We start from the raw sequence: 44271 nt of genomic DNA on the forward strand, positions 1-44271 counted from the left end.
CCTCGATCACCGATTTCGCCGATCTGCAGACCAACCATCTGTCAGGCGGCGCCGAGGCGGTCATCACCGACGTCGCCGGCAACTCGATGACGCTTGTGGGCGTGGCCGAAGGCGCTCTGGATGCGGGCGACTTCATCTTCTGAAGCGCCGGGAAACACCTCCGACACGCAAAGCCCGGGCCATGTGCCCGGGCTTTTCAGACGAACAGAAAATCCCCGGCCGAGAGCTGATCATATGCCACCCCCTCCAGCAGGATGGTGCCGAAATCGCTCGTGATCTCGGCTCCGCCATCGACCTGACGGATGGTCAGGGCCGAAAAACCGATCCCGCCACCAATCTCGATCCGATCCTGCCCCGGGCTGAAATCTGTGATGCAATCGTGGCCATGGCTCCTGCCAAAAACAAAGATGTCAGCCCCGGCCATACCGGTCAGCCGGTCGGCCTCGCTGCCGCCGATGAGCGTGTCCGCCCCGGCTCCACCGTTCAGAGTATCCCGTCCGGCCCCGCCGCCGATCCTGTCTCTGCCAACCCCGCCCCAGGCCAGATCGGCCCCATTCATGGCCCAGATCTCGTCATTGCCCGCCCCTCCGGCCAGAGAGTCATTCCCATCGCCGCCACGGATCACATCCTGGTTGCCGCCGCCGGCGATCGTGTCATGACCCCGACCACCATCCAGCGTGTCATTGCCATCTCCGCCCCAAACGACATCCTCTCCATCGGAGGCCCTGAGGTCGTCCGGGCCGCCGCCGCCACTGATCGTATCGTTGCCCGTGCCCGCCCGGATCAGATCGCCACCGCCTCCGCCATCGACCCGGTCCGCGCCATCCCCTGCCCCGATCGAATCCCGGCCCCAGTCACCGAATATGGTGTCGCCTCCGGCACCACCCCAGAGCGTGTCATTCCCCCAGCCGCCATCCAGATGATCGCCATGCTCTCCGCCATTCAGGACGTCGGCACCCTGACCGGCCAGCAGACGGTCCCGGCCCGCATCACCATACAAGGTGTCGTCGCCCGCGCCGCCCCAGGCGGTGTCCGCACCGACGCCGCCCCAGAGCCTGTCCTGTCCACCACCGCCACCGATCAGGTCATTCCCCGCGCCCGCCCGGATCAGATCGCCGCTGCCGCCGGTAAAAACCGTATCCGCGCCATCGCCCGCTCCGACCGTATCCTGCCCCCAGCCGCCAATGACGGTGTCGGCACCGCTGCCACCCCAGATCATGTCGTGCCCCGACCCACCATCCAGATGGTCGGCATCGGCACCGCCAATCAGGAGGTCAGCCCCGGCCCCGGCATACAACCGGTCCCGGCCCGCAGCGCCATCCAACGTATCATTGCCATGCCCGCCCCAAACGGTATCCCTGCCTCCGGACGCCCGGATCCCGTCATTGCCACCGCCGCCCCTGATCACGTCTGCGTCGGCGCCTGCCCGAACCAGATCGCTGCCACCGCCCGCAAATATCACATTCGCGCCCTCTCCGGCGTCGATTGTATCCTGCCCTTGGCCGCCAATGACGGTGTCGCCACCGTTACCACCCCAGATACGGTCGTGACCCAGCCCGCCATCCAGGTGATCCGCCCCAGCCCTGCCCCAGACCACGTCGTCACCGGCAACGGCGCGGATCGTATCATGGCCCGTACCGCCTCCGAGCCGATCGGCTGCGGCGGACCCCAGAATCTCCTTCGGATATGGGATCGCCTCGGTCAATAGCCGGTCGGGGGTGGAAAACCGCCCCGTCGGCCAGAAATCCGACAGCTTCAGCGGCTTGCCGGACGCGCTGATGACGATGATCCGCGAGGTCTGGAATTCGAGCTGCACCCCGTTCGGCAACGGTGTGACCTTCAATTGCGATGGCGACCGGAGCAGCGGGAAGTGCGACAGGTCCAGCCGGTCCTGCCCCGGCTGGAAATCGGCGATGCGTTGGGTCGCGTCACTGGGCCCGAGAACAAAGAGGTCCCCTCCTGCCCCGCCCCGCAGAACGCTTGTGCCGGAACCCGCCACCAGAATGTCGTCGCCACCACCACCGGTAACCGTGACCGGCCCCGGCCCGTCGGCCAGCAGCACGTCATCGCCGGCGGTTCCCTGCAATTGGGGCGCTGCACCTTCGCGGGCCAGGCCGAGCGACGCCACGCTCCAGGAAAACTGCGACAGGCCGGGCAGGCTTTCGGAGGCCACGAAGATCTGCACCTCGTCACCGACCACGCCAGCCTCGATGGCGGTGACGTCGCCCAGACCCCGCCCCGGCGCCTCGGCGATGCTCTGCAGATGCACAAGCCGTCCGCTGGGCAGGAGCGAAAACACCGCCAGCCCGTCATCGCTGCCGCCGGCAAAGACCAGCACATGCTTGCCAACCGGCACTACGGACAGCGCCTGAACGCCACCAAAGCGTGTCTCACCGGTATCGAGCAGATGATCGGTCGGGGTCAGCTGGCCGCCGGCACCAACCCGCAGGACGCTGAGCGTGCCACTTCCGGCCGCCGCCATGATGACCCAGTTTGCCCCGTGCCCGGCGACGCTTTCCATCGCAGTTGGTGTCGAGAACCCCAGCCCGTGCACCGCCCCGGAACGGCCCGCCTCAACCAGCGTTCCATCTGGCTCGGACATCCGGAAACTGACCAGTTCCGAGGCATTGCCCCCCGCCGCAGCCACCACAACCGTCCCCGCGCTGGCGGGCAAGGAGGTCACCAGTGTTCCCTTGGGCGGGTGCCAGTCTGCGCCGTTCTGCAAGGCAATGCGCCCCGCCCCGGCCCCGCTGGTCTCATAGGCTTTCAGAACCCCGGTGTCGCGGTCGAGCGCAAAAAGATACGGCGCAGAACCGCCCGCATCCCAGGCGCCGGCCCCCGCGCCCGGGATCGCAACCGCGCCCTGCGCACCGAAACCGGCATCCGGGTCCAGCGTGTAATATAACAGGTCCCCGCCGCTGCTGGTTCCGAACGCCAGCACGGCCCGGCCATTCATCGTCAGCATGTCGAGTTGGGTGTCCGCCACCCCTCCGGGCAGGGTCCGGAAATCGACCGTATCCACCACCTGCGCTGCCGCGTCCGGCGTCAGTGCATATGTGCTGAGCCCGCCATGCCGACCGGTTCCCGCGTAAAGCACGGTGCCGCCGGTTCCGGTTGTCAGATGCAGGCTGCGCAGATTACCATCCAGCGCCTCCTGACCCGTGGCCAACCGCCCGTCGAATTGCAGGACCATCTTCCCCGCCCCCGAAAATATCACCCAGATCCGGGATGGCAGGCCGGTCAGGCCCGCCCGAGTTCAAATTCTGTCGAAATCGAGGATATTACGTAGGAAACACCTAAAATCCGCCCGACCCTTGCGCCTAGATGCGGGCGAAATCTCCTTACCCCTCGCCAAGAAAGGCAGTCAGATCCTCTTGGGTCTGCGGGTCCGACTGCCAGAGATCGTAATCTATCAGATGGCACCGATCGGGGTGCGCGTCGCGATAGCTCCGGTAGAATACGTCGATGCTGTCCAAACGGTCCGGATCGTCCCGGTTGGCTGCCGCCACATCCGAATGCTGGCGCGTCACGAACACGATCCGGGTATTTTCGAAATGTTCGGACAAGAAACTCACATAGCGGTGCAACACGCCCGTATCCCAGGGTGTAAGCCCGGACCTGAATCCGGCGATCCGGGAATTTGGCTCGGGCTTGAGAACCTTCTGTGTGAAAGCCGCGGCCATGGCCCGGCCGTATTCCCGCGGAAACACCTTCTCGGCACCATAGCGGCGGGCCGACGCGGCGGTCTTCTTGCCCGACCGGCGCAGCGCGGTCATCTCGGGGTTGGTCGCAACGGCGTTTTTCGAGCGCATCAGATGCAGGGCCGCGTCGTTGTTTTCGCCGCGGATGCAAAATTCGGGCCGCTCATTCAGGTGGGTCTGGATCGAACCGCCCGCCTCGGGGCAATAGCTGAAGACGAATACATGCCCTTCGGGGGCCGCCACCACAGATCCGGGAGATGTTCCGGAGGCCTGCCGGACAGGGCGGAATGCGCGGCGGTCGGCGCGCAACCGCACCATGCCTTCAGCGTTGATCGCATCCAACTCCGCATAAAGCTTGTAATCATCTGCGTAGAACGCCCGTATCTCTTCTTCCAACCCATCCGGCAGGCTCTGGGTCTCCCGGATCCGGCTGACATTCGCACGCGGCAGACCCGCGGGCATTTCGAGCTCGGCACAGATGTCGCGGAACATGTCGTCCAGGCGGTCATAGGGAATGATCACATCCGCCATGAGCTGACCATCGCTGCCCAGGAACATGTCGCGCTGCAGGTGCTTGCGGCCATCGCCGCGCAGGATGTTCCAGTCCTTGAGCGCCCAGAAATCGGCAAAGCTCATGCCTTCGGGCAGCGGGCTTTCGACCTTGTTGCCAAGGCGGTAGCGATACCACGAGTTGATCCAGTCGAACGGGTCGCGCATCACGCCGAACTTGAAAAAGCTGTCGGGACCGTAACCGGGTTGCGAAAACAGGAAATCATAGGTCGGAAAGATCTCGGGCAGGCCGATATGCTTGCGCTGCGCCGACCCGCTCCGAAAGATATCGGCATGCGGTTTCAGGACCTGTTCCAGCGAGGTTGACGCGGTCTTGGTGCTGGCAGCGAACACAAACCGCTTGTCAATTCCGATCAACATTCCAAATCCGCTCCGCTCGATCCGTTTTTTGCTTCATAGCCCCCCGACCCGCGGCTGAACAGCCGATAACGGCAAGCGCGACGCAAACAGGCAAAATCCCGTGACGGAGGTAAACAGAAGGTGACCGGGCCGCCCCCCCGGTTAGGCCGGGCTTCACCGCGATCACGGCAGGCTGCGCCGGTCTATTCGGACCAAGGGGACCCTTTCATGACGCAGAATTCGCCGAACCTCGAGCTGCCTTTCCTGCAACCGTCACAGGCGCAGAAACATGTCACCCATAACGAGGCGCTGCGCCGCCTCGACATTGTGGTGCAGTTGCGACTACAGCAAACCGGCGCGAGTGTTCCGCCGGCCCAGGCGCAGGAGGGGGATATCCATGGTCTGGGAACCGGCGCCACCGGCGCCTGGGCCGGACAGGACGGGATGCTGGCCGCCTGGCTCGACGCGGCCTGGCACTTTGTCGCACCGCAGACCGGGTGGCGGGCCTGGGACATGGCAGGCGATCAGATGGTGATCTGGGACGGCACGGGCTGGACCGCTCTGCAGCCCGAGCTCGACGAGCTCGACCGTATCGGCATCGGCACCAGCGCGGACGCCACAAACCGGCTGGCGGTCCAGGCACCGGCAACGCTGCTCAGCCATGCGGGCCAGGGTCATCAGCTGAAGGTGAACAAGGCCTCTGGTGCCGACACGGCCAGCCTGCTGTTCCAGTCCGGCTGGACCGGGCATGCGGAAATGGGGCTGGCCGGGCAGAACGCATTTTCGGTCAGGGTTTCGGATGACGGATCCAACTGGACCGAGGCGCTGCGGCTGGACGGCGCCACCGGCCACGCCACCGGCAGCGCGGTGCAGGCGGATGTGGCGGATGCCACGCCCGGACGGCTGCTGAAAACTGGTGCCTTCGGACTGGGTGAAACCGGGGCGACCACCCAGATTCCGGATATCGACGCGACCGACACCCCCGCGGGCGCCTACCGCTACATATCCACCACCCCGGGGGCGGACAGTTTTCCCGATGCGCTGGAGAATGCCTATGGCGTCATCCGGATCGAACGCAGCAATGCCGGGCAGCTCAGGCAGACTGTCTGGCGCAACAATTTCGAACATGGCATCTGGACCCGCACGCATTTCAGTGGCGCCTGGGGCAGTTGGCGGCAGGTCTATGATCAGACAACGATCCTGGGCACGGTCTCGGAAGCCGGCGGCCAGCCCACCGGCGCGGTGATCGAGCGCGGCACCACCGCCCAGGGCGACTATGTCCGCTTTGCCGACGGCACCCAGATCTGTACCCGCTTCTTCAGCACGGCCGCCTCGAGCCATGCCTGGAGCTTTCCCGCGGCCTTCATCTCGGCGGCGTCCATCAGCCTTCAGGCTATGGCCCGGCACGCTACTGCACCACGGCTGGTTACCGAAAGCGGCGATCTGAGCGCCACCGGCGTGACGCTCAAGGTCTGGAACGCGGCCGGTACCGCCGCATCGGCGCCGGCGCATGTCACAGCAACCGGGCGCTGGTTCTGAATGGCTCGGACCCGGCCACAATACCAACCGGCAGCCTGCCTGCGACCTGCGAAATAAATCCTGCACCCGTAAGACGGGTGCCGGACCCGGATCGGGTGACGTATTGAATTCCCCGAACCGGTCTGCGAGAAACCCCGCGACATCTTTTTTCAACCATCGCGCGGTGCATCTTCATGGATCTACTTCTCGTCGGAGCCGGCCTGTCCGGGGCCGTGATCGGACGCAACCTGGCCGAGCAGGGCCATCGCATCACCATCGTTGACGGGCGCTCCCATATCGGCGGCAACTGCCACACGGAACGGGATGCGGAAACCGGTGTGATGGTGCATGTCTACGGCCCGCACATCTTTCATACCGACGATGAAGAGGTCTGGAATTACGTCAACGGATTCACCCGCTTCCTGCCCTACAAGAACCGGGTGAAAACCACCTCTCAGGGGGCGGTCTATTCGCTGCCGATCAACCTGCATACGATCAATCAGTTCTATGGCAAGACGCTGAGGCCGGACGAGGCGCGGACCTTTCTGGAAACCCAGGCCGACACCTCGATCACCGATCCGCAGAGCTTCGAGGAGCAGGCGCTGCGTTTTGTCGGCCCCGACCTCTACGAGGCCTTCTTCAAGGGCTATACCGAAAAGCAATGGGGCTGTTCGCCCACCGAGTTGCCCGCCGCGATCCTCAAACGCCTGCCGGTGCGGTTCAACTATGACGACAACTACTTCTTTCACCGCTTTCAGGGCATGCCGGAACAGGGCTATACGCCCATGATAGAGTCTATTCTGGACCATCCGGGCATCACCGTGCACCTGGACACGATGTTCGATCCGGACGCGGCTTCCGATTATGACCACGTGTTCTATTCCGGCCCGCTGGATGGGTATTTCGATTACCGTCTGGGCCGGCTGGGCTACCGGACGCTGGATTTCGAACGCTTCAGCGATCGGGGCGATTATCAGGGCTGTGCGGTGATGAATTACGGTGACCGCGACACGCCCTGGACCCGGATCACCGAGCACAAGCATTTCAGCCCCTGGGAAAGCCATGAGGGCACCGTCTGCTACCGTGAATATGCGCGCGAATGCGGCGCGGATGACATCCCCTATTACCCGATCCGGCTGGTCGAGGAGAAAGCGTTGCTGACCGATTACGTGGCGCTGGCCGAACAGACGCCCGGTGTCACCTTCGTGGGCCGGCTGGGCACCTACCGCTATCTCGACATGGATGTGACCATCCGCGAGGCGCTGGATACCGCGCAGGCGTTCCTGGCCCATGCGGCGGAGGGCAGCGCGATGCCGGCCTTTGTCAAATCCCCGCTCTGAGAACGGAGCGGTGTCGCGTTCAACCCAGTGAGTTCACATGAATTACAAAGACTACAGCTATCTCTTCATCGTGACCTATGGCCGGTCCGGTTCGACCTTGATGCAAAGCCTGCTGAACTCGCTGGACAGCGTGCAGATCCGCGGTGAGAACTACAATGCGCTGTTTCACCTGCACCAGACCATCCGCGATGTCAGCAAGACCAAGAAGCTGTCGCGCAAAAGGCGGATATCGAACCCGGACGAGCCCTGGTACGGCGCCGGAGCGCTGCAACCGCTCCTGTACCGCAACACCCTGCTCAATGCCTTCGTGAGCCATGTTTTGCGCCCCGAAGAGGGAAAAACGGTGCTGGGTTTCAAGGAAATCCGGCATTCGCCGAAGATCATGACCGATTTCCAGTTCACCGCCTATATGGATTTCCTGCTGGAGACCTTTCCCGGTGCCAAAATTGTCTTCAACACGCGCAACGCCGAGGATGTGGCCAAATCGGGCTGGTTCGCCCAACAGGACCCGGAAAAGACCACGGCCACGATCCGGGCCTGCGACGCGCGTTTCGCGCGCTATGACGCGTCCTCCGACCAGACCATCCTGATGCATTACGACGATTACGTGACCGACCGCTCAAAGATCGCCGAGCTTTTCGCCTTTCTCGGCTATGACTACGATGCAGAGGTGGTTGCCGCGATCTTTTCCAAGCCGCTGGAACACGCCAAAGAGCCGCCCGGCCCGATAAATCCCAGCCCATCCTAGGCCGTTGCAAGCCCCTCTCCGAGACGGTAGGGCATATATGCAAGGGCAAAGACCGGGCTTTCGGCGCGCGACCCTGCCGCAGCAAAGGACGATCTGAATGACCAAAAAGGCATTGATTACCGGCGTCACCGGGCAGGACGGGTCTTATCTGGCGGAATTTCTTCTGGACAAGGGCTATGAGGTGCATGGCATCAAGCGCCGGGCGTCCTCGTTCAACACCCAGCGGGTCGATCACATCTATGAGGACCCGCAGACCGATCACGCCCGCTTCCGGCTGCATTACGGCGATCTGAGCGACAGTTCGAACCTGACCCGCATCATGCGCGAGGTGGAACCCGACGAGGTCTATAACCTGGGCGCGCAATCCCATGTTGCGGTCAGTTTCGAGGCACCGGAATACACGGCGGACGTGGATGCGATGGGCACGCTGCGCCTGTTGGAAGCAATCCGCTTTCTGGGGCTGGAGGACAAGACCCGCTTCTACCAGGCCTCGACCTCGGAGCTTTACGGGCTGGTCCAGGAAACGCCCCAGCGCGAAACCACGCCGTTTCACCCGCGCAGCCCTTACGCGGTGGCCAAGCTTTACAGCTATTGGATCGCGGTCAATTACCGCGAGGCTTATGGCATGTATGCCTGCAACGGCATCCTCTTCAATCACGAGAGCCCGCGACGCGGCGAAACCTTCGTGACCCGCAAGATCACGCGCGGGCTGGCCAATATCGCGCAAGGCCTCGAAGAGTGTCTCTATATGGGCAATATCGACAGTTTGCGCGACTGGGGCCATGCCAAGGATTACGTGCGCATGCAGTGGATGATGCTGCAACAGGACGCGCCCGAGGATTTCGTCATCGCCACCGGCAAGCAGTACTCGGTGCGCCAGTTCATCGCCTGGTCGGCCGCCGAACTGGGGGTCACGCTGGCGTTCTCCGGTGACGGCACCGACGAAACCGCCACCGTTGCGGGGATCGAGGGCGACCATGCCCCGGCGCTGAGCGTGGGCGACGTGATCATGCGCATCGACCCGCGCTATTTCCGCCCGGCAGAGGTGGAAACGCTGCTGGGCGATCCATCGAAGGCCAAGCAGAAGCTGGGCTGGGAGCCCGAGATCACCGTGCAGGAAATGTGCGCCGAGATGGTGCGCGAGGACCTCAAAACCGCCCGCCGCCACGCGCTGCTGAAGGAACACGGCATGGACGTGCCGGTCTCGGTCGAGGGGTAGCGCCATGAAGATTTACGTGGCCGGCCATCGCGGCATGGTGGGCGGCGCCATCCTGCGCCGGTTGCAAGCGCGCCGGGAGGCGGGCGAAGCGCTGGAGCTGATCACCCGCACCCATGCCGAGCTGGACTTGACCGACAGCGCGCAGGTGCGCGATTTCTTTCAGGGTGAACGCCCCGACCGGGTCATTCTGGCCGCCGCCAAGGTGGGCGGGATCGTCGCCAATAACAGCTATCCGGCCGAATTCATCCATGACAACCTGATGATCCAGTGCAACGTGATCCATGCCGCCCATGAGGCCGGGGTGCAGACATTGCTGCAACTGGGATCAAGCTGCATCTACCCCAAGCTGGCGCCACAACCGATGGGTGAGGACGCGCTGCTGACCGGGGTGCTGGAGCCTACAAACGAGCCCTACGCCATCGCCAAGATCGCCGGTATCAAGCTGTGCGAAAGCTACAACCGGCAATATGGACGCGACTACCGCTCGGTCATGCCGACCAATCTTTACGGGCCGGGTGACAATTTCCATCCCGAGAACTCTCATGTGCTGCCCGCCCTGATCCGCCGCTTTCACGAGGCGCGCGAGGCCGGGCTGGAGGAGGTCGGCATCTGGGGCAGCGGCACGCCCAAGCGCGAGTTTCTGCATGTGGATGACATGGCCGAGGCTTCGCTCTTTGTGCTCGACCTGCCAAAAGAGGTCTATGACGCCAATACAGAGCCTATGTTGAGTCATATCAACGTGGGCACCGGCAGTGATATCAGCATTCTGGATCTGGCGGGCATGGTGGCGGATGTGACCGGGTTTCAGGGCCGGATCAGCACCGATCCATCGAAACCGGACGGTACCCCGCGCAAGCTGATGGATGTCTCGCGGCTGACGGAAATGGGCTGGCGCGCGGGGATCACGCTGGAGCAGGGGCTGGCCGAAACCTATCGCTGGTTCCTTGCAAATCAGGACACATTCCGGCGGTAATACCCGCATGACGCTTTTGGGATTTTGAACATATGAGCGACGATCTGACCCCGGACATTCATCCCCTGCTGCTCTGTGGCGGGTCGGGCACGCGGCTCTGGCCGCTCTCGCGCAAGAGCTATCCCAAGCAATTCGCCCGCCTCACTGGCAAGGAAAGCCTGTTCCAGGCCTCGGCGCGCAGGCTGTCGGGGCCGGGTTTTGCCGCGCCGATGGCGATCACTGGGTCCGATTTCCGCTTCATCGTCACCGAACAGCTTGCGGCGGTCGAAATCGCCCCCGCTGCCATCCTGATCGAACCGCAGGGCCGCAACACCGCCCCCGCGATCCTGGCCGCGGCCCTGGCGCTTGAGGCGCGCGACCCCGGCGCGCTGATGCTGGTGGCGCCCGCCGATCACGTGATCCCCGACGCCGCGCGGTTTCGCGACGTGGTGCAGGCGGCGGCACCCGCCGCACAGGCGGGCCGCATCGTCACCTTCGGCATCCGCCCCGACCGGGCCGAGACCGGCTATGGCTGGCTGGAACTGTCTGATGCGCCGGATGCGGACTTCTCTCCGGTGCCGCAGGTGCTGAAGGGGTTTGTCGAAAAGCCCGACGCCGCCACCGCGCGCGCGATGCTGGATGGCGGGCAGCATCTGTGGAACGCAGGCATCTTCCTGTTCTCAACTGCCACGCTGATCGCCGCGTTTGAAACCCACGCGCCCGAGTTGCTGGCGGGCACAAGCGCCGCCGTCGAGGGAGCCGAGCGCGATCTGGGCTTTACCCGACTGGCCCCCGACCCTTGGGCGGTGCTGGACGATATCTCGATCGATTACGCGGTGATGGAGAAATCCGACAATCTGACCGTGGTGCCTTATGGCGGAGTCTGGTCCGATCTGGGCGGCTGGGACGCGGTCTGGCGCGACAGCGGGCCAGATGCGGCAGGCGTCGTCACTTCCGGGCCATCCACCGCGCTTGATTGCGAAAACACCCTTCTCAGAGCCGAATCCGAGGCTCAGGAACTGGTCGGCATCGGGTTGAATGACGTGATCGCCGTGGCCATGCCCGACGCGGTGCTGGTGGCCCATAAGGATCGCGCGCAAGAGGTCAAGCAGGCGGTCGCGGCCCTCAAGGCCAAGGGAGTCCCCCAGGCCGAAACCCTGCCCCGCGACTACCGTCCCTGGGGCTGGTATGAAAGCCTGGTGGTGGGCGAGCGGTTTCAGGTCAAGCGCATCCATGTGAACCCAGGTGCGGCGCTGAGCTTGCAAAGTCACCATCACCGGTCCGAGCACTGGATCGTGGTCGAGGGCACCGCAAAGGTCACCGTGGATGAGACCGTGCAATTGGTCACCGAGAACCAGTCGGTCTATATCCCGCTGGGCGCGGTGCACCGGATGGAAAACCCCGGCAAGGTGCCAATGGTGCTGATCGAGGTGCAGACCGGCGCCTATCTGGGCGAAGATGACATCATCCGTTACGAGGATGTCTATGCCCGCGGTCAGGGGGCCAGAGGATAGAGCAAAGCTTGGCTTTTCTGGCCCGTTGGCGCTATCACGGTCAGACGCCGCCAGCCAGCAGACGGAACCGCCGCGACCATGACAGCGCAGAAGACCCCGGCCCCGGAGATTTCGGTCATCGTGCCGGTTCACAATGTGCAGGACCATATAGGTGCCTGCCTGACCAGTCTGCGCGAACAGAGCTTCACCGATTTCGAGGCGATCATCATCGATGACGGCTCGAGTGATGACAGTCCCGTCCGGCTGCGCGCTGCCATCGATGGGGATACGCGGTTCCGGGTGATCCGCCAGGACAATCGCGGCCTGTCTGGCGCGCGCAACACCGGGCTGGATACCGCATGCGGCACCTTCATCGCCTTTCTCGACGGCGACGACCGCTATGCCCCGGAGTTTCTGGAACACATGCAGGCCGCCCTCGCCTCCGGCACGGCCGACTGGGTCGCCTGCGGGCTGCGCAACATCCATGCGGATGGCCACAGCGACACCCATTCCACCATCCATGACGCGCCGGTTCTGGACCCGGACACCGGTCCACGCCTCTGGCCGTTGACAGACTGGGGCGAGGTGACCGCGCATTTCCCCTCGGCCTGGAACAAGCTCTATCGGCGGTCCCTGATCGACGGGCTGCGCTTTGACGAAGGCACCTGGTTCGAGGATCACGCCTTTTTCCTGCGTGCGGCGGCGCGGACGCAGACGCTGCTGCATCTGCCCGAGCCGCTCTATCTGCAGACCCGCGGCCGCGCCGGGCAGATCACCGCCAGCGATTCCGACCGGGTCTTCGAACAGATCGCCGTGCTCGACACGCTTGCCGGTCTGATGGCAGGACAGGAGAAACCCGGCGGGACCCAGGCGCTGGCCCGACTGGCGCATCGGCTGTTTCACGAGCGCGGCGGCATTCTGCGCGATTCCGGTCGCCGCGACCGCTTCCTGACCGCCGCCCGGGATTGGCTGGCCGCCCAGGGACTGCCGCCCCGGCCCGGCCCCGATCTGCCGCCCAGCTGGGCGCTGGAACTGGCCGGCACCTGCCCACTCAGCGTGGTCATCCCCTGGGACGGCCAAGACGGACCGCTGCGCGTCACCGCCACCGCGCTGGCGCATCAAAGACAGACTGGGTTCGAAACCCTGATCGTGGCCGATGACGCCGTCACGGCGGCACGCAGTGCGGATCTTGCCCGCGAGGCGGGACTGCACGGCGCACGCGGGCTGAGCAGCGACAGGCCCGGCCCGGGGCCTGCGCGCAACACCGGGCTGGCGCAGGCGCGCGGCGAGCTGGTGGTCTTTGCCGATGCCGGTGACAGGCTGCGACCCGATGCGCTGGCCCACTGGACCGACAGCATGCTGCGCGAGGCAGCCGATCTTGGCCTGTCGCAATTCCGCATGGGCCAGCACGAGGACAGCCCGGTACATCAGGGCTTTCACGACATGACGCTGCTGGGGGAAGAAGCCCCGGAGACCGGCCCCCTGCCCCTGAATGCCGACCGGGCGCTGGCGCTGCATTGCTACCCCACCGCCAAGATCTTCCGCCGCGCCTTTCTCGACACCCATGGCCTGCGCTTTGGCCGCGGCACACGCTCGGACTGGCAGATCGGCATCGGCGCGGCGCTTGCCGCCCGCAAGGCACTCTATTTTGCCTGGCCCGGCGCAGAAAGCGCCGAAGCGGCCGAATGCCGCCAGCTCTGGACCGCGCAGGTTCCCCCTGCCACCCTGGCCCGGATGTTGGACGATGCCTGGGAGAGTTGGCCGCAGGACATTCGGGATGCCTTGCCCAAAAATTGGGCAAAACGGCTCTATACAAGGGCTTTGTGGGAAGTTTGGAGCTTTTCCGACTTCTCTGCGAAACAGCGGAGCCGGTTCCGGTTCGAGGCGGTCAGGGAACTGCGTCAGCGCCGCTGGCTGTGGCAATCCGGTCCGCTCGACCCCTATCTCTCGACTGCAATCTACGACTTGGTGACACCGTCGGCACCCCGGCCCTGATCCGGGCTGGCATCGGCCGGATCAGGGCGACAAACGCCATTGCATCTGCCCCACGCGCCGGGCAAACACGGGGGGATAACCCCCTTCATTTGTGCCAGGGTCCCTGCGGAATGCTTATTTTTTCCACCAACCGGTTTTCCGCTCTGTCTTATCGCGCCGATTTCATCCGGCACCCTTATGCCAACATCTCGTTTTTTGACGCCGACCGGCAGCGCATCCTGTTTCACCTTTCGCTGCGCCAAGAGGGTGGCCTTGCGGTCTGCAACCGCCGGGGTGACGGGCACGACACATGGGAAAAGGAGATGCGCCAACAGGTGACGCTCAATCCCGATGGCAACCGGGTCGAGCTGCGCTTTGACCCGCCCCGGATAAGCGTGTTTCTCAACGGGCGGAAGATCTTCCGCTTCGGTGCCCGGATCGGGCGGCCGCGCTTTCCCGATTTGCGGCAAATCGCGTTCGTCGACTATCAGGGCGGGATCCAGGCCAGCACGATCGACATGGCACATAAGGGCGTCGAAGGCCCCGGCCTGACCCTGACACCACGGCTGGACCTGCGCGGAAGGCTGGACCGCCAATACCCGCCCGGAGAGTTGCGCCTGGAAATCGACGGCCTCTCGCCCGCGTCGGCGCTGATCACGTCGACAGACTCCGCGGGCACGGCCCTGTGGTCGGTTCTGCCGGGCCGGGTCTGGCAGAGCTGCACAGACGAGGCCCCGCTGACGGTGCGGATCATGCACGCAGATAAGGTGTGTGCGGAACAGGTTCTGCACCGAGCAGGGCTGCTCGAACAGGTGCAGGCAGCCCTGGACACCGGCGATCTTGCAGGCGATCCGGTGCTGGCCACGCAGATCATCGAACATGCGCGGTTTTCCGGCATCGCCGCACTGCTCGAACCGCCGCTGCGTGACCGGCTGATGCGCCTGGCCGACCAATTGGGCCTCGACCGGTTTCTAGACCCCGGCAACACACCCGACGACCCGCCCGCACCGACCACACCACCGCCCGAAGAAACCAGCCTGCAAGAGGTGCTGGCCGAGGTTGCACAGGCTCTGAACAAGACGGATACCCCCGATGCCATGTCCCGGCTGCTGGAGGAGCTGGTGCCGCCGCCAGAGGCCATGCGCCCCCTGTTCTACGCCGCGCTGGCCGATCCGTTCTGTCAGCGCGACGCCTTCGATCTGCTTCATGCCCACGCGCAGGCACATACCGACATGGCCGCGGTGTCGCCCGGTGAGGATGCCTGGTTCAATTCCGGGCTGCTGCCTTATCTGCTGCGGGATTGGCGGATCGACCAGCTCTGCCAGCTTCTGAAACAGCTGGTCGATGAGACAGAACGCTGGATCATGACGCCACCGCTGGCCTGGACCATCCGCGCCGCCCTCGCCGACCCGGACGTGACCAATGCCGAGCGCGAAAAGATCATTCGCGCGTTTCTCGGCTTCCTGAACCGGCGCTCCAGGGACTATTGGCAAAGAACCCCCTGCGCCCAATTGACCGAAACCGCCGTCGCTCTGGTCGCCGATTGTCCACGCCTAGACCCGCGCCTCCAGCCCTGGATCGAATCGACGGTGCTGCAGACATATTGGGTGTCTCGCCTGTTCTGGGCCCGGATCGCGGACCGCAATGTCACGGTCTCGCCGCGGCTGGCTGTGGCACGGGACGCGTTTGCGGTGCTGACCGATGCCGGCAGCACACCCGCGACGCAGGCCGACGCGCTGGCCCTGTTCGACCGCGTCGGTTGTCCCGACGCGCCGCAGATCCGGCGTGACCTGTTCGGCCCGGCCGGGTTGCCCGGCCCCGAGGGCCCCACCGTGGCCGCCCTGCTGCGGGCCGGGCTTGATCCGGCCGAGGCGGCGCTGCGCCACCTGGCGGCGCCGGACAGCGCTCCGGCGGAACCGGCATTGGAGGAAACCGTCCGTCTCAGCCGGGCGAGCCTGCCCGATCTTGTCGACAGGGCCCCACACTATGCGCTGCAATGCGTCACCAGCCGCCGCGCCATGGACCTGCTGGCCGCCGCCCGTGCCGGGAACGACCCGCAGGAGGGCTGCGCCGCGCTGTTGGCGGATCTCGACCGGCTCACCGATGCCGCTGCCAATTGGATCGGAGCGGGCGTGGCACTTGGACTGCTGAACGGGCTGCTTGATGCCGGGGCCAACGCGGCCGCAGATTGTCTGAAAACCTGGCTAAAACAGGCTCTGCACAGGGCTGAAACAGATAAATTCGCACCTGCGGATCTAGACCGGACCCCCGCCTTGGCGATGCCGCTGCTGGCCCTACGCCGACGCGCAACAGCGGGTCAGATCAACGCAGCGGCCAGCCTGGCCGCACTGGGAATCCCTCCCGCCACCGCAGATGTGGCGCCTGCTGATCCACCCTGGCCGGTCAATCCGCTCTTTGACACATTGGTTCTTGTGACGTCGTGCCGCGCCAATCTCGACAGCCGCATTCCGCAGTTGCGGGCGGGCTGGCTCTCGCGGCTGGAAGCACTCGGCGTGCCCTATCTGATCGTCACCGGCGACGGGGATGGCACCGTCGAGGGCGACATCCTGCACCTGGACGCACCGGATGATTACGAAGGCCTGCCGCAGAAAAGCCTGGCTGCCATCCGCTGGGTGCATGACAACACCGCCTTTGCCCATATGCTGAAGATCGACGATGACTGCTTCCTCAACCCCGAGGAATATTTCCTGTCTCTGAGTTTCCGGAAATTCGACTATTACGGCCGTACCCTGACCCGAAGCGCAGGGCAGATGGACCGGGCCTGGCATTGCACCAAATCAACCTCGGACCGGGGGCGGCTGGAGTTCGACAAATCCCCCGAGCCGTCCAGCTATTGCGATGGCGGATCGGGATATGCCCTCAGCCGGAACGCCATGGCGACCCTGCTGAAAACCGCCGCGAGCACGACCGGCCAGGCCCTGATCCAGGTATCCTTCATGGAAGACAAGCTGGTGGGCGATCTGCTGGCTCTGGGCGGCATCGCACCCGCCAACGAGGATTACCATATCTCGATCCGCCGCCGCGCTCAGCCCGGTGGCATCGCGGTGTCGCGCTGGCTCAACGGGTTCGACGCCAGCCGGACCGTCCCGGTCAAGCTGGTGCATCTTGACGACTCTGCCACGCAAGCGGAGGCAAACCGCCGTCTGGACAAACCGGGCCTGTTTCCCAAAAAGATCTGGCCCAGCTATCAGCGCGCCAGTCTCGGCGAACAAACCAACGCGCTGGAGATGGTGACCGGCACCGACCGGCTGGGACCGGCCCGCGACGCGCCGGTCGCCGTGGTTGCCGCAATGCGCAACGAGATGTTCATGCTGCCGCATTTTCTGGGTCATTACCGTGCGCTGGGGGTCGAGAGTTTTCTGATCGCCGACAATTGCTCGGATGACGGCACTCTGGAATATCTGGCCGATCAGCCCGATGTGGCGCTGTTCTCCGTCGATACGGATTACCGGCGCTCGCAATATGGCGTGGCCTGGCAACAGGCTCTGTTAAGCCGGTTTCGCACCGGGCGCTGGTCGCTGGTTGCCGATGCAGACGAGTTGCTGACCTGGCAGGTGCCGCAACGGCAAAGCCTGCCCGATCTGCTGCAGGATCCCAGTTTCGAACATGCAGAGGCGGCGCGGGTCTTCATGCTGGACATGTATCCCCAAGGAGATCTCGACACCGCCACCTTCGCCAACGGTGATCCCTTTGATGAAGCCGGCTTCACCGATCGCGACCCTTTCCTGCGCAACTCCTTTGGACGTGGTCCCTATTCCAACGCGCCGACATGGACCTCAGCCGTGCGCCACCGGCTAATCCCGGGATCGCGCAACGAGCTGTTCGTGGCGCAGAAGATCGCGCTGTTTAAATATTCGCCCTTCATGCGACTCTCGGCCGGGCTGCATTATGTGGCCGGGGCGCGGCTTGCCGAGCGCGAACTGCTGTTCGGGCATTTCAAGTACAATTCCGATTTCCGCCGCAAGGCACAGGCCGAAGTGGCCCGCCGCCAGCATTTCAACAATGCCGAAGAATACCGGAAATATCTGGCTCTGAGTTCGGAGGGACGTGCCCGGATCTACGATCCGGACCTGTCCGTTGCCTGGACCGACAGCGAATTCGTCAAAGAACGGTTGCTTTGAGGACAGACGATTTCGTCGCCGGTACCGCAACTTTTTCCCGCGAATAGAGCCGCTTTAGATCATCCAGATGCCCCGTCATGGTCTGCGGGGCATTGGCATCCTGCCAATAGCGTTCCAGGTCCACCTCGCCCGCCAGAAGCGCGCGAATGCGATCAGCGAAACTGTCGGTGTCACCGGCGGCAAACACCATGTCAGGGCAGCCCGCCAGTTCCCGCGCGCCGCCCATGTCGCTGGTCAGAAGGGGGATGTGGCGAGCATGCATCTCGATCGCGACCTGGGGCAGGTTGTCCTCCCACAAGACCGGGATCAGCCCGACATCCACATCGCGCAGCAGATCGTCCAGCCCGTCATGACTGTAACCATCCAGATGCGCCACGCTGCCCAGCCTCACCTTGAGCAGTTCCAGCCGCCGCATCGCCTCGGTCTCACCGGTCCGCGCGGCCACCACCAAACGCACCTGCGCGGCCAGTTCGGGCGGCAGCGCCTCCAGCGTGTCCAGCAGAAAAAAGAACCCCTTGTCCCGACGCATATAGCCCAGAAACCCCAGTGTCAGAGCCGTTTTCGACTTGGGCAGGGTCGCGGCGGGCCGGGTCTCGGCAAACGCTTCGGCCTGCTTTGTACCGATATAGCTGGTGCGCAATATCTCGGGGCGCACACCGTAGACCCGCGCAATCTCGCAGACCCGGTCCGAGACCCCCAGCACCAGATCGCAATTTGCGTTGATCTGGTCGATCATTCCCTGACGCCGATCGGCGAAACCTGACGCGTGCGCCTGTGCCACCGCAGGCGTTCGGCGCAGACTACGTTGCAAACGGCCGGCAAAGCGGCCGGTGCGATGCGCGATCCGGAACAATTGGCGGAACAGCAGGTCGAAACTGCGCATACCGGGTCGGATGCCCGCGCGTTTCAACCGGTAGGCAACCGAATTGGCCACCCGGATCAACCGCTCGTCATGTTTGTGAACCAGGCAGGCGCCGCATTTGGCGCCGCCTTCGAAATCACTGCAGGCGCGCTTTTCCTGGTGCCACAGATTCACTTGCGGACAGACCGGGTAATAATTGTGCAGCGACAGGATCACCTTGGTGTCCGGAAAGCGGGCCTTGATCTCGAGCACATCCGCAGGCAGCCCTTCGAGATTGTGGAAATGGATCACGTCATAGGGGCCGGTTTTTTCGACAAAGTCGAAAAACGCGTCCCGCGTCGGCCCATGCGACAATTGTGCCGGATTGCCGAAGGAATGGTGCGACGGCGACAGCACACCGGAATTGACGATCTCGTAGCGGTTTTCGCGGTTTTCCTCCGACCCGTGCCGCATCCGCTCCCAGCGGGGTTTTCTTGCAACAAGATCGTAGGAAATGCCCGAGGACAGAAAGACCGGCCTGACCCGTTCGCGAGACCCAAGCGCCGTCATCAGGTTGCGCAGATAGACCGACACCCCGCCGCCGCGTTTTTCGTCGTCGAGGTAATCGACCCAGTTGTATAATAAAATGTGCATATCAACCTATAAATACAGAAATGTCAGATTTCCTTATCCAGCCATTTCCCGCGCCCCAGCTTTCTAAAATAGGCCCTGATCGGTCCGGGTTTCTGGAACCGCTCCAGAATGGAGTTTGCGCCCTGCTTGACCAAGGGGCTCTCCATCTTCGGATCGAACCCGACCCCGAGAAAATCGCATAGGCGCTGCTCGAACCCGTCCTCGAACATCTCGCGATATTCCAGCTTCCATTTCTCCTGCGGCAAGGTGCGAAACCATTGCGAAAACAAAAAGTCGAAGGTGGCAAATTCATGCCACTTCTGGCTGATCCGAAACGGCCCCGCGTCAATTTTTTCCGCAACGTGTGAATCCACCCGGGATTGCGCCCAGCGTTTCGACTGGCTTGCTTTGATCAGCGACGCGATCTGCGCCAGCTTGTTCTCGCGATGCACATAAATCAATTTGTAATCGGTCAAATCCGGCAGATAGCGCAACATGCGGATGTTATGCCCGATCATCAGCTTGTAGCCGACACATTGGTGCCCTAACTCCGCATGAGAGTCAAAAAAGGCGTCGGAATGCGAACGGGGGTCGGCATCCCTCTGGACCAGTTCGGAATATTCGCCGGACTTGGCCTCGGCACCGATGATCGCATACGGGTTGAATTGCTCGCCTGCGCACAGAACATCTCTGTGCGCGTTGAGCAAAGTCATCAGATAGGTTGTGCCGCTGCGGGGCAGACCGATGATCAGAAAGCGACGTGGATTGGTCTGGGGAGCAGTGTCGTTCATATGATCCTAGATCAACTTTATGGTTAATACGATAGAGGACGTTGCACGCACCTACTGCAACAGTTCATGGTGCAGCGCAATAGCCTCCTCAAGGTCATCAAAATAATAAATCCGGCCATCGGCAAGAACCAGCCCCGCATCGCAGAACTGGCGCAATTGCCCCATCTCGTGACTGACCAGGATGGCGCTGGCGGAGCGCATGCGTTCGGCAAACAAAGCGCGACTCTTGCGGCGGAACGAGACGTCGCCCACCGCCGTCACCTCATCCACCAGATAGGTGTCGAACCGGATGCCCATCGAGGCCCCGAAGGTCAGCCGCGACTTCATGCCACTGGAATAGCTGCGCACCGGCATATGAAAATACCGCCCCAACTCGGCGAAATCATCAACAAAAGCCAGCAGGCTGTCAGTATCCACGCCGTAGATTCGGGCGATGAAGCGGACATTCTGCGCGCCGGTCAGATCGCCATGGAATGACCCGCCAAACCCCACCGGCCAGGAAATGCGGCCATCGCTGACGATGCGGCCGCTATCGGGGCGCATGGTGCCTGACAGCATCCGCAGCAGGGTCGATTTGCCCGCCCCGTTGCGCCCCAGCAACGCCAGAGACTTGCCCGTGGGCAGGGTGGCGTTGAGATTGTCGATGACAACCCGGCGCTGCCCTTGAACCCGGAAGCTCTTGGTCAGGTTCTCGAAGCGGATCATGGCGCCGCTCTTTCCGACATGACGCCCCTGCCCCTCAACCCCGGTCCCGGATGCTGTAATAGATCAGTGCCAGGATCGACCAGAGCATCACCAGGAACACCACCGCCAGTCCCAACAGGATGAAGCGGCGCGGAAATTCAGAGCTCTGTGCGAAGGTCGGTTTGATATAGGTGGCCAGATAGCGGCTCTGACGTGCCGCATTGTCGCGCGCCACGTCCAGCGCGGTCAGTGCCACACGGTAGGTTTCCTCGGCAAATTGGCGATCAACGCTGAGGCTTTCATATTCGGCGATCAGCGAGGGGTAGTCCTCGCCCACCGCGCCCAGCTCGGTGCTGTCGGAGGCGAAGGTCTGCCGCTCGGCGGTGATGCGTTCTCGGATCACGTCGATCCGGCGCTGCGCATTGGTCAGGCGCGGGTCGTTCTCCAGCGTGGTGCCGCGCAGCAGATCATGGGCGATCAGCGCCTCGGCCAGCGCCTGTTGCAAGTTGTGCATCACCCCCATGCGGCCCTGGATATCGGCTTCGGGATCGACGATGCGGGTCCGGGTGCGAAACTCGGTCAGCGCCTCGCGCGCGGATTTGAGCTGGATGATGGTTTCGTCCAGATCCTCGCGCGCATAGCGCATCGCATCCTCACGGGCCTGGTCGCTCAGCGCATTGATCCGGTCCTGGCTCTCGCGCACGATTTCCTCTGCCACCCGCTGCGCGAAATCAGGATCGAAGGCCAGCACCCGCAATTCGATCAGCCCGGTCGACTGGTCATAAGAGATCCGCACGATCCGCTGCCAGAACCAGACCAGATCCTCGAGCGTGGCGTCGGGCCAGATCGAGAACATCCAGTCCCGCGGCCAGTAGGTCGCGTAGTGCCCGCGCAGATCGAGCTGCGCATCGATTGCCTCGACGATTTCCTGGCTCTGGATGAATTCATAGAGAATATCGCTGTCCACGCCAGTGCCGCTGCCGGACGCGAACTGCGCAAGCCCGCCCAGCATGTCCGAAGCCGAGCCGCCCTCCTCTGAGCGGACCGTGAAGGCGGTCGTGGAAGAATACTGATCCTCGGCCTGGATCCAGAGATAACAGGTCAACCCGACCAGCGGCAGCAGCACGATCAGCACAAAGCTCAGCATCAGGCCCCAGTGGCGCTGCTTCATGCCGGCGGGCTCCGCCAGCGGACGCACAGTGACCTGAGGTTGCGGTGCCGGTTTCTGCACCGGCTTTTTCGGCCCGGATTGCCCCCCCGGCTTGTGCTGCCGCCGCGCTGCGGTCGGGCCGGCTTGTCCGCCACCCTGCCCCGACTTTCCACCCGGACCCGGATTGGGAACGGCGGCCAGTTTCGGCTGTCCTGCGGCTTTGTCACCCTGTCCGGCGGATTGTTTCCGTGTTTTTCTTCGGCCAGATGCTTCGGCTTTCTTTGCCGTGTCGTCCACTGTTTCGGCCGCTGGCTTGCTCGCATCTGCGTCTTGTGTCATGCGCGTCCTGTTCCGACCCGAAGGCATTTGAATTCCATATCTGTTTCTTACATAATCGGGCGGGCACGCACAGGCCAAAACGAGACGATGCGCATATGTCTGCCTCCTCCGACCCAGGAATGCACGCGATGGAACCGGGGCGGGGCACAGCCCGCCGCTGGACCACACCACGCACGATCACAGCCCTTATTCTGCGCGAGATGTCGACCCGCTACGGGCGCAATCCCGGCGGCTATATCTGGGCGATTCTGGAACCGCTTGGGATCATCCTGATCCTCAGCTTCGGGTTTTCCCTGCTGATGCGCAGCCCGTCGCTGGGCAACAGTTTCCTGCTGTTTTATGCCTCGGGCTATCTGGTGTTCAATCTTTACCAGAACCTGTCTCTGACCGTTTCGAAAGCGATCAGGTTTTCACGCCCGCTGCTGATGTATCCGGTGGTCACTTGGGTGGATGCGATCCTGGCCCGGTTCATTCTCAACCTGCTGACCGGCCTGCTGGTTACCTATATCCTGATAACAGGCATTCTCGCGACCGTTGACAGCCGGGCAGTGCTGGAGATGGGGCCGATTGCCGAGGCGCTGGGACTGACCGCGCTGTTGGGGCTGGGATTGGGCACGTTGAACTGTGCCATCGGCGGTCTCTATCCGACCTACGAGTTGATCTGGTCGATCGCGACGCGTCCGCTTTTTTTGGTATCGGGTATCTTCTACATCTACGAAGACATGCCTCAGAACGTCCAGGATGTGTTGTGGTACAACCCGCTGATCCATATCACCGGCCTGATGCGCTCCGGGATTTATCCGACGTATCATCCGCTCTATATCAGCGAAATCTTCATCCTGATCATCAGCCTGTCGACTTTGCTGATGGGTTTGATCCTGTTGGGTCGCTACCACCGGGACATTCTGAACCGCTGACCGGGGCTCCGGCCAGAGCCAGGACCTCGTCATGGCAGAGATCTGTGTTTCGGGCCGCCGCATCCCGCAGCGCCCGGCGCAGCAGGCGCAGATAAAGAGACTTTTCCGCGCCATATCGCCCGACCGCCAGATGCCATTTCAGCCCCAGCAGCGGCAGCAGGAGCCAGAACAGCAGAGGGGCCGCTGCACGATACATGAGTAGCCGGTTGCGGCAGTAATAATAGACCTTCCACAAGGGGCGGATGACCTGCGGACCCAGTGCCTGGAATGTACTGAAGTCATGTTCGAACCGCAGCGCGGGATCGAACAGAATATTCCAGCCCCGGCGGCGCAGGGTCAGCGTATAGATCACGTCATCGCCATAGAGAAACAGACCCGGTTCCGGATATCCGATCTCGTCGATGATCCGGCGCGGAAGAAAAAGCCCCACGAAAGAGGTCAGATCGATGGGGCAGGGGGTGTCCGCATCATAGGCGCTGCGCGGGATATGATAGCCATCGCGCCCCCGGACCAGCGACCGTAGGAAAAGGGCAGGGGACCAGAATGGATTGCGCGACGGGCGATTCATCTCGCATATGCGGCCGTCGGGGAAATAGACTGCGGCGGCAAAGGCGGTGTCATCCGCGCGCGGATGGGCGTGAAACAGGGCCAATGCGCCCGGCGTAGGACAGGCATCATCATCCATCACCACCAGCCAGTCCGGATCCAGATGCTGCATGGCATGGCGCAGGCCGCGCTCGAACCCACCGGCGCCGCCGATATTCTCCGCGCTGGCGATCACATTCAGCCGGGGGTCCCGCTGGGATTTCAGCCAATCGGCGGTTCCATCCGTGCAGGCATTGTTAACCACCACGATCGCGTCCAGATGCGCCGAATCCGCGGCCAGAAGGCGGGCCAGCGTTGGTTTGAGCTTGGCAAGCCGGTTATGGGTGACCACCACCGCCACCAGACGGCCCGCTCCGGGCTGAAAATCTGCCGTCATCCAGGGATGCTCCTTGTCATGTCGCATCGGCAAGGGTCACAAATTCGCCCCCCTGTCAAACCGGTCTCACGCCTGCAATGTTTCGCGCGCGAAACACTTTGGTAACCATCATCGGGCGTGCAGCCAGCCCTGCAAAGCATTAGCCAACTCTTCGGAGACCTCGTCACCCACCAATTCAATACGGCCCTGAGTCGGGATAAAACGCAGCTCAAGCCCGTCGGAAATCCGCATCACCAGACGTTCGCCGCCGGCGATGCGCGCGCGCGGACGGGCTGGCGGTGCAGTTGATGGGGCAGGGGAGGGCTGCCGCTCGGCCACCGCATCCGCCAATATTCGCATCTCGGCCCCAGCGCTATCGCGCGGAGTGTTGCGCAGCCGGTCTTTCAAAGCATCCGCAAAGCCGGGATCGCGCACCAGTTCTCGGGCCAGCGCCAGCCCCAGTTTCTCGCTGATGGCCGAGGGGAAATAGAGGGTGTCATCAAAAGCATCAACCAGGGTGATGAAGGTGCCGATCTTGGAGCGTTTCGAGCGTGCGGCGTTGGCATAAAGCCCCTGCAGGGCCAGACGTTGGTTGGGATAGACCCCTTCCTTCATCGCGCGCACGGCGATGCGGGCGCGTTCGTAATGGCTGAGATTCACCCGGATCTCGTTTTCCTCGACCATCGCCACATAGGACTCCTGCGCGGTCTCGGGCCGGATCACCATCGCCCGTACCGTGGTGAATTTCGGATCAGAGGTTTCCTTGGACAGCCGTCGCAGCGCGGTCAGGCGCCGCCAGCCCGAGATCAGGCCATGGGTGCGTCCGCCAGCAGGGTCGGGCAGCAGCACCACCTCGATCGGCATTTGCTGGCCGCGGGCGCGCAGACTGTCGGTCAGCGCGGTCATCTCTTCCTCGTCCTGCACCAGACGGTCGCGCACCAGATGGCGTTCGTCGATGACGTCAAGCGGCAACAGTTCGATCATCCGCCCTTCGGTACGGGCGTCCTGCAGCGTCTGGGCCACTTCTTCCAGCGCCGCCGTGGCCGAGGCCTCGCCTGCCACCTGCGCGATCGGAGCTGCTGATATACCTAGCGGCATGGATTTGGTCTCGGGTGCCGCCCCTATGCCAAGATAGCCGGGTTGCGCCGGGGTCAGTCGCTTGCGTTTCGCCATTGTAAGATCCCCTTGTTAGAGCCTGTTATTCCGCTGCCTGTTGCGTATCCAACTCGCCACGCCGCCAGATGCCCAGCAACAGGCGCTTGAAGGCAGCATAGGTGGCGTCAAACGTCTCGCGCCCGCGCGCATAGGTCTCGCGGTTGAAATCCCGGTAATCGGCCTCGTAAATGCCGTTCACCTGCTCGCCCGCTTGCCCGATCAGCGCGGTGAAGTCCTGTTTATGTGGGCTCAGCACCTTGCCCAGATAGGCCTGCATCAGCCCCGACAGCTCGCCCTGCTGCGCCCCGTCATAGCGGGTGATCACTGCGCGCACCGCATCCCACTCAAAGCCGATCTCGGGGCGGCCCAGGGCGCGGGCGGCGACATTCTCACCCTCTTCGATGCTGGCAAAGGTGGAATGCAGCATGTCGAAGAACCGGCCCGTGGAATCGAACTCCAGAAAAGACGCCCCCAAGGGGACCAGCAGGATATCGGCCGCGGCCAGACCGTTGATGGTCAGGTAGCCAAGGGCAGGGGGTGTGTCGATGAAGACCAGATCATAGTCGTTCAGCACCCCGTCTGCCTCAAGCCGGTCGGTGAGCGCATCCCACAGCTTCCAGCCGCGCGCCTGCATCCGCCAGACTGGCACCTGGAACTCGGCCCAATAGAGGTTCAACTGCGCGCCGATCAGATCGATGTTAGGCCAGTGGGTGCTCTGGATCAGGTCCTGCGCAGTGACATCCATCGCCGCGGTCAGCGCCTCATCCAACGGTTGGGGCGGGTCGCCCCGGTCGAGACGGCGCTGGTTCTCGGTGCGCAGATATTCACCGTAATGGCGCGCCAGCAACGGGAAGGCGGTCTGCCACTCATCCTCGACCACGCCGCCAAAGATCGAGGTCATCGAGCCCTGGCTGTCCAGATCCACCACCAGCACCCGGTAGCCGTCCAAAGCGGCCGACATGGCCAGATGCGCCGCGGTCGAGGTCTTGCCGACGCCACCCTTGAAATTGGCCACCGCCACCATCTTGGCGGGCTGACCGGCGGGGCGGTAGGGCAGGTAGTTCTTGGCCTTCGATCCTTGCGCGCCAAAGAAGGCCCTGAGCCGCAGCACCTCATCGAGGGTGAACCATTTGGCGCCGCCTTCGGTTTCCGACCGGCCTTGCGGCAGGTCGGGGTTCTGCTTCAGCACGCGGCGGAAATGGGCCTGGGCCACCGGGATCAGATAGCGGGTAATTTCCCAGGTGGAAAACAGTCGCAGGTCCTTGCGACCTGCCTCGTTGAGGCCCCGGCTGGCCAAGTCTGCACGGCCCTGGGCGCAGGCGCGAGCGATCTCGGCAAAACCGCCCGTCTCTGTGGGTAAGTCCAGTTCTGCCAGCGCAGCATCGGGATCGATGTTGAAATAGGGGGGAAGGAACGTGCTGTCCTTGGCCATGGTTTCCTGCTCGATGTATTGTGTTTTCTACATGATACCGAAAAAGGCGTCACATGGAAGAAAAACCATCACAAGCGGCGATTTTTCTCAGGAAAAGAAGGGGATGCTGATGCCGTTATAGCGCAGATGTCGGGGGTTTGCGTTTTTTTTAGAGTGTTAGATTCGTGTTATTTATAGTTACGCTGCTATGTCTGTTTCCTTTTTGTATTTTATTTCAATTGGTTCCCGGACTTCAAAAGGGACCTTCCGACTCTGAAACCCCGATAAAGTGACTCCGAACCCCCGAGCAGGCGATTCCGAACCCCCGTTGCGAGGTCCTGTGGATAACTCTAGGCTGGGTGTCACTAAAACCACGAAAGATTCCCGGACCGGAAAACCGGCCGGAGACAGGCCCCGACAAGAGGGCCGCTATATTGAGGCGACGATGAGCAGGTCAGCAACAGGCGGGGCAGGGGGGTTACTCCCTGACCGGACACGGCAGGGTGATTTTTTCCTCTGCGACATTTTCGATGCGATCCCCAAGGACGATATCGCCAGCATGGAACATCCGCTGTTCTCGCTGGCGACCCGGCCCGACCGGCGCATCCTGAGCTATACCCATAACGGGGCCGAGATCACGGTGACGCCCAGCGTCAAGGGGCTGGCCACGATCCATGACAAGGACATCCTGATCTTCTGCGTCAGCCAGCTGATGGCGGCGATCAATGCGGGCCGCGCGGTCAGCCGGACGGTGCATCTGAAGGCGCATGACCTGCTGATGGCGACCAATCGCGAAACCTCCGGCGATGCCTACCGGCGGCTGCGCGAGGCGTTCGAGCGGCTGGCCGGCACCCGCATCACCACCAATATCGTCACCGGCGAGCAGGAGACCACCACCGGCTTCGGCCTGATTGAAAGCTGGGAGATCGTGCGCAAGACGCGCGGCGGCCGCATGGTCAGCGTGGCGGTGACGCTCAGCGACTGGCTTTATCGCGCGGTGCTGTCGAAATCGGTGCTGACGCTGTCCCGCGATTACTTCCGCCTGCGCAAACCGCTGGAGCGGCGGATCTATGAGCTGACGCGCAAACATTGCGGACGCCAGCCAGCCTGGACCGTTTCGGTGGACACGCTGCTGAAGAAATCCGGCTCGGCCTCGCCGCGTCGTGTCTTTCGCAAGATGGTGCGCGACATGATCGAGGCCGATCACCTGCCCGATTACGAGATGCGCGAAGAGCCGGGTGACCTGATCCGGTTCAGCCCGCGCGGTGGTCTGATCGAAGGCGAGGCCCGCCCGCCGGTCCTGTCCGAGGACACCTATGCCCAGGCCCGCGCGCTGATGCCCGGCGCTGATGTCTATGGGCTCGAGGCGGAATGGCGCGGCGTCTGGGTGCGCTCGGGCGCGCCGCGGCTGCGCAAGCCGGACGCGGCCTTTCTGGGCTGGGTGAAGAAGCGGGCAGGGGGTGTGGGCAGTTGAAAACACTTCGACCCGCGGCTAGGGTTCGCGGCAACCCCAAGCGGTACGTCGCGGCCCGGTTTCAATCGGCTATGGCGACCAGGATCAGCGTCACACAAGACGCGCATGAAGGGAATGGCAGGCAATGAGCACTCGCAGGGCATCGGCTCTCAAATTTCAGGTCACCACCAAGGATTCCGCGGAATTCCGGACCTGGTTCCGGGGCGAATACACCAATGGCAACCCGCATCTGGCGCATCTGCTGAGCGAGGATGCGATGGACAAATACGTACTGCATGGCTGGACGCCCGAGGCCCCTATCATCACGCCGGACACCCAGATCACCGCCTTTGGCAGCTGTTTCGCGGCCAATATCTCGAACTACCTGTCACAGCGGAACTACAATGTTCTCAACAAGGACAAGAATGCCAAGCGGGCCTATGTGGTGGGCTGCGGCGAGGGGATGGTCAATTCCTTCGTGATCCGGCAGCAATTTGAATGGGCCTGGGAGGGCAAGGTCTTCGACCAGCCGCTCTGGCATGGCTACAAGGCCGAGGAATACGGCTATGACGCCGAGGTGCAGGCCACCACCAAGGAAATCTTCGACAACACCGATGTGTTCATCCTGACCTTCGGCCTGTCCGAGATCTGGTATGACGAGCCCACCGGCAACGTGTTCTGGCGCACCATCCCCAAGGAAAGCTATGACCCCGAGCGCCACAAGTTCCGCGTCAGCACCGTCGAAGAGAACAAGGACAACCTGCGCGCCATCTACGATCTGATCCGCAAGCACCGCCCGGATGCCAAGATCATCTACACGCTGTCGCCGATCCCGCTGCTGGCCACCTTCCGCAACAATTCCTGCATCACTTCGAATTCTGTCTCCAAAAGCGTCCTTCGGGTCGCCATCGACGAGGTGATCCGCGAAAAGCAGGAGGAAGGCGTTCTGCATTACTGGCCCTCCTACGAGATCATCACCGATGTGTTCCGCCAGCCCTACAAGCCGGACCGCCGCCACCCCTATGAAGAGGTGCTGGACTACATCATGATGCTGTTCGAGAAGACCTGGTGCATCCCGCATGACAACGAAGAGGCAGACCGCCCCGACATAAAGGTCGGCTTTGCCAAGGCGCTGGTGGCGTCGCGGCTGGTGCCGGGCGTGATCACACGGGTCATCGCCAAGGACAACGATCACGCCATCAACCGGCTGCTGGGACGCGACCAGATCATGGATGAACCCAAGTCGGAGCGCTCAATACGGCGGTTCCTGAAAAGCTTCCTGAAAGACGCCGACGCCGCCTGAACCGGAGTTGACCCATGTCTGATGCGGATACTGTCCTGCCCCTGGCCCTGCGGGAATGCGCGGCGCGCGGCCTGTCCGCCGATGCCCTGTTCCCGTTCCAGTTCACCCTGGGGCCGGCCTCCTGCGCCGGAAAATCCGGCCTTGTGCCGAAACCGTTCGGAGACCGTACCCTGTCCCATTCCCGCCGATTGGCCGTGGCCGCGCTGCGCGATGCGCGCGGCATCGAGATCGGCTATTGCCTGGGCGTGGCCGTGGATGGGGCGGGCGCGCGGCTGCGCAACCGCGTGCTGGCGGATGTTGCGGCAGGTGCCGAGGATTTCTGGCCGCGGATCGAGGAGTTCGTGATCGGGCTGGCGGGCCGCTACCTGTTGCTGCTGCGGGACGGGCGCGAGGCGCGCATCTATGGCGATGTGACCAGCAGCTATCCCTGCGTGTTCGATCCGCAAACCGGGCAGGTGGGTACGACGCTGCTGATGGCGCTGCCCCGGGACCTCGTCGAGAGCGATGCGGTGGATTACCAGATGGCGCAGGCAGGCACGCACCGGATGCCCTTCGGTCATACCCGTGACCGGTTTGCCCGACGTCTGGCGGCCAATCACTATCTGCGCCTGTCGGACATGTCCGAACACCGGTTCTGGCCGCGCCCCGATGAGGTGGCCGATACCGATGATACCACCGCCGAGATCGCGGCGATCCGCACGCGTCTGGCGGGGATCATCACGGGCATAGCAAGCTCGGACCGGGTGGCGCTGCCGCTGAGCGGCGGTAACGACTCCCGCAACCTTCTGGCCTGCGCCAAACCGGTGCGGCACCAGATCGCCCGCTATTTCACCCAGACCCATAACCGCAATAGCCGGGTTGATTTCAGATCTGCCCAAGGTCTGGCCCAGGCCTTCGACATCCCGTTGGAACATCACGATGCTGGCGCGGAGTTCAGCGCGGAGGTGCTTGCCGAGAGGATCGACCGCTATCGTTTGACGACCGGGTTTTCAGTGCCGCCCCTGCATACCCAGAACAAGAATTTCTGGGACGATCTGGGCAGCGACGAGATCGTGATGCTGGGCAACGTCATGGAGATTCTGCGTGCCACCCATTGGCGGACCGGCGATATCACCCATCGCAAACTGAACCGGAAATTCGGGCTGAAACGCTGCCTGTTTGTCGGCGGGGGCGGGTTCACGGCGGATTTCGTCGCCAGGTGGCTGCCGGAGTACAATGGCTGGTTCGCGGCGCTGCCGACGGACGCGCAGAGAAAATACATCGATTTCGGTTTCCTGGAACACAACCTGCCAAATCTCGGTCTGTCGCTTTGCGGGCAGTTGGAGAATTTCTACCTGTCACCCTTCAACGACCGGGAACTTTGCGCGCGCTCGGCCAGGCTGCCGCTGGAGTACAGATTTTCCAACCAGGCCAATACCGACCTGCTGGCGCTGGCTGCACCGGAACTGGCCGAGGTGCCTTTTGCCTGGGAAATCCACTCTGGCAAGGCGGCCTGACGGCAAAGAATTGGGTGGGGCAGGGTCAGCCGCCCTGTCCGGCCTCGGACCAGGCCTCTGCCGGGGTGTTGCGTTTGCGTTTGCGGATCGCGAACAGCACCCCGCCGGCGGCGGCTTGCAGCAGCACCATGGCGAGTGCGATCCAGGCCAGCGAGATGGCCTCGGCGGCACCGACGCCAAAGGCGCCGAACAGATAGACGAAGATCTGCTCGCGGATGCCGATGCCGTTCACCGAGGCCGGGATCATCATCACAAAGAGCGAGACCGGGATGATGCCGAAATAGATGATGATCGGCAGCTCGATCCCCAGCGCCAGCCCGATCAGGTAGAAATGCAGCACCACATTGGCCTGGAACACGATGGAGATGCCCATGCAGCGATAGACCGCATCCATGCGGGTGCCGAAGACCCGCGCGGTTTCCGAGATATTGTCGGCGATCTTGCGCAGCTTGCTGAATCCCGGCAATTGCCAGATCCGCGCCCCGCCGCTTTGGCGGCGCATCAGCATCAGCCCAAGACCGGCCGCGATCAGCAGCGCCGCGACCACTGCCAGAATCCAGTGGATGCCGGTTTTGCCGACGATTTCACGGCCCACCAGGGGCAGGGCGAGCCCGGCCAGGACCAGCAGGCCGAACATGCCCGTCAGCCGCTCCACGAACAGGATCAGGAAAGACCGCGTATAAGACCGGACCCGGTCGGAAATGTCATAAGCGCGCATGAAATCGCCGCTCATCAGCCCGGGCAGGAAGGCGTTGAAGAAGATGCCGATCGTGTAGGCGCGGATCAGCTCGATCAGTGGCACCGCAAATCCCTGCGCCGCAAGCAGGATCTGCCAGCGCCAGGAGCACAGCAGATAGCCCACGATATTGAGCGAGAAGGACAGGACCAGCAGCCAGGGATTGGCGCGCCCGATTGCACCCCAGATTTCGTCCATGTTGTCGATCTGGGTATAGAGCAGCCAGGTCAGCAGCCCGGCGCTGATCGCGGCCTTGATGGCAAGGGTGAGGATCGGGCGCCAGCGGCGTTTGGCGGTATCAGCCATCTGCCTGCACCCATTTCATGTAGCTCGTCAGGGCGCCGTCCCGGGTCCGGGTCAGCCTTTCTCCGCGAATGGGTCGGTCCATGAAAGTCCTGTTGTCAAATACTTGCGGTCCCCCACCGCCGTCGTGCTGTCTAGCACAGGTTCCGGCAAATCAAATCAGCGATGCGATTTTCAGTCCGGGCGTTTCCGTTAGGTCAACAATGTTGAATAAAAACTCCCAATGTCGCCCTGCATGGGCGATCTGCGTTGCATGCACGGCAGAGCGGGGCTAGGTCTGATCACCGGATTGCGGGGAGTATTTTTGATGCAGCGCATTTTCGTGACCGGCACAGCCGGCTTCATCGGTTACCATCTGGCGCGGCTGCTGCTTGACGAAGGGTTCATCGTCGGCGGCTTCGACGGCATGACCGATTACTATGATGTGCGCCTCAAGGCGCGCCGCCACGCGATGCTGCATCAGAGCCCGAATTTCCGCGCCACCGAGGCGATGCTGGAAGACAATGACGCGCTTGCCGGAGCGATCGAGGCGTTCGAGCCGGATGTGATCGTGCATCTCGCAGGGCAGGCGGGCGTGCGCTACAGCCTGGAAAACCCGCGCGCTTACGTGGATTCCAACGTGGTCGGCACCATGAACGTGATGGAGGCCGCGCGCACGGCGGGCGTCCGGCACCTGCTGATGGCGTCCACCTCGTCGGTCTATGGCGCCAATGAAGAGATGCCGTTTCGGGAAACCGACAAGGCCGACACGCAACTGACCATCTATGCCGCCACCAAGAAGGCCAATGAAAGCATGGGCCATGCCTGGGCGCATATCCATAACCTGCCGATCACCATGTTCCGCTTCTTCACGGTCTATGGCCCCTGGGGTCGGCCCGACATGGCGCTGTTCAAATTCACCCGCGGTATTCTCGAAGGCACGCCAATCGACATCTACAACCACGGCGACATGTATCGCGACTTCACCTATGTGGAGGACCTGGTGCGCGGCATCCGGCTCTTGATCGATGCGGTGCCGGGCGGGCCCGATACGGCGGTCGAGGGCGACACGCTGAGCCCGGCAGCGCCCTGGCGAGTGGTCAATCTGGGCAATTCCGACAAGGTCAAGCTTTTGGATTTCGTTGATGCGATTGAGGCGGAATTGGGGCGCAAGGCGATCCGAAACTACATGCCGATGCAGACCGGCGACGTGCCTGCCACCTGGGCCGATGCCAGTTTGCTGCAGAACCTCACGGGCTACCGTCCGCAGACCGATTTCCGTGACGGCGTGGCGCGGTTTGTCGCCTGGTACCGGGACTATTACGAGATCTGACGCCCGGGGCGATTCTGCCATCTGCGTCCAAAATTGAACGAACGTGGCAGTCTCCGGAAATTGGCATGACTGCAAGCATCTGTTTTAATACAGAATTTACGCTTAGATTGTGAATCCACTCTCAGGAATCGGCGCGCAGATATAAGTATGGTTATGTTAAAAGTCGGAGATTTCACAGGTATTCATGCGCAAGTCGCCCTTGGAATGCCTGCAGGGCAAGCCGGGCGCATGGCGTCGCGCCGGGGGCTCGATTCGGTTCTGGATGTTGTCAAATTGCCTAAATTTGTGGGGATTGTTCCCGCGAATCACACATCTTCTCATCAATTTGCGGCGCAAGGCAGGGAATTTTCGGGCAAACTTAAGGCAAATGAGTTTGGCGCTTGCGGTGACGTTAAGGAATGCTAAACTCTACCCACAATACCGCCCTGCATATTTTTGTCGGTGGGGTGTTGGGGGACTACTGATTGTAAAGTTGTTTTTTTGTGTGTGGTGAGTGGGGGTATCTGTGATGTCTTTGGATTCCGTGACATCTGTGTCGGGGGAAGATAGGGCCTTCGTCGGACGAGGAGAGACGGCATGCCGTTTCTCGCGGTCTGTTGGCGAGGTCCATATTGCCGGTGGATTCCGGTTGTCCGAGAAGTTCGTGAAGCGGCTTTGCGATGTTGCATTGTCGTTAGTGATGATCGTGCTGTTTGCACCCATCATGGCGCTGCTGTCGCTGTACATTGTCACGGTGTATCGGGTATCGCCGATCTTTCGCCATGACCGTGTCGGCCTGGATGGCAAGGTCTTCTCCTGCCTGAAATTCCGCACCATGGTGCCCAATGCCGGCGAAGTGCTCAACAGACTCCTGGCCGAGGACCCGGTCCTGCGCCGGGAATGGGAAGAGACGCGCAAGCTCAAGAATGATCCACGGGTCTTTCCCGGTCTGGGAAATCTGATGCGTCAGTCGAGCCTGGATGAGCTGCCGCAGATCTTCAACGTGTTCTTCGGGGATATGAGCATTGTCGGTCCGCGTCCGGTGACACGTGAAGAGTTGGTCCATTATGGATCGGACAAGTCCTATTACGAGGCCGTGAAACCGGGCATCACCGGTGCCTGGCAGATCGGCGGTCGTTCCGACACGTCTTATGAAGAGCGCGTCTCGCTGGATGTGTGGTATGTCCGTAACCTGAGCCTGCGGCTTGATCTTCAGATCTTCTTGAAGACCGTGCTCTTGTTCGTAACCGGTCGGCTGTCCGGAGCCGTCTGACCGGGCCTTCGGGCCCGGGGGTTTCCCCAGATCCTGAATGACGTGTTATGTTCGATGACGAGCATGATCATGAACAGCGGCGCCGACAAGAGCCAGCCGACCAGAAGCCATGCAAGCCAGGACCCTCCGAACACCAGACACAGGGCAAGGCACGATCCGATCGAGATAGCTGAGGAAAAGAGCAATCTGGATATGATCATTGCCTATCTGGATCCTGCCTGTTAGCAAACGCGCATTCGCACCCGTTCTCTCGCGGAGTCGAATGCCCTGATGTTGCGGGATTTCGACCATAAATGGAACTTCAAATTTGCTTTACAAGTGCGTAAGCAAAATATGGCCGCACTGGTGACGGGACATGAACATTGATATTGGAATCTGCACGTTCCGTCGCGACAGCTTGTACGGGACCCTGGAAAGCTTGGCCGCCCAGCAGGGTCCGGACAGCCTGAAACTCCGGATCATCGTCGCTGACAATGATGAACAGCCCCTCAAACAGGCCGAGATCGAAGCGCAGGCAAAAGAGCTGGGGCTGAATCTGTGGTATGTGCATGCCCCGGCCCGCAATATCTCGATCGCGCGCAACGCCTGCCTTGAACATTCCGATGCGGACCATCTGCTGTTTATCGACGATGACGAGATTGCCGGGCCGGATTGGATCGCCAGTCTTCTCGAAACCGCATCGCAGGAGCAGGCCAAGGTTGTGTTCGGCCCGGTTCACGCGGTCTATCCGCCCGGCGCGCCCGATTGGATGCTTGAAAACATGGCCCATTCAAGCGTGCCGTCGGCGCTGAACGGAACCGTCGAGACGGGATTTTCCGGCAATGTCCTGCTGGACCGGCGCGACCCGACCCTGCGCGCGGCCCGGTTCCGTCTCGATTTTGGCCGGACCGGGGGGGAAGATATCGATTTTTTCTTCCGGCTGCACCGCAGCGGCGTTCCCATGGCGATCTGTACGACCGCCATCGTGCACGAACCGGTGGCCCCTTCGCGCCTGTCTTTCAAATGGCTTTGGACCAAGACCATGGCGACCGGCACGATCTACGGGTTCTGCGCCCTGCAGGGGCAGCCAAGAAAGCGGCCGCCGCTGCTGGCCAAAAGCCTGGCCAAGGCGACGTATTGCGGCATGCGCGCGGTGGTCTCGGTGGCGCGCAAAAACAGATGTGCCTTCTGGGCACTCCGGGGCGGGTTTCACCTCGGGGTTCTGAAAGGCTGTTTTACCAAGCCAAATCACGAATTTTACGGCTGACGTCCTTTGTCGGCGTCACGCGGGCCCGGCAGAGTTCAGGTCTGCCGGAACACATCAACCGCAGTCTCGAGTTTCCGGCGCTGCAGCAAGACCGTCAGCCCCAGCCCCACGGCCAGGATGCACCCGGCAAGGGCGATTTCCGCCACATGTCCGGGTGACAGGATCTGCCGCAGGATGATGTGACATCCCACCATGAGGCATGACATCAGCACCGACACAGACAGCGCACGCAGGCAATCGGGCAGACTGATCGGCACCACCTGCTTGGCCAGATACCAGCCACGCGGCACGATCACGAACCCCCAAACCGAAATGGCGGCCGCAACGGCCAATACATCGGAAAGCGCCGCCGCCGCGACCACCAGCACGATATAGAGCAATGCGGATTCCGTGCTCAGCCTGACATGCAGGTCAGTGCGGTTGGTGGCGCGAAAGATGCAGGCGACCAGAACCACGGCGATCGCCTCGAAGGTGAGGCCGGATATGGACAGGGCGAAGATCGGCGCAACCTGGGCCCATTCCGCGGACAGCATCACGGTGAAAATCGCCGTTCCCGCCACAGCCGTCATCGCGAGGGCCGGGAACAGCAGCGTGGCCATCAGCTTCATCGCGCTTAGATAGATCTCCACCAGACGCGCAGGATCGTCCTGTGCCTTGGCCATGCGGACATAGACAACGGTCGAGACCGGCCCGACCAGGCCGAATTGCGGCAATCTGGAAAACCGCGCACTCATCGAGAACAGACCCAACGGCGCTTCGCCGTTGAACTTGCCGATGGCGATGACGGCGGATTGCGCCTTGATCGCCGAAATCGCCGAGACGGCCAAGGCGTTTCTGGCAAACAGCAGATGTGTCCCGATCAAGTGCGGTTTGAAGGTCAGGTTGGGCCGGAACCTGGACAGGGCGACGATCCCCGCCAGCCGGACGACCGCCAGTGAAATCTGCTGCGCCACCAACGCCCAGACCCCGGCCCCCAGAATGGCCAGGACAACGGCAAGGCCAAGGCTGACCACCGTCGTTATCGTCTGGACCTTGGCGATGCCGGTATAATTCTCGCGCCGCTCGATCTCGGCATTGGGGGCGGCGGACACCGCCTGGCACAGCGGAACAACCGCCAGCGCGGCCAGGATCGGCACCAGGCCCGGTTGCTCGAAAAAGGCCGCCCAGAGGGGTCCAATCGCAAGGATGACAAGGGCCAGACCGGTCCCCACCGCAACCATCAGCCAGAACACGCTGACCCATTCTTCGTGATTATAGGAGGGTGCCCGGATCAGCGACCGTCCGAGACCGGCATCGCTGAGCACGCTGCAAAAGACCACCACCGACATGGCCATCGCCATCAGCGCGAACTCGTCAACTGTCAGGTGCCGTGCAACGATCGGCAGCACCATAACCTGGGACAGGGCCAGGAACAGGCGCGCCGACACAAGCGAGCTGACATTGACGAAAAATCCTCTGGCCGGACGCCCGTCAGGAGACTGTTTCACCGCCATTTCACATCAGTCCAGAGATTTCACATCCGCCCAGTCAAAGGTCTTGATCGTCTCGCCGGGGGTCGTTTGTGCCAGCCAGTCCGGTGTTGCGAAGCCGGGCCAGCATTCGGTGCCTTGCACGAAGGCGACCGGCACATAGGCGCTGCGGAACTTATCGTCTGAATAGAGCCCGTCAAAGGCAGTGTCGGCATGCGACCAGAACGCTAGCGAATTGCCTTCCGCGCAAGGCCGGTTGAAGGCGGCCAGCACGTCGGGTGTGTGTTTCCAGAACGTATCCTTGTCGAAGCTTGCATGATTGCGCATGCCCACCTTGACCGGATTGGCATGGGCCATCTCGACCCAGTTCAGACCCAGCAGATCGAGGATCTCGCCGTCATATGCCAACGCGATGCCGCCGGCGGGGCCGACCCCAATCGTGGGAAGCGGCTCGATCTCGTTCAGGAAATGGCCAAAGCCAAGCCCCTGCTCGACCAACGTATATTCTTTGCGGATGTTGAACCGCGACTGGTAGTAATGCATCCATCCAAGGACCAGAGCCCCAACCGCGACAGCCATTGCCGCAATGGTGACCGGACCTTTGAGGGCGCGCGCAGCGATCGGCGCGACAGCCCCGGCGACAAGCAGCGCAAGGCCAACCGGTAGCAGCGGCGCCACAGGCTGATAGAACCGCCACAGCGCGAAGTGATCCCCGCCGAGTGCGGCGTAGAGAGACAGAATGCCGAAGATCGTGGCCGCAATCACCAGCAGCGCCCGCGCGCCGGGCCGGGATTGTGCCGTGCCGATCACCGCCCAGATGGCGGCCCCCAGCCAGATTGCCGCGAGGATTTCGGTAAACGGGCTGCTCAGCATGAAGTCGAACAGGTATTTCAGCCCGTCCTTCAGCCCCTGTACCTTGTCGGAGGACACTTTTGCATAAAACGTGTTGGGAAAGGGTTGTCCGAAATAGGACAGGCGAAACGAGGTGACGGCAGCAAAAGAGGCGAGAGCCACAACAACCGATCCCCCCAGGGCGCGCCAGGACCGCGGGGCGAGGACCCCGCTCAGCAGGAGCAGACCGATCGCGGTGGCGATGCCTTCGGGTCGCACCAGCGGCATCAGCGCTGCTGCCACAAGAAGGCAGGCGGTATTGCCCGGGCCGCGGTCATCCTCGACCAGCCGGGCCAGCAGGAACACCATCCAGATCAGCATCATCGACCAGAGCGCCAGTTCCATCATCGTCCAGACCGACCACATGAAATAGCCGGGGCTGGCAATCAGGCAGACCGACAGAACCCAGATGGCCGGGCCCGGTGCGATCTCCAGCCAGTCGGTCAGGGCTCGCACCAGCCGCAGGGTGGTATAGACCGCCGCCAGCGCAAATGCGGCGCAGAGCGCAATGATGAGGAGTTCCGGTGTGGGCGTCAGGCTGTAGGCCAGGATCAGGATGCCGACCCACAGGAACGCGGTAGAGCCTTCGACCCTTTCGCCGCCGACATTGTAGACATAGCCCGCGCCATTGGCGACGTTTTCCGCGTAAGACCGCGTGATGGCGGCGTCGTCGATGCCGATGGCAGGCAACCCACCCGACAACAGCCAGGCCAGCGCCGCGCCGATGCAGGTCAGGCCCAGTGCCAGAAGGAAATCCTCGAAATGTCGTTCCTGTACCATTGTCGTGTCCGGTCTCTTCAGAATTTTGTTTTCATGAATATACGTTCGGGCAAATGCGTGATCACCGCCATCAGGGCGCGCCAGCGCAGGTCCGAATAGACCTGCCTGCCCTTCTCCATGGCCGTGACAACCCGCTCGGCGAACGGCTCGGCATCGCTGGTCAGCGGCCCGGGCAGGTCCATGCCTTCGGTCATCGCGGTTCTGACAAAGCCCGGCTTCACGGTCATCACATGCAGATCGCTATCGGCGTATTTCTGGCGCAGCCCCGAGATATAGGTCGCAAACCCGGCTTTGGCCGAGCCGTAGACATAGTTCTTTGCCCGCCCGCGATCGCCCGCGACCGAGCCGATCGCCACGATCGAGCCGCCGGTGTCGGCCATGCGGGCGGCGGCCTGTTCCAGAAACAGGCAGGGCGCCAGATAGTTGCTGTCCACGATCAGCTTTGTGGCCTGGGCCTCACCGGCGTCCTTTTCCTGATCGCCCAACACGCCGATGGCACAGACGATGATCGACGGGGTTGCGGGCAGGCCATCGAGAAAGCCCGCATGCCCGTCCAGATCCAGAACGTCAAACTCATGGGCGGTGACCGCGCAATTGTAGCGGATCGACAGGTCGGACACGTCGCTGTCCAGCTCCCCTGCCCTGCGCGCGGCCAGCATCAGCGGGTGGCCACGCTTGGCCAGGGCGGCGGCGATGCCGCGGGCGATGCCGGAGCGGGCACCGAGGATCAGGGCGGGACGGTCGGCAGGTGTCACAGATTTAACCTCTGGGATAACAGGGATTGGAACAAGGGGCGCGATCCGGTGGCGTCGCGCAGGGTGCGAAAGGTCGGCACCCCGTCGGCATATCCGGCTTCCAGCGTGGCTTGGCTCATACGGCTGTCCTTGGCCATGTAGAGACGGCCGCCATGCTGGCAGGTAATCTCGTCCATCTCCGTCATCAGTGTCAAAGCCTCGGGGGACAGTTGAAAGTCGAGCGCCAGAGTATAGCCTTCCATCGGGAAGGAAAGCGGGCGTTCCGGGCTTCCGGGCCCGAACCGTTTGAGCACCGCAAGGAACGATCCCAGACCGGCATCCGAAATGGCGCTCAGCAATTTCAGCAGAGCTTCGCGGGAACTCGCCAGCGGGAAGGCGCATTGATACTGGGCAAACCCGCCCCTTCCATACATGCGGTTCCATTCCAGAATGGCATCCAGCGGATAGAAATACGTGTCGTAATCGACCAGCTGGGTTTCGGGTTTTCCGGAGTTTACCTTGTAATAGAGCCGGTTGAAGGCACGCAGCGTGTAGGAATTCAGGGCCCAGGACGGGGCGTCCATCGGCATGCGCAAATTGCGGCGGGAGGGGATGTCGAACGGGTGTTCCGCCCTGGCGCCGTCCAGCGCGTCCACGGGTGCATGTTCGCCGAGAAACACCAGCGAGCGTCCGCGCGCGGCCCCTTTGGCCAGGCAATCGATCCAGGCCACCGAATAGGTCGCGTCGTGATGCGCCTCGAAAATCTCGATCGCCTGATCCAGATCGCTGGCCTGCAGGGTCTTCTGGGTGATCCAGCCCGAGGGGACCTGCAGCAGCTGTGTACATACCGTCAGGATATGCCCGGTCAGACCGTTTCCGCCGATCGTGGCGTTGAACAGATCGCTGTTTTTCTCACGCGAACAGCGCCGTGTCTGGCCGTCCGCACAATAAAGGTCGAACCAGGCGACGTGATCTCCGAAACTGCCGACCTTGTGGTGGTTCTTGCCATGGGCGTCGACCGCGATCAGCCCGGCCAGGGACACGAATTTGGTCCCCGGAGTGACCGCCGGAAACCACCCGCGCGGCACAAAGATCTGCAGAATCTCGGCGATGCTCAGACCCGCCTCGGCGACCAGCTCGCCACTGGCCGCGTCAAAGGACAGGATGCGGTTTCGCTGTGCGCCCATCAACGTCAGGCCGGGATTCATTGCGATATCGCCATAAGAGCGGCCATGCCCTCGGGCGATCATCCCCTGCCCCGCCTGCGGGGTCAGGTCCGCAAAAGACCGCGGATCCAGAGGTGCGATCCTGCAATCTCTCCGGGGCCAGCGGGCCCAGCCGGACAGGGGTTGAAGCGTGCTCATGCCTTGTGCCCGAACCCGGGCTGCGCGACAAAGACGAAGCGTTTGTCCAGATGGTATTTGGTGCAATAGCCGATACTCAGCCCCAGCACCGCACCGGCCTCGCGCATCAGGTCGGTTTGCCAGATCAGCCAGAACCCGTATTCGGTGCCCCAGAAGATCACGGTCGTCACCACGCCCATCAGCGTATAGAGACCGAATTTCCGGGTCTGCGCGTTTTTCGTCGCGTCAAAGAAGATCCAGCGCTTGTCGAGATGAAACTTGACCACCAGGCCCACGACCGTCCCGGCGAAAATGGCCAGCGGAATGGCGAAATTGCCCTCATACAGCGCTAGTGACAGGCGTTGCGTGAGCAGATTGACGATCGTGGCCACAACCGCAAACGCGCTGTAGCGAAACACAAGCTGGCTGAGTGTCATAGTTGCGCGCTCGCCAAGAATATCGCGCCGCAGGCGGCAAACACGATCAGGCTGACCCGGTCGCGCAGGGCAAAGACGATGGGATCGTCATCCATCTCGCCACGATACGAGATGATTGCCACGCGGTTGATCCAGTAGAGCAGCATCATGCAGACCAGCCAGAGCAGCTTGGGTTCGGAATAGAGGCTGGCGACATTCGAGTTCGACACGTAAAGCGCCAGAATGACGATCGAGCAGTACCCGGATGCCAGCATGGCGCCCAGCACCACCGGCAGGTCGGCGACGCGATAGCCCCTTCCATCGGTGCTGGTCAGGTTGCGGGCCTGCAGATCGGTCAGTTCGGATATCCGTTTGACCGCGGCCAGCGACAGGAACACGAACATGGAAAACGCCAGCAGCCATTCCGACAGCGGGATAGCGCTGGCCGCCCCTCCGGCGACGATCCGGATGGTGTAAAGCGCGCCCAGGGTCCAGATGTCGATCATCAGCTTGCGCTTGAGAACCAGCGAATAGGCGAATGTCAGAGCCACATATCCCAAAAGAACCAGGGCAAAGGACGAGGACAGGAATGCCGCGATCGTCATCGCGATCAGGAACAGCGCTCCGGAATGCACCACGCCATGGGCGACCGGGATCGTCCCGGCAGCAAAGGGGCGGTTGCGTTTTCGCGGGTGCTGGCGATCCACATGCAGATCCAGCATGTCATTGATCAGATAGATGCTGGAGGCTGCCAGACAGAAGGCGCAGAACGCAAAGAACGACGGCAGCAGCGCCGCCATGTCATGCGCGGCCAGCGCGGGCACAAAGACAAGCAGGTTCTTGAGCCACTGATGCGGACGCATGGCCTTCACATAGGGGCGCGCGCGCCCGAGGGTGTTGTCGGTGTCATCACCGGCCAGATGGGTGGCCTCGACGCCCATGCCGTCGACATGCTGGCGCAGGGATGTGTTCGAACCGACCGTGATCGCCTTGCGCGCCCGGGGCCAAACGTCGAGATCCGCGCGCGAGTCTCCGACATAGTCGAAGCCCTTCTCGCCAAAGCGGTCAACCAGCCACTCGGCTTTTTCCGTGCCAGACAGATTGCGCCCGGCATCCGAGCCAACGGCCTCATCGAACAGATCCAGTTGCTCAGCGATCCGGCTGACCTGGCGCTGGTTCGAGGCCGAGACCAGCAGCACCTTGCGCCCATTTGCCCTGGCGGTGCCAATGAGGTCGAGAACCTCGTTGCGCAGAGGAACGGACGTCGCATCGACCACGATCTCGGATGCGAGCCTGTCCTTGAACCCGGCTTTTCCCGACCGCAGCCAGGTCGCCACCTGTGGCAGCCTGACGGGATGCCTGGCAATGAGCAGCAAAAGCGCCTCATGCATGGTGTCGGATTTTGTCAGGGTGCCGTCCAGATCGACGATCAGAGGTACATCTGTTTGATCGGACGTGCCCAAATCAGGCGTGTCTGCCGTTTCGCGCCGCGCTGCAAAGGTCGACATCATATCTTTCCAAAACCAATTAATCGCAAAACTCAAGAAGCGTGACGCTTCAGGGGTGATTCTAAATCATGCCGAACGCGGAGTTGGAAGGATAATCTCTCTGCTCGCTGCCGCGAGGTCCCGCAGGGCCCAACATATATTCATTTTGGGCCAAGAAAACGGAAGTTCAAAACAAAATCGTAACGTGGCCTTCGGCGTTGCCGGATCGTCCTGCGAAAGGAAACCGAAGCGCCAAAGGCCTGTTCATTGTTTCCCGTACCTGGTTCGGGGTTCGGGAATGCGATCCGCAGGCCTGCCGGGCATGGCCTGCGGTTGATGTCGCTCAGAAGATGAAGTCGCTGGCTTCAAGCTCTCCGGTTCCGACGCCGATCAGCGTCATCGTATTGCCGAGCCCGTCGTCGATCACGGCATTCGCATTGCCGGACAGATGCCTCTGCAGGTCGGCGAAATCGTCGATCGCGGCCACGCCCGAGACATCGATCCGGTCACCCGGCCCAAAGCCGGTCACCCGATCCACGCCGGTCGAGAACACCATCGTATCCGCGTCCGCACCGCCGTTCAGCGTGTCGTTGCCGGCCCCGCCGTCCAGCCGGTCGGCACCATTGCCACCCCAGAGCTCGTCGTCTCCGGCGCGCCCCAGCAAAGTGTCGTTGCCGTTGCCGCCAAAGACCCTGTCCTTGCCTGTGCCAGCCCAAACCTCGTCATTGCCGTCCTTGGCGAGGATCTGGTCGTTGCCGTGTCCGCCGAAGACCGTGTCGTGGCCGTAGCCGCTGTTCAAGTAGTCGTTCTGGCCGCCGCCGCCGACCCGGTCATGACCGGCCCCGGAAGAAACCGTGTCATTGCCAAGCCCGCCCCACAGATCGTCCTTGCCATCCATGGCCGTGACATAGTCATTGCCCTCACCGGCGATCACGACATTGTCGCCCGAGCCGGCCAGGATGCGGTCATCATCCGCCCCACCCTTGAGAGTGTCGTCGCGATGGGTGCCGCGCAGTTCACCGTCGGTTGTGTCATCTCCGCCGTGGCCTGTGCCACCGGTGCCGAAGTCCTGGTCGATGGAGTCGATCCCGCCCTGGTAATAATGTTTGATCTCGTTGGACGGAGGCGTGAAGCCTGCGACCTTGTATTGCTGCAGTTCTGAATCCTTGAAC

At 62.5% G+C, this 44271-nt stretch carries 33 protein-coding genes; 16 read left to right on the forward strand and 17 right to left on the reverse strand.

From position 1 onward, the window contains the following. Positions 1–196 precede the first annotated feature (196 nt). Together AB1E33_RS27925 and AB1E33_RS27930 are read right to left on the reverse strand one after the other, a co-directional pair. Positions 197–3193, reverse strand: coding sequence for a calcium-binding protein (locus tag AB1E33_RS27925; RefSeq protein WP_372580499.1), 2997 nt, complete (start codon positions 3191–3193; stop codon positions 197–199). 148 nt (positions 3194–3341) lie between these two features. Beyond that, complete coding sequence (locus tag AB1E33_RS27930; RefSeq protein ID WP_372580500.1) at positions 3342–4631, reverse strand: sulfotransferase family protein; 1290 nt, start codon at positions 4629–4631, stop codon at positions 3342–3344. Positions 4632–4838: 207 nt separating this feature from the next. Here AB1E33_RS27930 and AB1E33_RS27935 point away from each other — a divergent pair, with 207 nt between their 5' ends. From AB1E33_RS27935 to AB1E33_RS27970, 8 genes are all read left to right on the forward strand, one after another. After that, positions 4839–6149, forward strand: coding sequence for a DUF2793 domain-containing protein (locus tag AB1E33_RS27935; protein WP_372580501.1), 1311 nt, complete (start codon positions 4839–4841; stop codon positions 6147–6149). 173 nt (positions 6150–6322) lie between these two features. Next, positions 6323–7468 (forward strand): UDP-galactopyranose mutase, encoded by a 1146-nt coding sequence (glf, locus tag AB1E33_RS27940; RefSeq protein ID WP_372580502.1) that lies wholly within the window; start codon positions 6323–6325, stop codon positions 7466–7468. 37 nt (positions 7469–7505) lie between these two features. Continuing rightward, positions 7506–8216 carry a sulfotransferase gene (locus AB1E33_RS27945; protein ID WP_372580503.1) on the forward strand — a complete coding sequence of 237 codons (711 nt, stop codon included), beginning with the start codon at positions 7506–7508 and terminating at the stop codon, positions 8214–8216. Between the two features lie 97 nt (positions 8217–8313). Further along, positions 8314–9435: a GDP-mannose 4,6-dehydratase gene (gene gmd, locus AB1E33_RS27950; protein WP_372580504.1), complete on the forward strand. Its 1122-nt coding sequence runs from the start codon at positions 8314–8316 to the stop codon at positions 9433–9435. A 4-nt stretch (positions 9436–9439) separates the two neighbouring features. Then, positions 9440–10408: a GDP-L-fucose synthase gene (gene fcl, locus AB1E33_RS27955; protein ID WP_372580505.1), complete on the forward strand. Its 969-nt coding sequence runs from the start codon at positions 9440–9442 to the stop codon at positions 10406–10408. A gap of 32 nt (positions 10409–10440) precedes the next feature. Next, a complete protein-coding gene (locus AB1E33_RS27960) occupies positions 10441–11901 on the forward strand; it encodes a mannose-1-phosphate guanylyltransferase/mannose-6-phosphate isomerase (RefSeq protein WP_372580506.1) in 1461 nt (486 codons plus the stop codon). Between the two features lie 78 nt (positions 11902–11979). After that, a complete protein-coding gene (locus AB1E33_RS27965) occupies positions 11980–13875 on the forward strand; it encodes a glycosyltransferase family 2 protein (protein WP_372580507.1) in 1896 nt (631 codons plus the stop codon). A 110-nt stretch (positions 13876–13985) separates the two neighbouring features. Next, complete coding sequence (locus AB1E33_RS27970; RefSeq protein ID WP_372580508.1) at positions 13986–17996, forward strand: glycosyltransferase family 2 protein; 4011 nt, start codon at positions 13986–13988, stop codon at positions 17994–17996. Here the strand turns inward: AB1E33_RS27970 and AB1E33_RS27975 are convergent. The 4 genes from AB1E33_RS27975 to AB1E33_RS27990 are packed head-to-tail and all read right to left on the reverse strand — an operon-like array spanning position 17977 to position 22434. Beyond that, entirely contained in the window at positions 17977–19491 is a 1515-nt protein-coding gene (locus tag AB1E33_RS27975) for a glycosyltransferase (protein ID WP_372580509.1), read from the reverse strand. The two genes, AB1E33_RS27970 and AB1E33_RS27975, sit on opposite strands and share 20 nt — an antisense overlap. 23 nt (positions 19492–19514) lie before the next feature. Continuing rightward, positions 19515–20261, reverse strand: coding sequence for a sulfotransferase (locus AB1E33_RS27980; RefSeq protein WP_372580510.1), 747 nt, complete (start codon positions 20259–20261; stop codon positions 19515–19517). Between the two features lie 51 nt (positions 20262–20312). Then, positions 20313–20966: an ABC transporter ATP-binding protein gene (locus AB1E33_RS27985; protein ID WP_372580511.1), complete on the reverse strand. Its 654-nt coding sequence runs from the start codon at positions 20964–20966 to the stop codon at positions 20313–20315. Between the two features lie 34 nt (positions 20967–21000). Continuing rightward, on the reverse strand, positions 21001–22434 hold the full coding sequence (locus AB1E33_RS27990; protein ID WP_372580512.1) for a KpsE/RkpR family capsule polysaccharide export protein: 1434 nt from the start codon (positions 22432–22434) through the stop codon (positions 21001–21003). A gap of 95 nt (positions 22435–22529) precedes the next feature. Here AB1E33_RS27990 and AB1E33_RS27995 point away from each other — a divergent pair, with 95 nt between their 5' ends. Further along, the gene (locus AB1E33_RS27995; RefSeq protein WP_372580513.1) at positions 22530–23351 is read left to right on the forward strand and encodes an ABC transporter permease; all 822 of its coding nucleotides are present in this window, start codon (positions 22530–22532) and stop codon (positions 23349–23351) included. On the opposite strand, the gene AB1E33_RS28000 is transcribed toward AB1E33_RS27995, so the two are convergent. The 3 genes from AB1E33_RS28000 to AB1E33_RS28010 form a co-directional block, all read right to left on the reverse strand. Next, positions 23281–24333: a glycosyltransferase family 2 protein gene (locus AB1E33_RS28000; RefSeq protein ID WP_372580514.1), complete on the reverse strand. Its 1053-nt coding sequence runs from the start codon at positions 24331–24333 to the stop codon at positions 23281–23283. The genes AB1E33_RS27995 and AB1E33_RS28000 overlap by 71 nt on opposite strands. A gap of 108 nt (positions 24334–24441) precedes the next feature. Then, complete coding sequence (locus AB1E33_RS28005; RefSeq protein WP_372580515.1) at positions 24442–25485, reverse strand: ParB/RepB/Spo0J family partition protein; 1044 nt, start codon at positions 25483–25485, stop codon at positions 24442–24444. A gap of 25 nt (positions 25486–25510) precedes the next feature. Continuing rightward, entirely contained in the window at positions 25511–26899 is a 1389-nt protein-coding gene (locus tag AB1E33_RS28010) for an AAA family ATPase (protein ID WP_372580516.1), read from the reverse strand. 424 nt (positions 26900–27323) lie between these two features. Between AB1E33_RS28010 and AB1E33_RS28015 the strand changes: the two genes are divergently transcribed. The 3 genes from AB1E33_RS28015 (at position 27324) to AB1E33_RS28025 (ending at position 31130) form a co-directional block, all read left to right on the forward strand. Next, the gene (locus AB1E33_RS28015) at positions 27324–28352 is read left to right on the forward strand and encodes a replication initiator protein A (RefSeq protein ID WP_372580517.1); all 1029 of its coding nucleotides are present in this window, start codon (positions 27324–27326) and stop codon (positions 28350–28352) included. A 124-nt stretch (positions 28353–28476) separates the two neighbouring features. Continuing rightward, positions 28477–29634, forward strand: a complete 1158-nt coding sequence (locus AB1E33_RS28020) for a GSCFA domain-containing protein (RefSeq protein ID WP_372580518.1) — start codon at positions 28477–28479, stop codon at positions 29632–29634. A gap of 14 nt (positions 29635–29648) precedes the next feature. Then, positions 29649–31130 carry a hypothetical protein gene (locus tag AB1E33_RS28025; protein WP_372580519.1) on the forward strand — a complete coding sequence of 494 codons (1482 nt, stop codon included), beginning with the start codon at positions 29649–29651 and terminating at the stop codon, positions 31128–31130. A gap of 25 nt (positions 31131–31155) precedes the next feature. On the opposite strand, the gene AB1E33_RS28030 is transcribed toward AB1E33_RS28025, so the two are convergent. After that, a complete protein-coding gene (locus AB1E33_RS28030; RefSeq protein WP_372580520.1) occupies positions 31156–32172 on the reverse strand; it encodes a lysylphosphatidylglycerol synthase transmembrane domain-containing protein in 1017 nt (338 codons plus the stop codon). Positions 32173–32476: 304 nt separating this feature from the next. Between AB1E33_RS28030 and AB1E33_RS28035 the strand changes: the two genes are divergently transcribed. From AB1E33_RS28035 to AB1E33_RS28050, 4 genes are all read left to right on the forward strand, one after another. Further along, positions 32477–33481, forward strand: coding sequence for an NAD-dependent epimerase/dehydratase family protein (locus tag AB1E33_RS28035; RefSeq protein ID WP_372580521.1), 1005 nt, complete (start codon positions 32477–32479; stop codon positions 33479–33481). Between the two features lie 147 nt (positions 33482–33628). After that, positions 33629–33886 carry a hypothetical protein gene (locus AB1E33_RS28040; RefSeq protein WP_372580522.1) on the forward strand — a complete coding sequence of 86 codons (258 nt, stop codon included), beginning with the start codon at positions 33629–33631 and terminating at the stop codon, positions 33884–33886. A 103-nt stretch (positions 33887–33989) separates the two neighbouring features. Beyond that, positions 33990–34733, forward strand: coding sequence for a sugar transferase (locus AB1E33_RS28045; RefSeq protein ID WP_372580523.1), 744 nt, complete (start codon positions 33990–33992; stop codon positions 34731–34733). Between the two features lie 355 nt (positions 34734–35088). After that, a complete protein-coding gene (locus tag AB1E33_RS28050) occupies positions 35089–35979 on the forward strand; it encodes a glycosyltransferase family 2 protein (protein WP_372580524.1) in 891 nt (296 codons plus the stop codon). Positions 35980–36014: 35 nt separating this feature from the next. Here the strand turns inward: AB1E33_RS28050 and AB1E33_RS28055 are convergent, their stop codons facing one another. The 7 genes from AB1E33_RS28055 to AB1E33_RS28085 form a co-directional block, all read right to left on the reverse strand. Then, positions 36015–37472 (reverse strand): oligosaccharide flippase family protein, encoded by a 1458-nt coding sequence (locus AB1E33_RS28055; RefSeq protein WP_372580525.1) that lies wholly within the window; start codon positions 37470–37472, stop codon positions 36015–36017. Positions 37473–37478: 6 nt separating this feature from the next. Beyond that, the gene (locus tag AB1E33_RS28060) at positions 37479–39119 is read right to left on the reverse strand and encodes a hypothetical protein (protein ID WP_372580526.1); all 1641 of its coding nucleotides are present in this window, start codon (positions 39117–39119) and stop codon (positions 37479–37481) included. 17 nt (positions 39120–39136) lie between these two features. Continuing rightward, positions 39137–39874 (reverse strand): SDR family NAD(P)-dependent oxidoreductase, encoded by a 738-nt coding sequence (locus AB1E33_RS28065; RefSeq protein WP_372580527.1) that lies wholly within the window; start codon positions 39872–39874, stop codon positions 39137–39139. Next, entirely contained in the window at positions 39871–41217 is a 1347-nt protein-coding gene (locus tag AB1E33_RS28070) for an FAD-binding oxidoreductase (protein ID WP_372580528.1), read from the reverse strand. Before AB1E33_RS28070 ends, AB1E33_RS28065 begins: the two co-directional genes overlap by 4 nt. Continuing rightward, the gene (locus AB1E33_RS28075; protein ID WP_372580529.1) at positions 41214–41633 is read right to left on the reverse strand and encodes a GtrA family protein; all 420 of its coding nucleotides are present in this window, start codon (positions 41631–41633) and stop codon (positions 41214–41216) included. Before AB1E33_RS28075 ends, AB1E33_RS28070 begins: the two co-directional genes overlap by 4 nt. Further along, positions 41630–43120: a UbiA family prenyltransferase gene (locus tag AB1E33_RS28080; RefSeq protein WP_372580530.1), complete on the reverse strand. Its 1491-nt coding sequence runs from the start codon at positions 43118–43120 to the stop codon at positions 41630–41632. Before AB1E33_RS28080 ends, AB1E33_RS28075 begins: the two co-directional genes overlap by 4 nt. A 322-nt stretch (positions 43121–43442) precedes the next feature. Beyond that, a partial coding sequence (locus AB1E33_RS28085; protein ID WP_372580531.1) for a calcium-binding protein occupies positions 43443–44271 on the reverse strand: 829 nt, incomplete at its 5' end.

Origin of the sequence: Ruegeria hyattellae (assembly GCF_041537925.1) — a bacterium.
In the GTDB taxonomy this organism is placed as follows: domain Bacteria; phylum Pseudomonadota; class Alphaproteobacteria; order Rhodobacterales; family Rhodobacteraceae; genus Ruegeria_C.

Excerpts from the sequence above, each read along its gene's own strand:
- AB1E33_RS28000 (WP_372580514.1), bottom strand. The coding sequence starts at position 24,333 with ATGACGGCAGATTTTCAGCCCGGAGCGGGCCGTCTGGTGGCGGTGGTG.
- fcl (WP_372580505.1), top strand. The coding sequence starts at position 9,440 with ATGAAGATTTACGTGGCCGGCCATCGCGGCATGGTGGGCGGCGCCATC.
- AB1E33_RS27985 (WP_372580511.1), bottom strand. The coding sequence starts at position 20,966 with ATGATCCGCTTCGAGAACCTGACCAAGAGCTTCCGGGTTCAAGGGCAG.
- AB1E33_RS27980 (WP_372580510.1), bottom strand. The coding sequence starts at position 20,261 with ATGAACGACACTGCTCCCCAGACCAATCCACGTCGCTTTCTGATCATC.
- AB1E33_RS28050 (WP_372580524.1), top strand. The coding sequence starts at position 35,089 with ATGAACATTGATATTGGAATCTGCACGTTCCGTCGCGACAGCTTGTAC.
- AB1E33_RS28055 (WP_372580525.1), bottom strand. The coding sequence starts at position 37,472 with ATGGCGGTGAAACAGTCTCCTGACGGGCGTCCGGCCAGAGGATTTTTC.
- AB1E33_RS28010 (WP_372580516.1), bottom strand. The coding sequence starts at position 26,899 with ATGGCCAAGGACAGCACGTTCCTTCCCCCCTATTTCAACATCGATCCC.
- AB1E33_RS28030 (WP_372580520.1), bottom strand. The coding sequence starts at position 32,172 with ATGGCTGATACCGCCAAACGCCGCTGGCGCCCGATCCTCACCCTTGCC.
- AB1E33_RS27925 (WP_372580499.1), bottom strand. The coding sequence starts at position 3,193 with ATGGTCCTGCAATTCGACGGGCGGTTGGCCACGGGTCAGGAGGCGCTG.
- AB1E33_RS28020 (WP_372580518.1), top strand. The coding sequence starts at position 28,477 with ATGAGCACTCGCAGGGCATCGGCTCTCAAATTTCAGGTCACCACCAAG.
- AB1E33_RS27975 (WP_372580509.1), bottom strand. The coding sequence starts at position 19,491 with ATGCACATTTTATTATACAACTGGGTCGATTACCTCGACGACGAAAAA.
- glf (WP_372580502.1), top strand. The coding sequence starts at position 6,323 with ATGGATCTACTTCTCGTCGGAGCCGGCCTGTCCGGGGCCGTGATCGGA.
- AB1E33_RS27965 (WP_372580507.1), top strand. The coding sequence starts at position 11,980 with ATGACAGCGCAGAAGACCCCGGCCCCGGAGATTTCGGTCATCGTGCCG.
- AB1E33_RS27990 (WP_372580512.1), bottom strand. The coding sequence starts at position 22,434 with ATGACACAAGACGCAGATGCGAGCAAGCCAGCGGCCGAAACAGTGGAC.
- AB1E33_RS28045 (WP_372580523.1), top strand. The coding sequence starts at position 33,990 with ATGTCTTTGGATTCCGTGACATCTGTGTCGGGGGAAGATAGGGCCTTC.
- AB1E33_RS27970 (WP_372580508.1), top strand. The coding sequence starts at position 13,986 with ATGCTTATTTTTTCCACCAACCGGTTTTCCGCTCTGTCTTATCGCGCC.
- AB1E33_RS28025 (WP_372580519.1), top strand. The coding sequence starts at position 29,649 with ATGTCTGATGCGGATACTGTCCTGCCCCTGGCCCTGCGGGAATGCGCG.
- AB1E33_RS27930 (WP_372580500.1), bottom strand. The coding sequence starts at position 4,631 with ATGTTGATCGGAATTGACAAGCGGTTTGTGTTCGCTGCCAGCACCAAG.
- AB1E33_RS28080 (WP_372580530.1), bottom strand. The coding sequence starts at position 43,120 with ATGTCGACCTTTGCAGCGCGGCGCGAAACGGCAGACACGCCTGATTTG.
- AB1E33_RS28035 (WP_372580521.1), top strand. The coding sequence starts at position 32,477 with ATGCAGCGCATTTTCGTGACCGGCACAGCCGGCTTCATCGGTTACCAT.
- AB1E33_RS28040 (WP_372580522.1), top strand. The coding sequence starts at position 33,629 with ATGGTTATGTTAAAAGTCGGAGATTTCACAGGTATTCATGCGCAAGTC.
- AB1E33_RS28015 (WP_372580517.1), top strand. The coding sequence starts at position 27,324 with ATGAGCAGGTCAGCAACAGGCGGGGCAGGGGGGTTACTCCCTGACCGG.
- AB1E33_RS27995 (WP_372580513.1), top strand. The coding sequence starts at position 22,530 with ATGTCTGCCTCCTCCGACCCAGGAATGCACGCGATGGAACCGGGGCGG.
- AB1E33_RS28075 (WP_372580529.1), bottom strand. The coding sequence starts at position 41,633 with ATGACACTCAGCCAGCTTGTGTTTCGCTACAGCGCGTTTGCGGTTGTG.
- AB1E33_RS28070 (WP_372580528.1), bottom strand. The coding sequence starts at position 41,217 with ATGAGCACGCTTCAACCCCTGTCCGGCTGGGCCCGCTGGCCCCGGAGA.
- AB1E33_RS27960 (WP_372580506.1), top strand. The coding sequence starts at position 10,441 with ATGAGCGACGATCTGACCCCGGACATTCATCCCCTGCTGCTCTGTGGC.
- AB1E33_RS27945 (WP_372580503.1), top strand. The coding sequence starts at position 7,506 with ATGAATTACAAAGACTACAGCTATCTCTTCATCGTGACCTATGGCCGG.
- AB1E33_RS27935 (WP_372580501.1), top strand. The coding sequence starts at position 4,839 with ATGACGCAGAATTCGCCGAACCTCGAGCTGCCTTTCCTGCAACCGTCA.
- AB1E33_RS28005 (WP_372580515.1), bottom strand. The coding sequence starts at position 25,485 with ATGGCGAAACGCAAGCGACTGACCCCGGCGCAACCCGGCTATCTTGGC.
- gmd (WP_372580504.1), top strand. The coding sequence starts at position 8,314 with ATGACCAAAAAGGCATTGATTACCGGCGTCACCGGGCAGGACGGGTCT.
- AB1E33_RS28060 (WP_372580526.1), bottom strand. The coding sequence starts at position 39,119 with ATGGTACAGGAACGACATTTCGAGGATTTCCTTCTGGCACTGGGCCTG.